Source organism: Kiritimatiellia bacterium (assembly GCA_026417735.1).
Lineage (GTDB): Bacteria > Verrucomicrobiota > Kiritimatiellia > PWTM01 > PWTM01 > CAACVY01.
Genome location: JAOACR010000020.1, coordinates 115,343 through 173,013 on the forward strand (window position 1 = coordinate 115,343; position 57,671 = coordinate 173,013).

44 protein-coding genes and 2 tRNA genes (1 of these 46 cut by a window edge) are annotated in these 57,671 nt (G+C 68.4%); 26 read left to right on the forward strand and 20 right to left on the reverse strand.

The window, feature by feature from the left end; genetic code table 11:
* Nucleotides 1-482: 482 nt before the first annotated feature.
* From N2652_10395 to trxB, 7 genes are all read right to left on the reverse strand, one after another.
* Nucleotides 483-560, reverse strand: a tRNA-Pro gene (locus N2652_10395).
* 76 nt (nucleotides 561-636) lie between these two features.
* Nucleotides 637-1,491 (reverse strand): RNA methyltransferase, encoded by an 855-nt coding sequence (locus tag N2652_10400; protein ID MCX7819595.1) that lies wholly within the window; start codon nucleotides 1,489-1,491, stop codon nucleotides 637-639.
* Nucleotides 1,492-1,537: 46 nt separating this feature from the next.
* A complete protein-coding gene (locus tag N2652_10405; GenBank protein ID MCX7819596.1) occupies nucleotides 1,538-2,374 on the reverse strand; it encodes an MBL fold metallo-hydrolase in 837 nt (278 codons plus the stop codon).
* Between the two features lie 37 nt (nucleotides 2,375-2,411).
* On the reverse strand, nucleotides 2,412-4,538 hold the full coding sequence (locus N2652_10410; protein MCX7819597.1) for an adenylate/guanylate cyclase domain-containing protein: 2,127 nt from the start codon (nucleotides 4,536-4,538) through the stop codon (nucleotides 2,412-2,414).
* 51 nt (nucleotides 4,539-4,589) lie between these two features.
* Nucleotides 4,590-5,195: a hypothetical protein gene (locus tag N2652_10415; GenBank protein ID MCX7819598.1), complete on the reverse strand. Its 606-nt coding sequence runs from the start codon at nucleotides 5,193-5,195 to the stop codon at nucleotides 4,590-4,592.
* Entirely contained in the window at nucleotides 5,170-6,927 is a 1,758-nt protein-coding gene (locus N2652_10420) for an ABC transporter ATP-binding protein/permease (protein ID MCX7819599.1), read from the reverse strand. Before N2652_10420 ends, N2652_10415 begins: the two co-directional genes overlap by 26 nt.
* Nucleotides 6,924-7,847: a thioredoxin-disulfide reductase gene (trxB, locus tag N2652_10425; GenBank protein MCX7819600.1), complete on the reverse strand. Its 924-nt coding sequence runs from the start codon at nucleotides 7,845-7,847 to the stop codon at nucleotides 6,924-6,926. Before trxB ends, N2652_10420 begins: the two co-directional genes overlap by 4 nt.
* A gap of 185 nt (nucleotides 7,848-8,032) precedes the next feature.
* Here trxB and N2652_10430 point away from each other — a divergent pair, with 185 nt between their 5' ends.
* The 7 genes from N2652_10430 to N2652_10460 all read left to right on the forward strand — a co-directional run bounded on the left by N2652_10430 (nucleotide 8,033) and on the right by N2652_10460 (nucleotide 17,469).
* The gene (locus N2652_10430) at nucleotides 8,033-8,728 is read left to right on the forward strand and encodes a DUF1080 domain-containing protein (GenBank protein MCX7819601.1); all 696 of its coding nucleotides are present in this window, start codon (nucleotides 8,033-8,035) and stop codon (nucleotides 8,726-8,728) included.
* Nucleotides 8,725-10,140: a hypothetical protein gene (locus N2652_10435; GenBank protein ID MCX7819602.1), complete on the forward strand. Its 1,416-nt coding sequence runs from the start codon at nucleotides 8,725-8,727 to the stop codon at nucleotides 10,138-10,140. The genes N2652_10430 and N2652_10435 overlap by 4 nt, the downstream gene beginning before the upstream one ends.
* Nucleotides 10,141-10,530: 390 nt before the next feature.
* Nucleotides 10,531-11,820, forward strand: a complete 1,290-nt coding sequence (locus N2652_10440; GenBank protein ID MCX7819603.1) for a glycosyltransferase family 4 protein — start codon at nucleotides 10,531-10,533, stop codon at nucleotides 11,818-11,820.
* The gene (locus N2652_10445; GenBank protein MCX7819604.1) at nucleotides 11,817-12,500 is read left to right on the forward strand and encodes an ABC transporter ATP-binding protein; all 684 of its coding nucleotides are present in this window, start codon (nucleotides 11,817-11,819) and stop codon (nucleotides 12,498-12,500) included. Before N2652_10440 ends, N2652_10445 begins: the two co-directional genes overlap by 4 nt.
* Nucleotides 12,500-15,763 carry an FtsX-like permease family protein gene (locus N2652_10450; protein ID MCX7819605.1) on the forward strand — a complete coding sequence of 1,088 codons (3,264 nt, stop codon included), beginning with the start codon at nucleotides 12,500-12,502 and terminating at the stop codon, nucleotides 15,761-15,763. Before N2652_10445 ends, N2652_10450 begins: the two co-directional genes overlap by 1 nt.
* A gap of 147 nt (nucleotides 15,764-15,910) precedes the next feature.
* Complete coding sequence (locus tag N2652_10455) at nucleotides 15,911-16,471, forward strand: type II secretion system GspH family protein (GenBank protein MCX7819606.1); 561 nt, start codon at nucleotides 15,911-15,913, stop codon at nucleotides 16,469-16,471.
* Between the two features lie 83 nt (nucleotides 16,472-16,554).
* On the forward strand, nucleotides 16,555-17,469 hold the full coding sequence (locus tag N2652_10460; protein ID MCX7819607.1) for an RnfABCDGE type electron transport complex subunit B: 915 nt from the start codon (nucleotides 16,555-16,557) through the stop codon (nucleotides 17,467-17,469).
* Here the strand turns inward: N2652_10460 and acpS are convergent.
* From acpS to N2652_10475, 3 genes are read right to left on the reverse strand one after another with little or no spacing between them, the layout of a single operon-like run.
* The gene (gene acpS, locus N2652_10465; GenBank protein ID MCX7819608.1) at nucleotides 17,432-17,926 is read right to left on the reverse strand and encodes a holo-ACP synthase; all 495 of its coding nucleotides are present in this window, start codon (nucleotides 17,924-17,926) and stop codon (nucleotides 17,432-17,434) included. The genes N2652_10460 and acpS overlap by 38 nt on opposite strands.
* Nucleotides 17,923-18,687 (reverse strand): pyridoxine 5'-phosphate synthase, encoded by a 765-nt coding sequence (locus tag N2652_10470; protein ID MCX7819609.1) that lies wholly within the window; start codon nucleotides 18,685-18,687, stop codon nucleotides 17,923-17,925. The genes acpS and N2652_10470 overlap by 4 nt, the downstream gene beginning before the upstream one ends.
* Nucleotides 18,687-19,844: a GGDEF domain-containing protein gene (locus N2652_10475; GenBank protein MCX7819610.1), complete on the reverse strand. Its 1,158-nt coding sequence runs from the start codon at nucleotides 19,842-19,844 to the stop codon at nucleotides 18,687-18,689. The genes N2652_10470 and N2652_10475 overlap by 1 nt, the downstream gene beginning before the upstream one ends.
* Nucleotides 19,845-19,947: 103 nt before the next feature.
* On the opposite strand from N2652_10475, the gene N2652_10480 reads away from it, so the two are divergent.
* Nucleotides 19,948-20,997 (forward strand): lytic transglycosylase domain-containing protein, encoded by a 1,050-nt coding sequence (locus tag N2652_10480; protein ID MCX7819611.1) that lies wholly within the window; start codon nucleotides 19,948-19,950, stop codon nucleotides 20,995-20,997.
* Between the two features lie 7 nt (nucleotides 20,998-21,004).
* Here the strand turns inward: N2652_10480 and N2652_10485 are convergent, their stop codons facing one another.
* From N2652_10485 to gdhA, 3 genes are all read right to left on the reverse strand, one after another.
* On the reverse strand, nucleotides 21,005-21,184 hold the full coding sequence (locus N2652_10485; GenBank protein MCX7819612.1) for a hypothetical protein: 180 nt from the start codon (nucleotides 21,182-21,184) through the stop codon (nucleotides 21,005-21,007).
* 97 nt (nucleotides 21,185-21,281) lie between these two features.
* Nucleotides 21,282-22,331, reverse strand: coding sequence for a tRNA (adenosine(37)-N6)-threonylcarbamoyltransferase complex transferase subunit TsaD (gene tsaD, locus N2652_10490; protein MCX7819613.1), 1,050 nt, complete (start codon nucleotides 22,329-22,331; stop codon nucleotides 21,282-21,284).
* Nucleotides 22,332-22,432: 101 nt separating this feature from the next.
* A complete protein-coding gene (gdhA, locus tag N2652_10495) occupies nucleotides 22,433-23,773 on the reverse strand; it encodes an NADP-specific glutamate dehydrogenase (GenBank protein ID MCX7819614.1) in 1,341 nt (446 codons plus the stop codon).
* Nucleotides 23,774-24,009: 236 nt separating this feature from the next.
* On the opposite strand from gdhA, the gene N2652_10500 reads away from it, so the two are divergent.
* From N2652_10500 to murJ, 15 genes are all read left to right on the forward strand, one after another.
* Nucleotides 24,010-25,044, forward strand: a complete 1,035-nt coding sequence (locus N2652_10500; GenBank protein MCX7819615.1) for an NrpR regulatory domain-containing protein — start codon at nucleotides 24,010-24,012, stop codon at nucleotides 25,042-25,044.
* 72 nt (nucleotides 25,045-25,116) lie between these two features.
* Nucleotides 25,117-27,243, forward strand: a complete 2,127-nt coding sequence (locus tag N2652_10505; protein MCX7819616.1) for a histidine kinase — start codon at nucleotides 25,117-25,119, stop codon at nucleotides 27,241-27,243.
* The gene (locus N2652_10510; GenBank protein ID MCX7819617.1) at nucleotides 27,240-27,878 is read left to right on the forward strand and encodes a response regulator transcription factor; all 639 of its coding nucleotides are present in this window, start codon (nucleotides 27,240-27,242) and stop codon (nucleotides 27,876-27,878) included. Before N2652_10505 ends, N2652_10510 begins: the two co-directional genes overlap by 4 nt.
* A 21-nt stretch (nucleotides 27,879-27,899) precedes the next feature.
* Entirely contained in the window at nucleotides 27,900-29,594 is a 1,695-nt protein-coding gene (locus N2652_10515; GenBank protein ID MCX7819618.1) for a hypothetical protein, read from the forward strand.
* Nucleotides 29,595-29,871: 277 nt separating this feature from the next.
* On the forward strand, nucleotides 29,872-35,181 hold the full coding sequence (locus N2652_10520; protein ID MCX7819619.1) for a carboxypeptidase regulatory-like domain-containing protein: 5,310 nt from the start codon (nucleotides 29,872-29,874) through the stop codon (nucleotides 35,179-35,181).
* A gap of 200 nt (nucleotides 35,182-35,381) precedes the next feature.
* Entirely contained in the window at nucleotides 35,382-36,749 is a 1,368-nt protein-coding gene (locus N2652_10525) for a trypsin-like peptidase domain-containing protein (GenBank protein ID MCX7819620.1), read from the forward strand.
* The gene (locus tag N2652_10530) at nucleotides 36,749-37,720 is read left to right on the forward strand and encodes an ABC transporter ATP-binding protein (GenBank protein MCX7819621.1); all 972 of its coding nucleotides are present in this window, start codon (nucleotides 36,749-36,751) and stop codon (nucleotides 37,718-37,720) included. Before N2652_10525 ends, N2652_10530 begins: the two co-directional genes overlap by 1 nt.
* Complete coding sequence (locus N2652_10535) at nucleotides 37,717-38,460, forward strand: ABC transporter permease (GenBank protein MCX7819622.1); 744 nt, start codon at nucleotides 37,717-37,719, stop codon at nucleotides 38,458-38,460. The genes N2652_10530 and N2652_10535 overlap by 4 nt, the downstream gene beginning before the upstream one ends.
* On the forward strand, nucleotides 38,451-39,944 hold the full coding sequence (locus tag N2652_10540) for a GldG family protein (GenBank protein ID MCX7819623.1): 1,494 nt from the start codon (nucleotides 38,451-38,453) through the stop codon (nucleotides 39,942-39,944). The genes N2652_10535 and N2652_10540 overlap by 10 nt, the downstream gene beginning before the upstream one ends.
* On the forward strand, nucleotides 39,941-41,734 hold the full coding sequence (locus N2652_10545) for a DUF4340 domain-containing protein (protein MCX7819624.1): 1,794 nt from the start codon (nucleotides 39,941-39,943) through the stop codon (nucleotides 41,732-41,734). The genes N2652_10540 and N2652_10545 overlap by 4 nt, the downstream gene beginning before the upstream one ends.
* Nucleotides 41,731-44,109, forward strand: a complete 2,379-nt coding sequence (locus N2652_10550; protein MCX7819625.1) for an AsmA-like C-terminal region-containing protein — start codon at nucleotides 41,731-41,733, stop codon at nucleotides 44,107-44,109. The genes N2652_10545 and N2652_10550 overlap by 4 nt, the downstream gene beginning before the upstream one ends.
* A gap of 66 nt (nucleotides 44,110-44,175) precedes the next feature.
* On the forward strand, nucleotides 44,176-45,063 hold the full coding sequence (locus tag N2652_10555; protein ID MCX7819626.1) for a type II and III secretion system protein: 888 nt from the start codon (nucleotides 44,176-44,178) through the stop codon (nucleotides 45,061-45,063).
* On the forward strand, nucleotides 45,060-45,947 hold the full coding sequence (locus N2652_10560) for a hypothetical protein (GenBank protein ID MCX7819627.1): 888 nt from the start codon (nucleotides 45,060-45,062) through the stop codon (nucleotides 45,945-45,947). Before N2652_10555 ends, N2652_10560 begins: the two co-directional genes overlap by 4 nt.
* A complete protein-coding gene (locus N2652_10565) occupies nucleotides 45,937-46,938 on the forward strand; it encodes a hypothetical protein (GenBank protein ID MCX7819628.1) in 1,002 nt (333 codons plus the stop codon). The genes N2652_10560 and N2652_10565 overlap by 11 nt, the downstream gene beginning before the upstream one ends.
* A 2-nt stretch (nucleotides 46,939-46,940) precedes the next feature.
* Nucleotides 46,941-48,539, forward strand: coding sequence for a murein biosynthesis integral membrane protein MurJ (murJ, locus tag N2652_10570; GenBank protein ID MCX7819629.1), 1,599 nt, complete (start codon nucleotides 46,941-46,943; stop codon nucleotides 48,537-48,539).
* A 16-nt stretch (nucleotides 48,540-48,555) separates the two neighbouring features.
* Here the strand turns inward: murJ and kdsB are convergent, their stop codons facing one another.
* The 7 genes from kdsB to N2652_10605 form a co-directional block, all read right to left on the reverse strand.
* The gene (gene kdsB / locus N2652_10575; GenBank protein MCX7819630.1) at nucleotides 48,556-49,308 is read right to left on the reverse strand and encodes a 3-deoxy-manno-octulosonate cytidylyltransferase; all 753 of its coding nucleotides are present in this window, start codon (nucleotides 49,306-49,308) and stop codon (nucleotides 48,556-48,558) included.
* A gap of 3 nt (nucleotides 49,309-49,311) precedes the next feature.
* Nucleotides 49,312-50,331 carry a PfkB family carbohydrate kinase gene (locus N2652_10580; GenBank protein MCX7819631.1) on the reverse strand — a complete coding sequence of 340 codons (1,020 nt, stop codon included), beginning with the start codon at nucleotides 50,329-50,331 and terminating at the stop codon, nucleotides 49,312-49,314.
* Nucleotides 50,332-50,359: 28 nt separating this feature from the next.
* Complete coding sequence (locus tag N2652_10585) at nucleotides 50,360-51,208, reverse strand: DUF3108 domain-containing protein (protein ID MCX7819632.1); 849 nt, start codon at nucleotides 51,206-51,208, stop codon at nucleotides 50,360-50,362.
* A 2-nt stretch (nucleotides 51,209-51,210) separates the two neighbouring features.
* Nucleotides 51,211-52,329, reverse strand: coding sequence for a DNA polymerase III subunit delta (gene holA / locus N2652_10590; protein ID MCX7819633.1), 1,119 nt, complete (start codon nucleotides 52,327-52,329; stop codon nucleotides 51,211-51,213).
* 104 nt (nucleotides 52,330-52,433) lie between these two features.
* On the reverse strand, nucleotides 52,434-53,093 hold the full coding sequence (locus N2652_10595; protein MCX7819634.1) for a hypothetical protein: 660 nt from the start codon (nucleotides 53,091-53,093) through the stop codon (nucleotides 52,434-52,436).
* Between the two features lie 4 nt (nucleotides 53,094-53,097).
* Nucleotides 53,098-53,886 (reverse strand): hypothetical protein, encoded by a 789-nt coding sequence (locus tag N2652_10600; protein ID MCX7819635.1) that lies wholly within the window; start codon nucleotides 53,884-53,886, stop codon nucleotides 53,098-53,100.
* A 116-nt stretch (nucleotides 53,887-54,002) separates the two neighbouring features.
* Nucleotides 54,003-54,995, reverse strand: coding sequence for a sugar phosphate isomerase/epimerase (locus tag N2652_10605; GenBank protein MCX7819636.1), 993 nt, complete (start codon nucleotides 54,993-54,995; stop codon nucleotides 54,003-54,005).
* Nucleotides 54,996-55,157: 162 nt separating this feature from the next.
* On the opposite strand from N2652_10605, the gene N2652_10610 reads away from it, so the two are divergent.
* From N2652_10610 to rpsB, 3 genes are all read left to right on the forward strand, one after another.
* Nucleotides 55,158-55,244, forward strand: a tRNA-Leu gene (locus N2652_10610).
* Between the two features lie 22 nt (nucleotides 55,245-55,266).
* Nucleotides 55,267-56,580, forward strand: coding sequence for a 23S rRNA (uracil(1939)-C(5))-methyltransferase RlmD (gene rlmD / locus N2652_10615; protein ID MCX7819637.1), 1,314 nt, complete (start codon nucleotides 55,267-55,269; stop codon nucleotides 56,578-56,580).
* 193 nt (nucleotides 56,581-56,773) lie between these two features.
* Nucleotides 56,774-57,671: the 5' portion of a 30S ribosomal protein S2 gene (rpsB, locus tag N2652_10620; GenBank protein MCX7819638.1), read on the forward strand. The gene runs 77 nt beyond the window's last position; only the first 898 of its 975 coding nucleotides appear in the window; it begins with the start codon at nucleotides 56,774-56,776; its stop codon lies beyond the right edge, outside the window.

Genomic DNA, 57,671 nt, shown 5'->3' on the forward strand with positions numbered 1-57,671 from the left:
AAATGTGAGTTCCCCGAGTTTGGCGGCCCTACCGCCCGCTGCTCGCGGGCCGCCGGAATTTCGAAACGCCGAGCGAGGTCTTCACGTTCGCCTTCTGCGTCCCCTTGGCAAAACACCACCAGCACGAGGCTGCCGCGATTTGGTTGGCCGCTGACAAATTCACCATCCCGCAGCGTCTCCGAAGTCGCGAAGTCTGCGCAGACGCTCTGAGATAACGACGCGCACGAGGATGTGCGGCGGTGATCACCGAAAGGCCGTGGGAAAACGCATTCAAAGCAAAAGAGAACCGACATGGGCCGGGCGGAGGTCGCGCGCCAGTCACGGTTTGTCCCTCGCGAATTGTCCAGGTCCGCATCCCCTGTCCAAGATGATCTGCCTCCGCGATCTAAGCTGCCGATCGTCATGAGAGAGGAAATTGGGACGCTTGGCACTCACCAGCCGTTCCATAGCGAACAGAACGTCTGGCCACGAAAAACGTGCCCTGGTCGGGGCGACGGGATTTGAACCCGTGACCTCTTGCACCCCAAGCAAGCGCGCTAGCCAGTCTGCGCCACGCCCCGCAGCAGTGCCGCAAACTACCACGCCCGCTGCAGAACGGTCAATGAGCACCGTTCCTCGCCACGCTCCTCCTTCCACTCACGCGGTATCGCCCTTCGTCCGCTGCCCCGCCCGCGGAGAGCTGTCCAACGGTTCCGCCCACCGTTGCCGCACCGCATCATGGAGGAGAATCGTCGCGGCCGCGGAAACGTTCAGCGAGTCACAACTGCCACGCATCGGAATACATACCCGCCTGTCCGCAGCCTCTAACCAAGCGGATGTCAGCCCGTACTGCTCGGATCCAACCACGATCGCGCTGGGTCCGCTCATATCGCACTGGAAATAGGGTTCGGTCGCCGCGGGGGTTGCCGCGAAAATCCGAATGTGGCGAGCTTTCAGCCAGGCGATGGTTTCCTCGCCACCCGCCTCCGCAACGGGCACCGTAAAAACGGCACCAACGCTGGCGCGAATCGCATTGGGATTGAAGAGATCCGTCCGGCCGTCCACGAGGATCGCCGCATCGGCGCCCGCCGCATCGGCACTCCGCAGCATCGTGCCCAGGTTGCCCGGCTTTTCGATGCCCTCCATCACCAGGACCAACGGGCAGCTGCCAAGCTGCAAATCGCCCAGCGAACGCCGCACAATCGGCGCCACTGCGATCAGGCCGTCCGGCCGATCCCGGTAGGAGAGCCGCCGAAAGACCGCCTCGGAACAGTCGAGCAGGTCGGCCCCGGCGGCCGCCGCACGGGCGAGGATGGTATCCTCGTTCGAACCCAGAAAGAGCTCACGACAGAAAAACAACTCGAGTGGTCGCACTCCGTGATCGAGCGCGCGGAGGTTCTCCCGATAGCCCTCCACCAGCATCCGACCGGTCCGCTCGCGATCCCGACGGTCGCGCAGCGCCATCGCTGCACGCACGCGGTCATTTCGGACGCTCGTAATACGAATCGGCATGCTTGAAGTATAGCGGCGAGGAGCGGATTACATCAGCCGCCCCTTCTCACAGCGGTCGCACGACGAGCTCCTCCCCTTCGCGGGCCAGCGCGGCGCCTTCGCCGACGGCCGCTCGCACCTGGTGCTCAATCGCATCGAGCGCGGCATCATCGTGTTCGGGCGCGTGATGGATCACCCGCAGTTGCGCCACGCCGGCTGCGCGCGCCACCGCGACCGCCTCAGACCAGGTGCTGTGCCCCCACCCGCGGCGCCCGGCATACTCTGCGTCGGTGTAGGCACCGTCAAAACACAGTAGAGAGGCGGGCGATGGAGTGCGGCAAAACCGCAAAAATTCCCGACGCCGGTCTTCGCCGGCCGCCGCCCATTCGATGTCCGTCGCAAACACCAGCGCACCTCCCTCCCTCTCATCGACGCGGTAGGCCACACAGCCGCCCTGATGCTCCACTGCGCACCACCGCACCTCCAGCCGCCCGACGACCAACGGCGCGGCCGTCAGCGTCTCGAATCGAAGCTGCGCCCCGATGTGATGGAGCCCCACCGGCCAGAACGGCGGACCAAAAAGGTTCGGCAGCACGTCGGCGACCGCTCGGCCGCCAAGAAGCGGTGCGGCCAGCGTGACTTCTCGGCCGCGCTGGTACAGCGCGCCAAGCAGCGGCAGGCCGGCAATGTGGTCGAGATGATAGTGGGTGAACAGTACCGTCAAGGGGTCGGATGCCCGGCCAAGCGAGGCACTAAGACGCCGAACTCCCGTGCCGGCGTCGATGATCAACCGCTCGCCGCCTGTGCCCTCAATTGCAATGCAGGTGGTGTCCCCACCGTACCGGAGGTGGTCGGCGTCAGCCGTCGGATACGACCCTCGCACACCGCCAAACACGACTTTCATCGACCCACCTTCGCGACATCTGTGGACGGCTCTCGTCCTACTTCGCCTCCAGCGTCCATACGCCGTCCCAGTCCGCCGGCGGTTGCACCGCGAACCTCCGACAGCGTTCCGCATGCGCTCTCGACACTGGATCTTTCACGCCGAGATGCTCAAACGCCGCCGCGGCCTCCGCAAAACGGCCCTCCTCGGCCAGCGCCAGTGCGCGATCATACTCGGGCAACCACTCGGGGAGACCCTTGCTGGCCGCGGTGCCCAACGGCTCCCACACGGTTACCGGCGCCCGCCGGCCGACAACGCGGATCCGCCCTAGCCGCCGCCACACAAACTGCGGGCCGGCCGCCTCCCGCACTGTGTCGGCCACCATCACGTAGCTGCCGAAAAACTTGTTGGCGCCTTCCAACCGCGAGGCGAGATTCGCCGCGTCCCCCAGCACGGTGTAGTTGAACCGCTCCTCTGAGCCCATGTTCCCCACCACCACCTCGCCAGTGTTCAGGCCGATCCGCATGTGCAGCTCGGCGCCGAACTGCTCCGCCCAGACCGCCCGCCGCTCGTCGAGAATTTGCTGACAGGCAAGCGCCGCGAACACCGCCCGACGGGCATGGTCCGGCTGTTCCACCGGCGCGTTCCAGAACGCAACGATCGCATCGCCGATGTATTTATCCACATACCCGCCATGATCGAGGATCGCGCGGCCCATTGCGGTGAGATACTCGTTCAACAGCCGCGTGAGCTGGGGCGGGTCCAGCCGCTCGGAGAAGGTCGAAAACTTCTCGATGTCGGAGAAAAAAATCGTCAGCTGGCGCTTTTCCCCCCCCAAACGCAACCGCGAAGGATCCGCGAGAAGCTGCTCGATCACCTCCGGGCCCAGATAGTGGCGGAACGCGCGCTGAATGAACGCCTTCTGCCGGCCTTCCGTCGCATAATTGTACAGCGCCGCGCCGATGCCGACGGACAAACCGGCCAGCGAAGGCCAGGCCGCCGGCGCATACCACCCAGCAGCAGCCAGCCCGAGCGCCCCGCAGAACGGCCCGGCCACCGCCGCCACCAGCGCGAGGCCCACCTGCCACGCACGCCGCGCCGCCCCCGCCGCCAGCGACGTCACCAAACACCAGAGCATCGCCGCAACGTCCAGCACCAAGAGCGGCAAGGGCCGAACGAAGTCGCCGGCCAAAAGATTGTCCAGCGCGGTCGCGTGAATCTCGACGCCCGGATACACGCGGCCGAGTGGCGTCGGCCGCAGATCCAGCAGCGCCGGCGCGCTCGCGCCGACCAGCACGTAGCGGTCGCGAAACTCCGCGGGATCCACCGTCGGTGTCCCGCCCTCGGCCAGCCGTAGCTCCGACTGGATCACCGCCGCCGCGCTGAACGCGCGATGAGTGCCCGAGGCACCACGAAAGCGTAGCCGCACCCGACCTTCGCGGTCCAATGGAACACGGTGCGGGCCGATTCGGACCTGATCAACGGCGATCTCGAGCGGCGGCAGCTGGTCGCCCACAGACAGATCCAGCATTCGCAGCGCCAGCCCCAACATCGGCACCAGCCGTCCGTCGAACACCCGGAAGGGACGTACCCGCCGGAACACCCCGTCACTGTCTCCGGTATCGCTGACGCTGCCGAGCATCGCCGCGTTGGTCGCGACCTCCGGGATTGGCCATGCAGCGTGGCTGGCACCCCACCGGTTGGACCAGACGGTCGCGGCCGTCAACGCGGGCATCCGCGCGGTGCCGTCGGCCGGCCATCGCGTCGTTTCCCCCTCGCCGGGTCCACCCAGGTAGAGCGCTGCCGCGACGCGACCGTTCCGCGCCAGCGCCGCACCGAGCGCCTCGTCGTCGGCAACGCCGGCGACGGATGGCTCTGTAAACACGAGGTCCAGTGCAACTGCTCGGGCACCGGCGCGTCGGCAGAAATCCAGAATGGGACCGTACACCTCTCGCGGCCAGGGCCAGGGCAGCCGCATTTCCCGCCGCGCCCAGTCCAAGCTGGCCTGGTCGAGCAGGACGATTCGAATCGCATCGGTCGCGGGGGAAGGGGCGGCGGTCCAGCGCGCACGCCAGTCCCACGTCACCTGTTCCAGCCGCTCCAGGGCGCCCTGCGCCGCCAGCATGCGCCACAGCGCCCAGCCGGCCATACCAATCAACAGCGCAATCCAGTGACGACGACGCATCGCGGCGACTCTACTTCTCCCGCCCTCCGCCGTGCAAAGCCTTCGGCCCGCTCACGGCGAGGCGGGCAGCGGCTCGTAGCTGTCCACAATCGCCTGCCACACCGGCGCCCATGCGTCCAGGCGGCCCTTCGGCGCGGCGATTTGAAGATGGTGGTTGGTGGTTCCCACCAGCAGATCCACCGTCTGGACCTCCGTGCCGTACATGCCGAGCCGGCGCACAAACGCGATGCGGCCGGCCACGTTAGTGGCGATCGGCTCGATCGGCAGGCTCATTTGTTCCGCTTGCGCGCGCAGTTCGTCCGCAAGGCGCTCCGGTCGGTCATGGCCGAGGTCCCGCAGCCGAACCCACAGCTCGAGCCCATCCGGCCCGCGGAAGCCAACGAATGCGAGATCGTTCGACGACCGGTCCGCATCACGGGGGCGAACTGCCCAGCCAGCCGGCAACGTGAGCGCGAATGCGTTGCCGGGGTGCCGGTATCGCACTGGCCCCGTTACCGCCGCAGCCGCCACCCCGGCGTCGTCGCGAAATTCCCGCAGCGCCTGCAGCGCTGCCAGTCCCCCGATCACTGCCACTGCCGCCACCGCCACCGCGAACCGTCGCAGCCGAGTGGCGGCCAGAGAGGGAGGCGGCTCAGGCCGGCGCGAACTGCTGCTCATACAGCCTCCGGTACACGCCGCCCCGGCCCAGCAGCTCCGCGTGGGTCCCCTGCTCCACGATCCGGCCGTTCTCCATCACCACGATCTCGTCCGCGCCGACGATCGTCGAGAGACGATGCGCGACAATCAACACCGTGCGCCCCACCATCAGCTCATCCAGCGCGGCTTGCACGAGCCGCTCGTTTTCCGTATCGAGCGAACTGGTCGCCTCGTCGAGGATCAGGATCGGGGGGTTCCGTAGAATCGCGCGCGCGATCGCGATGCGCTGCCGTTGACCGCCCGACAGCCGCACCCCCCGTTCCCCAATCACGGTCTGGTAGCCCTGCGGCAACTGCAAAATGAACTCGTGCGCCTGCGCACGGCGCGCAGCGTGCTCGATCAGCTCGAACGGCGTGTCCGGCCGTGCGTACGCGATATTCGCTTCGACCGTGTCGTTGAACAATACGGTTTCCTGCGTCACGAGACCGATTTGCGCCCGCAGCGAACGCAGCGTGAACGAGCGCACGTCGCGCCCGTTCAGCAAGACTCGGCCGCCCGTCACGTCGAAAAAACGCGGCAGCAAACTCACCAGGGTCGTTTTGCCGGCACCCGACGCGCCGATGATCGCCACCCGCCGGCCGGCCGGCACCCGCAGCGTGATGTCGCGCAACACCGGCTCATCGTCATACGCAAAGCTCACCGACTCAAAAACGATTTCCCGCACTGGTTCGTCGAACGGCACCGCGCCGGGCAGGTTCGAGACCCGAACCGGTTCGTCGAGCAGCTCAAAGATCCGGTCCGCGGCGGCGGCGCTGTGCTGGATGTTCATGTGCAGGTTGCCGAGGCGTTTCGCCGGGTCGTACATCACGAAGAGCGCCGCCGCAAACGTGAGAAAGTCCTGAACCGGCAACCGTGCCCACCAAGCATACAGCAGCAGCAGCGACAGCCAGATTGCCGCGAACGCGACGATGATCGGCTCCACCGCGACGCGCGCGCGCGTCAGCCGCATGATCCGCCGGAACACCGAGGCGCTCCGCTCTCGGAACCGGGCGCGCTCGAAGTCCTCCGCGCCGAACGCCTTCACGATCCGCACACCGCTGATCGTCTCCTGCAGCAGCGAGACGAGGTCGGCGAGCCGCTGCTGTCCCTCCCGCGCGTGCCGCCGCACGCGCCGCCCAAAGCCGATGATCGGCACCAGGCACACCGGAAACACCACGAGGCTCGCCGTCGCCAGCCGCCAGTCCAGCCACACCAGGTACGCCGCCGCACCCACCAGCACGAACGGCTGCTGCAGCAGATCGGCCAGCACCGTCGACACCGCACGCTCGACCAGCGACGTATCGTTCGACGTGCGCGAGATCAGCTCGCCTGTGCGGCTCTGGGTGAAGAAGTCGAGCGACAGGTCCTGCAAGTGGTCAAAGATCGCCACCCGCAGGTCCATCACCACGCGATGGCCCACCCACTCCACGAGGTAGCGGCTGACGAAAAACCCCACGCCGCGCACCGCCGCCAATGCCGGCATCAGGGCCGCGATCGCGAGCGCCGCCCTCAGGTTGTCCACCCGCTCCACAAACACTGTGGTGAGCAGATGGCGAAACACCAGCAGCATCGAGGTTGTGGAACCCGCGAACAGCAAGCCTGCGACGACGCCCGCCGCCAGCCGCCCCGCATGCGGTCGCACGTACCGCAGCAGACGCCGGTAGGTCGCCAGCGCCCGCGGGCGCGCGGCAGGAGGCATCGGTGCCTCGGTCATCCGCCCCGCGCCTCGAGATAACGGACCGCCTCGATCGCGGCCATGCAGCCGCTGCCGGCTGCGGTGATCGCCTGGCGGTAGACCGAATCCTGCACATCACCACAGGCGAACACCCCCGGCCGCGAGGTCCGCGTGAACTCCGTCCGAATGTAGCCGTTGGCGTCGAGCTCCAGCTGCCCCCGAAAGATCGCGGTGTTCGGCTCATGGCCGATTGCGCAAAAGTATCCGCCAACCTCCAGCCGAGACCTCTCGCCGGTCAGGACGTTGCGAACCGTGACGCCCACGACCTTTCGCTGCGCGGGATCATGGACCTCCTCCACCACCGAGTTCCACATCACCCGGATTTTCGGGTTCGAGAGCGCTCGCTGCGCCATGATCGGTGAAGCCCGAAACTTGTCCCGACGATGAATGATGATCACCTCCGAGGCGTAACGAGTCAGAAAGGTCGCCTCCTCCATCGCGGTGTCGCCCCCGCCCACCACACATACCGGAACGCCGCGGAAGAACGCGCCGTCGCAGGTGGCACAGGCGGAAACGCCGTGGCCGATCAGCGCCTGCTCGCTGGGCAGCCCGAGATACTTCGCGCGCGCACCGGTCGCGATGATCAACGTGCGGGTCTTCAGCGTCTGCCCGTTGTCGAGCGTCACCTTCAGCGGTTCACCGCTGAGGTCCACCGCCACCGCCGAACCGGACACCACTCGAGCACCGAACCGTTCCGCCTGCTGACGCTGCAGATGCATCAGCTCGAATCCGTCCACGCCTTTCGGAAAGCCGGGGAAGTTTTCTACCTCCGTGGTCGTCGTGAGCTGCCCCCCCGGTTGCGGGCCCTCGACCACCAGCGGTTCGAGGTTCGCCCGGGCCGTATAAATCGCGGCGGTGTAGCCCGCTGAGCCGGACCCCAGAATGATCACATTGTCCATCGTCATACAACTCCGCTGCGGACTATATCAGCCTGCCGCTCCTTGCGCATCCGTCGCCCTCCCTCCCCCACACGACCCGGCATCCTTCGCCGCATCGCTCCCCCGCGCCCGCCGCGATCGCTCGGCCAGGGGCCCGAAACCTGATAGACTGCCCAACAACCTAAACCGCAATGAGGAGATTGCCGATGCATTGCCGCACGTGGTCCTTCGCGATCGCTCTGATGCTCGTGACATTCTACGCCGCCGCCGGAGAACCGCGGCTCCTGTTCGACGGGGTATCCACGAACGGCTGGGTCCTTCGCGGCGGACATGCCCGCTTCCGGATTGAGGACGGTTGCCTCGTCGGCACAACGGTCACCGGTCAGCCGAACTCTTTCCTTTGTCCGCCCGGTGAGTACGGCGATTTTGTGCTCGAATTCGAATACCTCGTGGCTCCGAAGTTGAACTCGGGAGTGCAGATCCGCAGCCAGTGCTTCGATCGTCCGGTCGAAGTGGAGCACAAAGGCAAGAAGATCGTCGTGCCGGCCGGCCGGGTGCACGGCTATCAGGTCGAGATCGACAACGACCCCCACCGTGCGCGGTTCTGGAGCGCGGGTCTGTACGAAGAGGGCTGCCGCGGCTGGATTTTTCCCGGCTTCGCCGGTGGCGATGGCGCCGCGTTCACCGAACAGGGACGCCGGCTGACCAAAGTGGACGACTGGAACCGCGTCCGCATCGAGTGCCACGGCGACTCGATCCGCACCTGGTTGAACGGCGAGCTGCGGGTGGAGGCCCGGGACGCCCGCGTTGCGAAAGGGTTTATTGGGTTTCAGGTCCACAGTCACAAGGAGCCGGGCCTCGAGGTGCGATGGCGGAACATTCGAATCCGCGAGTTGCCGTGACCCGCGGACGTTCCAGCACGGTACCGGCGGTACTGCTGGCGACCGCTGCAGTATTCATCGTTGCTCGCGCCGGTGCGGCCGATGTGGTTGATCCGCTCCTGGTGCGGGTTGAGGCGAAGCGCCGGACGACCGACTCCGCATGGCAATGGATGGAAACGCGCTCGCTCGCCAGCGTCGAGGACATCGGCGAGCTTCGCGCGCCACCTCAAAACCGCTGGGGCGGCCGAGCCGACCGCGTGATCGCGCCACCGGGCCGCTTCCGCGTACTCCGCGACGGCCGCCGCTGGATCTTTGCCGACCCGGACGGCTGCGAATGGTTCAGTATCGGAATCTGCAGCGTCTCCACGGGGCGCTCCCCGCGCAGCCAGGAGGCGCTCCGGCAACGGTTTGGTTCCATCGAGCGGTGGGCGGAGGAGGTCACCGATCTGCTCTGGCGACACGGCTTCAATACGCTGGCCTGCTGGTCCGACTGGTCGCGTCTGCGGCAGGTCCGCCGCCCCATGCCCTACACCACGCAGTTGAACCTGATGGGCTCGTTCGGCCGACGGTATCACGGCGCCTGGCAGGTGTCCGGACATCTCGCGTACAGCAACAACTGCATCCCGGTCTTCGATCCCCGCTTTGCCGAGTTTGCGCGAATGCTCGCCGCGGAAATCCTCGCGCCGATCCGCGACGACCCGCTGTGCGTGGGGCACTTCTCCGACAACGAGCTACCGTTTCCCGAGGACGCGCTGGAGCGTCACCTCGCGTTGCCAGCCGGTACCGCCGGACGGGAGGAAGCGGTTCGATGGCTGCGCGCGCGGCGGCCCAACAGCCCCGCCGAACAACCAACGACGGCGGACCGCGCCGCCTTCCTCGAACATCTCGCGGAAACCTACTTCCGGTTGTGCGCGGAGGCGATCCGCGCCGCCGCCCCTCGCCACCTCTATCTCGGCGCCCGATTCCATGGCGCCGACCTGCGCCGACCCGAACTATTCCGCGCCGCCGGGCGCCATGTGGACGTGATCTCCGTGAACTGGTACGGCGTCTGGACACCAGAGGCGGCGCGCATCGCCGAGTGGGCCACCGCCGCCCAGCGTCCGGTGATGATCACGGAATGGTACGCAAAGGGAATGGACTCCGGCCTCGACAACGTGAGCGGCGCCGGCTGGACCGTCAAAACTCAGCGCGATCGCGGTCTGTTCTATCAAAACTTCACCCTCGCATTGCTCCGCTCGCCCGACTGCGTGGGCTGGCACTGGTTCAAGTACATGGACAACGACCCCGCGGATACCCGGGCGGACCCTTCCAACCGGGATTCGAACAAAGGGATTGTCAGTGCGACCTATCAGCCCTGGACGGAGCTGCTGGTTCGAATGCGTGCGCTGAACGAGCTGGCGTATCCGCTCCGGGATCGTCTGGCACCGCGCTGAGGCGCCGAGGAAGATGACCTGTTCCCCCTCCAAGGGTTGGAAGCCTCCGCGTCCGGACGATCCAACCATGGGAACACTGCCGGTGCGTCCCGCGGGGCAAACTCTGCGCCGGAGCCACGAACCCTCACTGTCTGCGACGAGCTGAAACAATGGGGGCGACGCCTCCCTGGGCGGGGTAGCGATGACGCCGCGCGGTTCCGGCGCGATCGCATCGTGGCCGGTTTCGGCGCGCGATTGAAGCCGGCCGCCGGCGCGCGGCAGCGGCGGACGATCACCCCTGCCCTCTCGGTCCTGCAGAGCGGGTTCCGTTGGCCCCGTCTCCGGCCGGCTGCCACCCCCCTCGCTGAGCCCCTCGTTGTCGGGTCGCGAACACGGCGGTACGATGAGCCTGTGAAAGTGGCGATCGTCACGGCGGGTTCGGGCGGCCGGTTCTACTGCCAGAACTGCCATCGCGACCTTGCGCTTGCACGCGCACTCCGCGCGGCCGGCGTGGACGTGGTGATTGTCCCGCTCTATTTTCCGATCAGTTTGGGATCTGGTGAGGTGGCCCGCAGCGCGCCCCTGCAGTTCGGGGCAATCCGCGTCGCAGTGGAGCAGTGGTTTCCCGGATTCGCGCGCCGATGGCCGCGCATCGCCCGCTGGCTCGATGCGCCGTGGGGACTGCGGCTGGCCGCCGCACATGCAGGGGCGGTGAATCCGCGCCGGCTCGGTCCGATGACCCTCTCGATGCTGCGCGGTGAAAGCGGCCGCCAGGCTGCCGAGTTGGAACGGCTTGTCTCGTGGTTCCGGATGGATGGCCGCCCCGACGCGATCGTCCTTTCCAACGCGCTGCTGGTGGGTCTCGCACGCCGCCTCCGGAGCGAGACGGGCTCGCCAGTTCTCTGTCTGCTGCAAGATGAGGATGTCTGGCTCGATGCGATCCCTTTCCCCAACCGTGACGCCGTGGAAGCGGAACTGCGCGAGCGCGCTTCCGCGGTTGACCGCTTCGTCGCCGTGACCCGCGCATTTGCGGACCGTTTTGCACCCCGGCTCGGCGTGCCTCGCGGAACGATCACTGTGATCGGCCCGCCGGTCGAGGCGCCCGCCGAGCCCGCGCCCGCCCCTGCCACACCCGCCATCGGCTACCGGGCCCGCCTCTGCGCGTCGCTCGGTCTCGACGAGGTCATCCACGCGTGGCTCACCCTGCGCCGTTCACCCGAGTTCCGACGGTTGCGCCTCTACGCGGTCGGCGGTGCGCTGCGCTCGGATCAGGCCGCGTTGCGGCGCTGGCAACGGCGCCTGGCCGCCTCCGGCGACTTGGACGACGCGGTTTTTGAAACCGTGCTCGACCCTGCGCGCGCGGACGAGTTCCACCGAAACATTTCGCTTCTGTCTGTCCCCTCCCGCACCGAGGACGGTGGCGGCCTGCAACTGCTCGAGGCGATCGCAGCGGGCGTGCCGGTGGTGCAGCCCGACCGCGGCGCGTTCGGCGAAATCGTTCGGACCACCGGCGGGGGATGGCTCTACGACGAGTCGGTGCCGGGAGCGCTCGCGCTGGCGCTCCGCCCACTGCTGGCCGATCCCTGCCGCCTCCGCGAACGCGGCGCCACTGGCCGCGCTGCGGTCATGCGAACATATTCCCCCACCGCAATCGCAGCGGCCTGGGTGGAACTGCTGAAAGAAGTCGGCGCCCGGCCATGACTCCCTTGCTCGAGTTCCGCGAGGTGTACAAATCATATCCGGGACCGGACGGGGGGCCCCCCGTCGAGGTTCTCCGCGGTGTGGACTGGCGTCTGGAGGAGGGAGAGGCCGCGGTGATCGTCGGTCCCTCCGGCTCGGGCAAGAGCACGCTTCTCAATCTCGCCGGAGCTCTCGACATCCCCACCGCCGGCACGGTCCGGCTGCAAGGCACCGACCTGACCCGCGCCGACGACGCTACGCTCGCCGCCGTGCGGCGGGAATGTGTCGGGTTTGTATTCCAGCAACACCTGTTGATGCCCCACTTGACGGTTCTGGAAAACGTGCTACTGCCGCTGCTCGCGGACCGGCGCGGCCCCGTGCCGGAGGAGTACGCGCGCGAGCTGCTCGATCGCGTCGGTTTGACACCGCGACTCCATCACCGTCCGGCACAACTCTCCGGCGGCGAACAGCAGCGCGTCGCGCTCGCCCGCGCACTCGTCCGCCGCCCGGCACTGCTGCTGGCAGACGAGCCGACCGGGTCCCTCGACCGCACCACTGCGGCGGCGGTCGCATCGCTTCTGATGGAGCTGCACACCTCGCTTCGCTTTGCGATGGTGGTCGTCACTCACTCCGCCGAGCTGGCTTCCCGCCTGCCCCGCCAGTGGACGCTCCACGACGGCCGGCTCCGTCCCCTCGCGTGATGACTCGCCGACAATGGCTGGTGCGCTCGGCGCGGTTCCATCTGCGCCGCCACCTCGGCACCCTGCTGGGCGGCAGCGTTGCCACAATGACCCTCACCGCGGCCGTGCTGGTCGGCGCTTCCGTGCGCAGCAGTCTGCAGCGCGCCGCCCGGCTGCGTCTCGGCGCCGCGGAATTCGCAGTCCAACTGGCCGCCCCGGCGCCGCTGCCGGCGGAGCTCCCCGACACAGAGGGAGGGCCCGCGGGCGCTCAGCTCAGCCGGGCTCTGCTCCTCGACGGGACCGCCACCGCGCCGGACCGCAAGCTGCGCGCAGACCACGTTCGGGTGGTCGGCGTCGACGAACGCTTTTTTGAACTGTTCACCGGCCGTCATGGCGCGGAAGCACCATCGGACGACGAGGCTTGGCCGTCGCGCGCTCTCGCAAACCGGCTGGAGCTGGGCGAAGGCGACGAGTTGATCCTTCGGGTGCCGGTGGTTTCCGCGCTCCCCCCCGATGTACCCCTTGGCGGCGCACCGACGGTGTGGTCCGCAAGGCGCATGAAGGTGGGACGCATCCTGCCCGATGATGCCGGCGGACGATTCGATCTGCGTCCCTCGTCCCTGCCACCTCTGAACTTGTTTGTGCGGCGCGACACACTTGCCGAACTGGCGGGGCGCCCGGGCACTGCAAACGTGCTGCTGTTGAAGCGCACGCAGCGAATGCGAACGGTGGACGACGTTCGCCGCGCGGTGGAGAGGGCCGCCGGGCCCGCGGGACGGAATCTCGCGTGTCGGGCGCTTCCTGGCGGCGGCGTGGAGGTGCGTTCCGCTAGCGTTTTCTTAGACGCGCTCACGCTCGCAGCGCTTACAAACGCGCTGCCCGGGGGCCGGCCACTGCTGACCTACCTCGTGAACGCATGGCGCACAGGCGACCGATCGGTGCCCTACTCCTTTGCGGCGGGCATCGCGAGCGAACCGGTTCCCGCCGATCTTGCCGCCGACGAAATCGTGCTGCACGCGGATCTCGCACACGACCTCGGCGTGCTCGCCGGCGGCTCCATCCGCGCAGAGTACTTCATCCTCGACGGCCGGCAGCAGCTCATCGAAACCCACACCGTGTTTCGCGTTCGCGCGGTGGTGACCCATCCGCGCGATCCCTCGCTGGTGCCCGAACTGCCCGGCGTTTCGACCGCGGCATCATGTCGCGACTGGAAAACGCCGTTCCCGTTGGACTTCTCGCGCATTCGCCCCGCGGACGAGGACGACTGGGCGCGCTGGCGCGGCGCGCCAAAGGCTTGGCTCCGGTACGAGACCGCCGCAGCGCTCTGGAGCAACCGGTTCGGCGTCGCGACCGCGCTCCGCTGGCCGGCGCCGGCTTCGCTCACCGACATCGAGCGTGCGGCGGCGCGGGTTCCGCTGGCGGCCGAGTTCACGGACCTGCGCGCCGCCGCACACCGCGCCGCGTCGGGCGGGCCGGACTTCACGCTGCTATTCCTCGGACTCGGCGGCTTCCTGCTCGCCTCCGCAGTGCTGCTGCAGGTGTGGATGTTTGCCGCGGCTCTGCACGGCCGTGTCGCCGAAATTCGGCTGCTGGCCGCTCTGGGATTTGGCCGGCGCGAGATCAGCCGGCTACTGCTGGGCGAGACCGCCGTGGTCGCGCTGCTGGCCGCCGCCCTTGGCACGATTGTGGGCATTGGCCTCGCGTGGGCGCTGCTGGTCGGTCTGCAAACGATCTGGCGCGATGCGACCGGCGACGCGTCGCTGAGCCTCGCGTTGCCGCTCCTCGCGCTGGCGAACGGTACCGCCGCCGGCTGGTCGATCGCGATGCTCGCCGCCGCGCGCGTGGTACTGCACCACACCGCGATGCGGCCGCTCCAGGCGTCGCTGTGCGAGCAGCATTCGCGACGGCGCGTCTCGCCGAGCTGGCGCACGACACCGCGACGATGGGCGCCGCCCGCGATTGGGACGGCCCTCGCCTTCGCGCTCGCCGTGGTGGGTCAGCTCTCCGCCGACGAGCGCCCGCTTGCCCGGCTGGCCGCAGGCGCCGCCGTGCTCGCCACCATTACGCTCGCGCTGAGGTCATGGCTGGCCTCGGAATCGCCCGCCCGCCACCGATCGAACCCGGCCGCGTTCGGACCGCGCAGCTGGCGACGGCATCCCCTGCGCGCGCTTACCGCGATCCTCGTGCCCGCCTGTGGCTGGTTCGTTGTCTTCGCGGTCGAAACCCATCGGCCCCGCACACCCAACACCGAGTCCCGCACCTCGCCCGCTGGGGGCTTCTGCGCGATCGCGGAACTGTCTCTCCCGCTTCCCGAAGACCCCCGTTCTCCTGAGGGCCGGCGCCGATGGCGTCTGGACAAGTGGCTGGACACCGCCGGCGTGCGCATCCTCCCTCTGCGCCGTGTCGAGGGTGCCCCCGCGGACTGCCGCAACATTCAGCGCGTGGATCGCCCGCCGCTGCTGGGCGTACCCGCAGAGCTGTTTGACGCACTCGGCGCCTTCCGCTGGCGGCGGCGCCCGGCCGGCGTACCCGCCCACCGCCCATGGTCCGCGCTGCTCGCCGCCTCTCCTCCCGACGAGATTCCCGCGGTGTTGGATGCGTCCGTCGCCACGTGGGGACTCCGGCTGCGGATCGGCGACCGCCTCGCGCTCACCGACGAACGGGGCCGCACCCTATCGCTGCGCGTGGTCGGCCTTCTGGACGATACCATTTTTCAGGGATCCATTTTGATCGACGAACGCCGTCTGGTCGAACGCTTCCCCTCCGCCCCTCACCGCATGCTGTTGATCGAGGCGCCCTCCGACCAGAGGGCTCGCCTGCGCGCGGAGCTCTCGGAACGCTTCGAAGATCTGGGTTTCACGTGGACCTCCACACGCGACCGACTCGACACGTTGCTCGACGTGCAGCGCGCGTATCTCGACATCTTCCTCGCGTTCAGTGTCCTCGGCCTGGCGTTCGGTTCGCTCGGCTTCGGCGCACTCGCATGGAGAACGCTGATCGAACGCCGTGGTGAACTGGCCATGCTGCTGGCGCTGGGGTGGACGCCGCAACAGCTGCGCCGACTCGCCGCGACCGAACACTGGTTCCAGGCCTGGGCAGCGCTCGGCGCCGGCTTTCTGGCGGCGCTGGTGGCGTTTCCGCCGCGAACCGCCGCCTGGCTCGGTTGGCTGCGCGTCGGCGGCCTCGCGGCGCTCTCGCTGGCTGTAACCGCGGCAATCGCGGTATGCGTCGGCGTCTCACTTGCGCTACGCGGTCCGCTCATCTTGCACCTGCGCAAAGAATAAGGAGCTGAGCGCACGGTAGGCGCACCAACCTTTCTGGCATATGCAGCCGGGAAAGCAAATCGGCCGGAGGCTTGCGATTGCAACCGCGCCCGCCTGATGGCATAGTGGCCCCAGCGGGCGGGTGCGCCATCTGCGGAGACCGCGGCGATGAACTCACAGACCGATGCGGGAGGCGGCGCGAGGACGCGGTGCTCTTCCGCGTTTACGCTGATCGAGCTGCTGGTGGTCATCAGCATCATTGCAATTCTCGCGGCGCTGGTGTTCCCGATGCTGAACCGCGCACAGAAGGCGGCGGACTTCCGGCGGGCGGAGATCGAGGTGCAAGCGCTCCACTCCGCGCTGAAAGCCTATCTCGAAGAGTATAGCAAGTGGCCGGTGCCGAATGCGCTGGAGGGCGATGTGAGCGTGCAAATGGTGAAGGTGCTCACCGCCCATCCCGACGAACGTGAGCGGAATCCCCGGGGTCGCGTCTTTCTCAAGATCAGCGGCATCGCCACCAACAGCGCCGGCGCAATGGTGGACCCCTGGGGAAACCCCTACCGCTTCGCTCTGGACAGCGACATGAACCTGAGCATTAGCGACGCGCACGATCCGGATGGCGTCTACAAAGCGCTGCCGGGGCAAAACGTCGCGGTCTGGTCCCGCGGTCCGAACGGAAAAAGCGATCCCAAGAACTCCGCCTCCTACGACGATATCACCAGCTGGTAATGTCGATCCGCTGCGCACCGGCGGAATGGCGAGCGGCGAAGTCCTTGAGAACACGGTGAGCAGCGGAGTATACTGTTGCGCCTATGGATCCGGTGGTCATTGGGCTGGCGGGCGGTTCGATGCTGGTGCTGGCGGTCGGTGCCGGCTACGTGCTGGGCTGGGCAAAAGACGCACTGCGGGTTGAAGTGGATCCGCGCGTGGACGAGGTTCTCGCCGCGCTCCCGGGTGCAAACTGCGGCGGCTGTGGCTACGTGGGATGCGGCAGCTACGCGGAGGCGGTTGTGCTGAAGGGGGAGCTGCCGGACAAGTGCCCCGTCGGTGGGCCTTCAGTTGCGGCGGCGGTGGCGGCGATCATGGGCCTGGACGTGAAACCTTCATGGCCGAAGCGGCCAATCGTCCATTGCCGCGCAAAACTGAATGACCGGCTGCAGCGTGTTCCGTACGAGGGCGAGCCCAGCTGCGCGGCCGCAAACCTGGTCGCCGGTGTGCAGGGCTGCATCTACGGGTGCCTCGGCTTTGGCGACTGCGTTCGCGCCTGTGCATTCGACGCAATCCACATCGAGGACGGTCTGGCGGTGGTGGACTACGAGGCCTGTACCGGCTGCGGCGCCTGCGCACGCGTGTGCCCCCGCAACATCATCACGATGGTGCCGTTCAAGCGCGACCGCATGCTTGCGGTGGCCTGTTCGAACAAGGACTTCGGCAAGGAGGTCAAGGACGTCTGCACCGTGGGCTGCATCGGCTGCCGCGCCTGTGGGAAACGGAGCCCGATTTTCCAGTTTCGCGACGGCAACCTGCCGACGATCGACTACGACGCCTACGATCCGGACGCGCTCGAAGGCGTGGACGCCGCGGTTGAAAAATGCCCAATGCACGGCCTGATCTATGTCGGCAAACCCACGCCAAGAGACCTCGCCGCCGCGGGGGACGCTGAGGTGCCCGCCGTCGTCACCGCGGACTTCAAGACGACGGTGGACAAGACCGACTGGCAGGGCTGAGGAGACCCGCGCCGGCCGCGATCTCCGTGGGCCGACCGATCAGCACCACCACCGCGATTGCGAGCGTGTGGCTGTGGGTGATGCTGACGTGGATTCGCTTCACCCCCATCCGTGCGGCCAATCGCGCCGCATTCCCACAGAGCCGCACACCCGGCGCGCCGCTGCGGGGGTCGCGGATCACTTGCACATCTCGCCAGCCGACCCGATCCCCGATGCCGGTGCCGAACGCTTTTGCCACCGCCTCCTTCACCGCGAAACGGCCGGCATAGTGCCGCCACGGAGCGGACTGACCCTCACAGTAAGCGCGTTCCTCGCCGCGGAACACCCGGGAGAGGAAGCGGTCTCCCCAGTTCACAATCGCCTGACGGACGCGCTCACCTTCCACGACATCCACGCCGATGCCAAGCAGCGTTTCGGATTCCGGCCCCGTCGCACGAGATCGCCGCCGCGAGCTCATCGACGCCCCCCGCGATAAGCCCGCATCCCCTCCAGCATCGCGCGCACCGCCGCCTCGAGGCCGACGAACACCGCATCGCAGACCAGACTGTGTCCGATGTTGAGGGTGTCGAGATATGGGATCTCAAGAATCCCCCGCAGGTTGCCCAGATGAATGCCATGACCCGCGTTGATCCGCAGCCCCAGTTCGTGCCCGCGGACCGCCGCGCGCACCAGCCGCTCCAGCTCTGCGGCGGCCACCGCCGGCGATCCGCTGCAATAGCGGCCCGTATGCAGTTCGACGCACCGCGCACCGATCTCAACGGCGGCCTCCAGATGGGCAGGCTCCGGTTCGATGAACAAGCTGACCTCGATTCCCCCCCCTTGCAGTGCGCGGACCACTGGCGCCAGCTCCTTGCGCCTCCCCGCAACGTCCAGGCCGCCTTCGGTCGTCAGCTCGGCCCGCCGCTCGGGCACGAGGCACACCTCGTCTGGTCGCACCGACAGCGCAAACTCGACCATCGCCGGCACGGCGGCCATTTCCAGGTTGAGCGGCAGACCGCCCCACGCTTTCAGCGCCCGCACATCCGCGTCCTGGATGTGCCGCCGGTCCTCCCGCAGATGCACCGTGATCCCGTGCGCGCCCGCGGACGCACACGCGCGAGCCGCCCGCAGTAGGTCGGGATACGGTGTCCCCCGCAGCTGCCGGAGCGTCGCGATGTGGTCCACGTTCACGCCAAGGCGCAGCCCGTCGGGAGAGCGCGCGGAACCGCCCGCGTTCATCACCAGACGTCCTCCACCGGCCGTTCCTCCAGCTGCCCCCGCTGCATCTCCGGTCGGTACACCGCCCACGTTCCGGGTCCCTGGCGACGCAGCCACTGCACGGCCACCGCTGCCGCATCCAACACATGGGCGGGCCGGACCGGCCCACCAATCCCAGCCAGCCCCACCCGAATGCCGTACGGCAGGCGCAGCTCGCCCAGCCGCGCCGGCGACGAACGGGCGCTCTCAATCAGCCGCCGCGCCACCTGCTCCGCCGCCGTCAGCGGACAGTCCAACACCGCCAAAAACTCGTCCTCCCCCACTCGCCCCAGCAGATCGCTCTGGCGCAGCGCCGCCGACAGCGCGTCCGCGCACGCCCGCACCACTGCGTCGCCCGCCTCGCGGCCGAAACGTTCATTGATCGCACCCAGGCGGTCCAGATCCACATGCAACACCGATACCGGCCGCCCGCGGTACCGGCAGTTCGAAATAAACTTCCTGGCCGCCCGCCCCATTCGATCGGCCCGCAACAGACCGGTCACTGGATCCAGCATCGCCTGCTCCGCGGGCGTCGGCGGCGTATCCTCGGCCGGATCGGCCCTCTCACCGCCCGCCCCGTCCACCGGCAGCACACACACACCCGTCCGCCCCCCCGCCGCCGCGGCATCCGCACGCCGTTCCGCCACCGCAAGCAATTCCTCCGCGCTTTCACCATCCGCCGGATATTCGGCGACTCCCGCAAACGACTCCACGGGGCCCACCTCCGCCGCGCTCGCCTCGTTCAGCACGGCCCGCCAACGCGCGACGGCGATGGGCGCACACGCGGCGGGCGCGTCCAGGACCACCACCGTGCGGTCCGGCGCAAGCGCCACCACATCATCGGTGCGTCGGACCATCGCGCGCAGTCGGCGTGCCCGAACCCCCTGTCCGATGTTGTCCGCCGCGGTCCGCCAGCGGATCAGCACCACGCAGAACGGACCGCTCCGCCCCCGTCCGCGCCGCAAGCGCCGCGAAACGCTCAGCGCCAGCAGCTCCGGAGGCTCGAGATCCGCCGCACCACTGCGCGCCGCGCGCAGCAGCCACTCGTACTTCACCAGGCTGTACCCCAGCGCGAGCAGGGCGGCCGCGGCCGCGAAGGCCACCGCGATCTGCGTCCACATCTGTGCGGTGCCCGCCATGATCGCGCGCCATGCTATACGATCACCGGCCACCGCGAAAGGAGAGCGGCGGTCAGTTGGCGACCGGCTCGCGCCGCGCGGTCCGCCACCGTAGGGTGTTTTCGTGAGCGTGAACGTCCCGCGCCTCTTGCGCCACTTTCCCGCGCTGTCGCGGCGACACTTTCTGGCCGCCACCGCCGCGACAGGATGGGCCACCCTCCGCGCGGTCGCGCTCGACTGGGACGGCCTCGCGGAGGATCTGGCGGATGTCGCCGACCGGCTCGACGCGTGGATGGGCAGCGCGATGGCGGAGTGGACCGAGCAGCTGGCCGCAGACCTCCGGCAGAACGCGCTCGTGCTGCTGCGGGCCGCAGACGAGGCATTGCAGGGACTCTCCGAAGAGCAGCTCGCGGAGCTGGAACCGTGGCTACGCCTTGCGGCGGATCATGCCGCTGAGATTCGCGAGCTGGCACCCTATGCCGCGTGGTTGCGTGCGCGGCTTGACTATTTCGCGGCAGCCCGTGAAGCGATCGCGATTGCGCCGCTCCAGCCCGTCCGTCCGCGTCCGCCCGCCCCCTCACCGCCCTGGCGGCGTCCACCTGTTCGACAGCCCGTCCCACCACCGGCGCCGGTGCGAGCACGCCGCGCTCGAGCCGAAAGTGCCCCAGCTCTCTGGCGGAAGCGCACGGCGGCCTCACCGCCTCCCCCCCCCGAAGCGCAAACACTCCTACCGCTTTTGAAGGGAGCGTTCCGGGCCGAACGCGTTCCGGTCGAGCTGGTGTGGATCGCTCAGGTGGAGTCATCGTTCGATCCCCGCGCCCGGAGCCCCCGGGGCGCCGCGGGTCTTTTTCAGCTGATGCCGGCCACCGCGCGCTCGCTCGGCCTGCAAACCGAACCTGAGGACGAGCGTGAGAATCCCGCGCGATCGGCCGGTGCCGCCGCGCGATACTTGCGACAGCTCCACGCCCGCTTCGGCTCCTGGCCACTTGCGCTGGCCGCCTACAACGCCGGCGAGCGCCGCGTGCGCACAGCACTTCAAGAGAACAACGCGCGCACGTTCGAAGAGATCGCACCCGCGCTGCCGATCGAAACGCGGATGTACGTGCCCCGAGTGCTCGAAACGATCCGCGCACGCGAGGGGCTGGATCCGGCCCGCCTTCCGCCCCCGGGATGAGACGGCGTTACTTCAGCAGCGCTCCCACCAAGACACCGACCGCTGCGAACCCCAGGTAGGCAAACGCCGCGCGCATCGAATACGACGTCACCGCCAGATTCAGCGTGACGGTGTCGCGCGCATTGAGCAGCATCACGAGTACCGCGATGCCCATCAGCGCCAGCGCCAGCGCCAGCTTTCGATTCATGGAAGTCTCCGCCAAGAGGTCCAATCGACCAAGCTGCCCGTCACTCTACCGAAACGGCGTAGCCCTCCGCAATCCCCGACCGCCTCACCGCGCTGGGTCAGCCGAGCGGCCAGCTGGGTCGCACGTCGAGCGCCTCCGGTGGATCGGCCACCTCACACCATCCCGCCAGTGCAGCTGACGCAATCATCGCCGCGTTGTCGGTACACAGCTCGGGTGGCGCAACCCGAAAACGGCAACCTGCCCGCGCGGCCTCCTCCGCGCAGCGCGAGCGCAGTCGCGCATTCCGCGCCACGCCGCCCGCCAGCCCGACGATCGCGGGCCGGAACCGCTCGATCGCCCGCCGCAGTCGCAGCACAAGCGCGTCCACCACTGCCTGCTGGAACGACGCCGCCCAGTCCGCCACCGTCAGCACCGGCCCGCGGACCGCTGCATCCCGGAAACGATAGAGCAATGAGGTCTTCAGTCCGCTAAAACTGAAACACAGCTCCGGCACCAGCCCCGAAGCGGGGGGCACGTCCGCCGGGTCAATTTCGCTCCTCGGCAGTTCCACCGCCGCAGCATTGCCTTTGCGAGCGGCGGATTCGATTGCGGGTCCGCCGGGATAGCCCAGCCCCAAAATTCGCGCGGCCTTGTCGAGGGCTTCCCCCGCCGCATCGTCCATGGTGGTCCCAACCACGAGGGGGCGGGACCTCCCCTCCGTCCGCACCAGGCAGGTGTGCCCGCCGGAGACCAACAGGACCACCGCCGGGTGCTCGCGATCCTCTTCGCACGACACCGGATCATGAAACACTGACTCATAGTGCCCGGCCAGGTGGTGAACACCCCAAAGCCGAATGCCCAGCCGAAGCGCCAGCGCTTTCGCGGCGGCAACGCCCACCAACAGCGACGTCGCCAGCCCCGGCCCGCACGTCACCGCTACCCCCTCCAGCCGATCCCACCTCGTACCCGCACGCCGAAGCGCCTCCGCGATCAGATCCGGCAGCCGCTCCGCGTGCAACCGCGCCGCCACCTCCGGCACAACGCCCCCATATGGCCGGTGGTGCGGAATCTGGCTGTGCACAACGTTGGAGAGAATCCGGCCGCCCGATTCAACCACCGCCGCCGCAGTCTCATCGCAAGAGGTTTCAATGCCCAGCATCAGCGCCATGCGGATACTTTGGCCGCACCGCCGGCACAGCACAAGGCACGGTTCCTTAAACGAAACGGCGCCGCGGCAAACCGCGGCGCCGTTGTGTTGCGCGGCCGGCCTCAGACCAGCCCCTGGTCGAGCATCGCGTCCGCAACCTTGGTGAACCCCGCGACGTTCGCGCCCAACACATAGTTGCCGGGCTGACCGTACTCAATCGCGGCGTTCACACACGCCGCGTGAATACGCACCATGATCTCCCGCAGCCGCCCCTCCACCTCCTCGCGGCCCCACGACATGCGCATCGAGTTCTGACTCATTTCGAGCCCCGAGGTGGCCACGCCGCCCGCATTCGCGGCCTTGCCCGGTGCGTACAGGATCTTCTTCGACACGAAGAGCTCCACCGCCTCCGGTGTGCTCGGCATGTTCGCGCCCTCGCACACGAGAATGCAGCCGTTTGCGAGCAGCGTTTTCGCGTCCTCGCCGGTGATCTCGTTCTGCGTCGCGCTCGGGAACGCGCACTGGCACGGCACATGCCAGGGCGTCCGACCCTCGTAGTACGTCGAGCGCGGGTACTTCTTCGCATACTCCGCGATGCGGCCGCGTCGGACGTTCTTGAGCTCCATCACCCACGCGAGCTTGTCCGCGTCAATGCCGTCCGGGTCGTGGATGGTGCCGTTTGAGTCCGAGAGCGTCACCGGCTTCGCGCCCATCTGGAGCAGTTTCTCCACCGTGTATTGCGCGACGTTGCCCGACCCCGACACGGTGCAGACCTTGCCCTTCAGGCTGTCGCCCCGTGTCTTCAGCATCTCTTCCGCGAAGTACACAGCGCCGTAGCCGGTGGCCTCGGGCCGGATCAGCGAACCACCCCAATTGAGACCTTTGCCGGTGAGCACGCCGGTGAACTCGTTGCAGAGACGTTTGTACTGGCCGAACAGAAATCCGATCTCGCGCGCGCCCACGCCGATGTCGCCCGCCGGCACATCGGTGTCCGGCCCGATGTGGCGAAAGAGCTCCGTCATGAACGACTGGCAGAACCGCATCACCTCCGCGTCCGACTTGCCCTTCGGATCGAAGTCCGATCCCCCCTTTCCGCCGCCCATCGGCAACGTGGTGAGGGAGTTTTTGAAGATCTGTTCGAACGCGAGGAATTTCAGAATGCTGAGGTTCACACTGGGGTGGAAGCGCAGCCCGCCCTTGTAGGGCCCCAGCGCGCTGTTGAACTGGATCCGATAACCGCGGTTCACGTGGATACGGCCGCGGTCATCCTGCCAGGGCACGCGGAAAATGATCACGCGCTCGGGCTCGACGATGCGCTCCACGATCGCCGCGTCCGCATACTTGCGATGACGCTCCAGAACGGGTTCCAACGACTCCAGCACCTCTCGAACCGCCTGCAGAAACTCTGGCTCGCCCGGATTGCGCCGCTCAACCTGCTCCAGCACGCTCTGAATGATGCTCACCTCACCTGCACTCCTTTCCGTGTCTGCGATTGCCGCGAAGGCAATTTCATGCCGGCAGATTCTAGCTTGTTTGCGCGCAAGTCACGGCTGCATCTGGGTGCCCAGAGGGACGGACAATTCACAAAACGGCATATTTGCCGTAATATTGGGGACAAACAATTGTAGGATCGAGATCACACATTCGAAACTGCGCGCTTGCAACGGCAAGATCAACGGGAAAAAGCGGGAGGCACCGGGTGACCTCTGACGGTTCGGAACGGTCGGCGCGGATTGAACGCGCGATTCTGCGCGCATTGCTGACGGCGGAACGGCCGCTCGGCGCTGCCAAAATCGCGGAGCATTTGGCCGAGCGCGGCATTGACCTCCAGCCACGATCGGTGCGCTACCACCTGTCGAGGACTGACCGCGCCGGTTGGACCCGTTTGGTCGACCGGCGCCACGGACGGCGGCTCACCGAGTTGGGGGCGGAGGAAGCCCGGCGTGTCAATGCCGAGGAGAAGTTGGGCTTCATTGCCGCGCGGATGGACGACCTCGGGTATCGAATGACTTTCGATCTGCGCACGATGGCCGGCTCCGTGGTGGCGAACACCGCGCTGCTCTCCGCACGGGATCTTTCCCGCGCGGTACCACTGCTGGAACCAGTTCTGCGCGCCCGGCTGGCCATGGGATCCCGAATCGCCCTGGCGCGCGAATCCGAACGACTCGCCGGCCTCACGGTCCCTGCGGACCAGATCGCGCTCGGGACTATGTGCAGCATCACGGTCAACGGCATTCTGCTCAAACTCGGTATTCCCGTAACCTCTCGCTACGGCGGTCTGCTTGAACTCGTGGATGGTCGGCCCCGTCGATTCGTCGAGCTGATCGAGTACCGCGGCACCACAGTGGACCCGCTCGAGCTGTTCATCCGGGCCGGCCTCACGCGCGTCCAGGCGGCCGCACGAACCGGTCGCGGACTGGTCGGCGCCAGCGTACGCGAAATCCCCGCGATGGCGGTGCCGGAAGTGCTCCGGGTGCGCCGCGAACTCCAGGACCGGGACGTGCACGCGATCCTGGAAGTCGGGCGCCCGGGCCGGCCGCTGCTGGACGTCGCCATTTCCGAGGGGCGGGCGGGCATCCTCGTGCTGGGCGGCCTGAACGCGTTCGCAGCCCTGGTCGAGGCGGGTGTCCCCGTCCAACTGCAGCCTCTGGCGGGACTCGAAAACCTCCGAGCCTTTCGGCCGTACCGCGAGATCGCCTCGCTCGCACGGCCCGTCAGCCCTCTGCTCGATTGAGCCGGCGCCGATCAGTGCGCGCCACGCCACACAAGCCATTGGCGATGGCGCCCGCGCCACGCTATGCTGCGAATGTCCGACACTCGCGCAATGAAGGCGAATGGCCCGCTTGCCTGGACAACCGCCGCCCTCCTGCCGGCCTTGGTCGTGCGGGCCGGCGCCGGTGCGGCGGTGACGACATTGCAGGCCTTGCGGCAACTCTCACAGACGGAACTTGCAGCGGCGCCCTCGGTTTGCGTCACCGCGACGGTCACGCTCGCCCGCCAACCCCAGAAGCTGCTCGTGGTGCAGGACGCGAGTGGTGCCGCTGCAGTACACCCGCGTGAGCTGGATGACCTGACGCCGTTTCCTCAGCTCGGGGAGCGGTTGATCCTGCGAGGTGTGGCGGCAGCGGGGCGGCTGTCTCCCGCCATCGCCGGCGGTTCGCAGGGGCTTCAGGTCGAACGGCTCGGTCGCGCCGAGCTGCCGCCGCCGCTTCCGCTCTCCCCCCGCGACCTCGTCGGTGGCCGGTACGAACACCAACGCGTCGAGGTCGAGGCCATTGTTCGCGCAAGCCGAGCCGACCGCGAGCTCAGCCGCATCGAACTGGGCACCGGCATCGGACGAGTGACGCTCCTGGCACCGCCGGCACCCGATGCGAATGGTCTCAACGCGAGGCTGCCGGAGGGAGCTCGCGTGAGGGCGCGCGGAGTGCTGAGTTCCATCGTGAACCGCCGCGGGGAATGGGTGGGCTGTTTGTTGCATGCGGCCGCATGGGAAGATATCTCCCTGATCGCACCGCCCCCCGCACCCGAGGGCCTGCCGCTGGCCCGCCTCGATGAAATTGCACGGTGGGGCACCGCGGGGTCCGATTCACCGCCAATCCGCGTGCGTGGAGTCGTGCTCGCGGTGGAATGGGGGCACCGCGCGTTTCTGCGCGACGAAACGGGCGCGGCGGTGCTCTACCTCGGCCGGGCCACCATGGACCGCGTCGCCCCCGGCGATCACGTCGAGGCCGCAGGCTATCCGATCCTTCTCGACAAGCGGTGGGTGCTTCAGGATGCGACCCTCCGGCGACTCGCGGGCGGCCTCCCGCCCACGCCCGTCAACCTGGACAGTCGACACGAAGATCCCGCGTTGTTCGATACGGACCTCGTCCGGCTCAGTGGGCAGGTGATCGGCGTCAGCGAACATTCCAGCGGGTTGTGGCTGCTGATGCAGACGAGGCACGGCGTCGCGGAAGTCGCGCTCCCCCACGCGCCGGAGGGAGCACCGACACCGGGCGCATGGGTCGAGGCGGTCGGTATCGCCGAAGTGTTCGCGCGCATGACGGCCGAAGGCCATACCGAAACGCTGGGCCTTCGCGTGCATGCGCTGCCGCCGGGCGGGGTACGCGTGTTGCGGCCGGCCCCCTGGTGGACGCCCCGACGTCTCGCCGCCGTCATCGCGGTGGTCAGCGGCGGTATGATCTGGCTGGGAGGATGGGTGCTCGTCCTCCAACGAATTGTGCGCCGTCAAGGCGCACGTCTCCGCGAAAGCGTGCGCCAAGAGGCGGTGTGGCAGGAACGAACCCGCATCGCGCGCGACATCCACGATGACGTCGGCGCCGTCCTCACCCAGATCGCGCTGATGAGCGACATGTGCCGGGACGAACAGGATCCCGCCGCCCGCACGGACGCGGTCGCCCGTATCGGCGAGGCGTCACGGCGTGCGATCGAGGCGCTCGACCAGATCGTCTGGACCGTCAATCCTTCCAACGACCGGGTGGATCGCACCGTTTCCTACTGCTGCCGCATCGTGCAGGGGCTCCTGGAGGGGCTTCCGGTTCGGTGCCGCCTGGACGTCCCGCCCGATCTTCCCGCGCGGCCGATCGCGGCCGCCGCGCGGCATCACCTAGCCATGGCGGTCAAGGAGGCCGCACGGAACGCGCTCCGACATGCCGGCGCACAGGAGATCCGGCTCGCCGCGCGATGCGCGGAGGCCATGCTCACAATCGAAATCAGCGATGATGGTCGCGGCCTCGTCACCGATGCCGTGCCCGCCGGCCGCTCCGGCATCCGCAACATCCAACAGCGGCTGATCGAAATTGGCGGTCGCGCCAGTTTCGAATCCCGCCCCGGCGGCGGCACTTCGGTCGTGCTGCAGGTCCGCCTTGGGGCGGTCTCTCCCCAAACTGCGGGATGGCGCTCGCGCGCCGCCGATGAAAAACTGAAGGAATGACTGTGCCCCGGCCCGAATCCATTCGCGTTGCGATCGTCGAAGACCACGACGCGTTGCGCGCGAGCCTCGCGCGCCTGATCAGCCGCGCCCCCGGGTACTGTTGTGTCGCCGCCTGCCCGGACGGCGAAACCGCGCTGCGGGAACTGCCGCTCGCCAAACCGCACGTTGTGCTGATGGACCTCCAGTTGCCCCGCATGTCCGGAGCCGAATGCATCGCGCGTCTCCGCGAACTGCTGCCGGAGGTGGAGGTGCTCGTGCTGACCGTCTACGACGACGAGGAGCGGGTGTTCGATGCGCTGAAGGCCGGCGCCAGCGGCTACCTGCTGAAACGCGCCGACAGCCGGCGAATCCTTGAGGCGATCGCGGAGGTCCGCGCCGGCGGTGCGCCGATGACCAGCGAGATCGCCCGCAAGGTGGTTCGCTCGTTTCGTCAGGAGCCGCCCACCCCGGCGCGTGGCCATCTGACGCCGCGTGAGGAAGAAATCCTCAACCTACTCGCGGAGGGGCTCGTCCCGAAGGAGGTCGCCGCAAGGCTGGGCATCAGCTACTTCACGGTCCAAACCCACATCAAAAGCATCTACGAAAAGCTCCATGTGCGCTCGCGCACCGAAGCGGTGTTGCGCTGGATTCGCTGAGAAGTCTGAGGAGACCGCCGCATGTTGTATCGACCCTATCTCCCTGCCGCGAGCCTCGCCGTGCTCGTCGCGGCCGGCCGTCTGGCCACACAGGCAGCCATTCAGCCCACGCCGCGCGTCACCCGCCTTCAGTTCGGTGGGCCGGACGAGGTCGTCACGAACCGCGACGCGCGCGGACGCGTTACCGTCGAGGTGCATGGGGACGAAATCGTTGACCTCGCCGCCGCGCCGGGGGCTGCGCTCTGGCTCGTGGGCCGTCTGCAGAATTCTGACGCCGCGCCGTCCGCGTCAAAAACGACCCGCCACGGCGATCTCCGCGGGCCGTGCACGTTCGCAATGAAGATTCGGGCGGATCTCTCCGCAGTGGACGCCGTCGCGCTCTGGCCCACGGGCGTCTTCGTCGTGAGCCGCTGCGCGGCGCTGCCAGATGGCGGTGCCATCCTCGCCGGCTGGCTCGGCCCCGAGGGCGCGGAGCGTTGGCCCTCCGCGAAGAGCGAGAAGACCCGCACCGCGCTGCTGCGTCTCTCACCGGCCGGCGACCGGGTGCTGTGGGCAATCGCCGGAGGCCCGAACCAGAGCGAGATCACCGGGCTGGCGATTACTCCCGACGGCCGCAACTTTTGCTGGACCGCGGGTACCGTGGGCCGCGGTATGGGCGCGTACGTGATCCGCGGCGACGTCGAGTCCGGCCGCACCCTCCCGTTCGAAGGGACGGGCGAATGGGCCATCGGTCTGCACCCTGACGCCAACTGGCTCAACCAGCCCGGTCAGTACATGGCGTTCTACCAGAAAGGGCGCTCCTCACCCTTTGACTACGACGGTCCGGAGGGCTGGGCACCCGTACGGTTCTGGCCCCATGGTTTTCGAAGTGACGGGCACGTCGCCGTCCTGCCGGACGGTGATTTGGTCCTCGCGCACACGATGCAATACGACTTCCAGATCCAGGGCGCAAAGCGGGAGCCCGGCTTCGATCTGTTGGTCGCGCGGCTGGCGCGGGATGGCCGTCCCAAGTGGTCCGTCAACGCCTACCAGCCGGGCGACAGCGTCCACACGCCGGACCAAAAGGCACAGGACATCCGGCTGAATCCCGTCACGGGAGAGATTCTCGTCGCAGCCTGGCAGCACGGTTCCAACGTATACCGGCTCATCGGCGACCTGATCGGCGACAGTGGCAACATCTCGGTACCATGGATCGGACGGTTCGACGCGGCCACCGGCCGCGTGCTCGCCGGTTGGTACTTTCACTGCATTCGCGAGCGGGGTGAGTTCGATGCCCAGGGGCGCCCGCAGCGCTGGCCCAAGCTCTCCGGTGCGCGCATCGCCCGGCTCGCCGTGGATCACACCGGCCGCATCTGGGCGGCAGCGACCGGCGGCCGGTACGCTTTCACCACGCCCGACGCGGCCCAGGCCTGGCCGCGCGGCGCCGACGGTCAGCCCCTGTGGGGACAGTTCGGCGTACTTCTCGCGCTTTCACCAGATCTGGCGCGGCTCGAATATGCGACCCTCGTCCGGGGCAACGCCGCCGACCGCGGCGACGGGAACGCCGCCGGCGGCAGCGAGCTGAATGCGATCACCACGGCCGAGAACGCGATCCTCGCGGGTGGTTATGTGGGCGATGATGGCTTCCCGACCGAGGATGCCCCTCAGTGGTCGAGAAAGGTCTCCGGCGACCGCCGTGACTGCGCGCTGGTCCGCGTCGTGCTCGAGCAGCGCTGACACCTCGCCAACAAAATCGGAACGTTGCCGAACTGAAGCGCATCTGCATTTTGGCGCACCGCATCACGCGTTCATCGGGCCCCGCCTGCTCCGTTCGGACGCTCGCTGTGTCCGTTGCGCTGCTGCCGGAAAGACCACAGCAGCACTGAAAACGATTTGACCATCGTCCCGAACACGACCTAGCATGTGGGCGAGGGAGGATATCGCGGTGCCTCGGTGCGATTCCCTCGCCTTTCGATGCCGCCCACGGCGACGTTGCGGAGAGCGGCGGAGCAGAATGTCCTCTGTGCGGCGACTGTTGGTTCGCCGAGGGCAGATCCTCGCCGCCTGGGCCGGACTCGTGGCCGCGACGAGCCAGGCACCTGCCGGCCCGACCAACCGCGTTGCCGTCCCATTCGATTTCAGCTATGAGGCGTCCGCCGCGGGGGAGGCGTTCGGCATCACCCCCTCCACCCCGTGGATCTGGCTGCCGCCGGTCAGCGAGGGCCGCGCCTTCTTTTCGGTCGGCAACATTCCCTACGCGTTCGCGTTGCGCGCCAACGCGCTGTTCGAATACGACGCGGGCGACGTGTGGCCGGGCAACCTGGTGCCGATGCGGATCTGGATCGAGCCCGCGGAGGACTCGGACCGGCCGGAGCTTTACGGCATTTTCGGTTTTGAGGTCGGCGTCGCAGTGAGGCCGGTCGTTGTTCACCGGCCCGTGCTGAACTTCGGCAAGGACTTCTGCGTGCGATACGCCGCGGACGGTCCAGCCCCTCTCGGCCCCTCACTGCTGGGAGGCATCGACGCGATCGAGTGCGTCGGGCTGCCGCTGTCGGAAGTGCTGGGCAGCAGCACGCGCGCGATTGTCCGTGCGATCGCCGGCACCGCGGATGCACTCAACCGTGCGCAGTTTGGTTTCTGCGCAATCAATGTGTGCGCAGAGGGAGTGCTGGAGGGCGAGCACATCGAGGTGCTGGCGGCTGGTCATCGGCTGCGGTTCCGCGGCTACGGTCAGCAGTACGGAACGAACGTCCTGGTCCATATCCCGCTCGAACGCGAAAACCCCTACAGCGACGTCGAACCGCTCATGGTCTCCGCGGCCTACTGCTACAACTTCTACCAATCCATGGGGCTGGTTCTCTCCCTGATCCCGCCAATCGAGCTGTGGATCACACCCTCGATTTTTGACCGCTGGTCGAACCTCCTACCGGGGTCGTATGCGCCGCCGGCGCTCCCCCGCCTCCACGACGGCACGTACTACATGAAAAGCGTCGCCGGCGCCGTCCAGCCGGCCGGACGCCCCCAGGAAATCACGTTGCCGATTGCGGAGACACCCAACCTCCCGGACCTGGTCGTGGCCGCTGTCGCGCTGAACCCCTCGTCACCCGATCCGGCCGAGAGCGGTCGGGCGTATGCCGCAGAAACCTCCACCGTGCGCGTGACCATTGCGAATCTCGGCGTTCGTGCAACGGAGCCGTCCGCCATCCTCCGTTGGCGCATGGACCTGGACGGCTCAAACCTGGTGCCGTGGACAGCGCTCGGCCCGCCCGGTGCCGCGCCGATTCTGGCGCCGAACTCGACGATGAGTCTCTATGTCCCCTGCCGGTTCTCCGAGGGCCGCCACAACATCGCGATCTCGCTGACCTATCTCCAAGTCAAACAGTACACGAACGGTGCGCCAGTCTACGGCATGGGGGACCCACGACCAGAAAACCACTTCAACGTGCAGTTTCCGGTGTACGTCCACGCCGAACGCGGAACCGTCCGGGGAATCGTCGACACGAATCCCTCCTGGCCCGGCTCCGGCATTCCAGGGCTGCTGGTCTGGCTGCATGGCCCCCGCTACTCCGCCTGGACAACCTCCAGCCTGGCCCCCGGTGAACACCGCGGCACCTTCCGGTTCCCCCGCGTGCCCACCGATGACTACACGCTCGAGATCCTGATGCCCACCAACGGCGCCCCGGATGGCCGGGACTACGCCAATCGCGCGTTTGTTTTTCATCACGATGTCGGCGGCGTCACCGAACTGCGCGGTACGTGGCTGGCGCAGTACCAGACTGCAATCGGGCGGCTCCGGGACGCCTCGACCGGCCTGCCCATTATCAACGCCACCGTCGAGTACGGCGTCCCATCGTTCCGCACGACGAACACCGACGCCACCGGCAGCTTCCGCCTGCGACGGGTGCCGCCACGAGGCCCCGTCGAGTGCCGGTTCTCACATCCGCTCTACGAGCCTCGCCGCATCGCGTTTGACCTGCGCGTGGATAACACCTGGCAAACCAACACGGTCGTGCGCCAGTACATGGATCTCGACACCGCTGAAACCGGCTGGGCGGACGAGTGGGGAACGTTGTATCTCGTCCGCGACATCAGCCCACCCGTGCTGGACTGGGTGCCGCCCCCGCGCGACGGCGCGGTCGTCACGAGCCTTGTCGTGCACTTGCGCCCCTCCGACGGCCCCTATCGCGATGTTGCCCGCTGGCGGTGGCTGATCGCGAACGTCAACAGCCAGATCGTCGCCTCCGCGGGATGGATGCCGTGGACGACGCCGAGCAACCGCGAGGACTTCGTCGCGACCGCCTTCAACGTCAGCAACCTTGCCGACGGACGCTACACGCTGCAGCTCTACGCAGAGGATCCCGCAGGCCTGCAGACGAACGTCGCCATCTCGTTCGTGCGGGACTCCGTCGCGCCCTCCGGTACCTTGGAGATTGCGGAGGGCGCAATCTCGGTGGGAGAACCGACCGTACCGATCACGATCCGCCTTGCGCAGCCGGAACCGCTCTGGTGGACCGTGGAGCTCTCGAACGACGGTGTCACATGGTCCCCGCCGTTTACGCTGAGCGGAACGGCCGCCACCCTGCCTGCCTGGCCGCTGGCGCCGTCCGGCTATGTCGGCCAGGTCACCGTCACCGCGCGCGTCACCGACGCGTCAGGTCACATCGTTGGAATGTCGGACTCGATCGCGGTGGACGCCAGCGGTCTCGTTCAGCTGGCGGGCGGTGCACCGTTCTATGGCGGCACCAACGTCCCGGTGGACGTCTTTATCCGGCCGCCGCCGCCCTGGACACTGTACGACGAGCCCGCTTACGGCCAATCGCTTGAAATCGGCCGCGAACCGAGCGGCGCAGCTCGCGCGCAGCGTTTCGTGCTGACCACTGCCGCCACCGTCGGCGCGGTCCGTGTCGCGGTCTCCTGCGCCGGCTACCCCGACGCCCCGCTCGAACTGCGGCTGGTCGGCTCGCTCGGCGACTCGCCCACCGGCGCGCCTCCGACGCTGGCCGTCGGAACGCTCACACCTCCCGCTCTCCCGGCCGACGGCGTGTGCACCGTCGCGTTCCCTAGCGCGGTCATCCTCTCTCCCGGCACCTACTACCTCATCACGCGCACCGGCGCCGTCTCCACCCAGTCCTTCTGGCGCGTCGGCAGCGGCTACAGCGAATACGGCAACCATCAGCTTCGCTACGATTTTCTGCCGGGCTCCGGATGGCGCGCCGGGGACACCAACCCCGCCATCGGCTGCGCGACCCTCGCGTTCCGCCTGCTCGACGACCGCCGCGGCCAGATCCGGTTCGCAGCGGATTCGGTCTGCGACACCGAACCCTGGACAACCTACACCGGCCCCGCCGTCGTACTCACGAATCTCCCCGTTGCTGGGGCGGGGCGCCAAACCGTTGCGGTCCAGTATCGCAACCCCTTCACCACTGGACTCGATCGCGTCTACTACGATTCGGTGGTGGTGGACCTCGTGGCACCAACGGTCCAAACGGCGTCCATCGTGCGCGTGAACACAGAGGACGGTGTGGTGTCCATCCGGCTGCTGGCCACCGACGACGTGGCGGGTGTGCGACAGGCCCTGTGGTCGTTTGACGGCGGCGCACATTGGCAGGCAACGAACTGGCTGCCCGAGCTGCATCTGCCGTTCGTTTCCCCGTTCAGCGGCGTCTTGCTGCGCGTCGTGGACGAGGCGGGCCTGACCAGCCAAGTTGCCGTCGTGGAGACGCGACGTGATCTTTTCCCTCCCGAGTTCAACTTTTCCATCAACAATGCAGACGCCTACACCCGCTCGCCCACCGTGACACTGCGATTCGCGGTCTGGGACGACCGGCCCCTCAGAGCCTGCCGGATCCGTGTGCGCGAGCAGACCAGCGGCCGGGACTACGGGCCATGGGCGGGCACTGTGACCTCCGTCCCCATCGCGCTGCCTCCCACATCGATCGAGTCGGGCACCGGCACCGTGGCCACGACCCTCGACGGACGCTATCAGTTCGAGGCGACAGCCACCGATGGCGAGGGCCGCTCCTCGCCGCTGCGGCTCGCCTCGATCACGCTCGACCGTCAGCCCCCCACCGCCTCGCTGTGGCTCTGCGACGAAGGCGGCCGCAACTGGACGACCGGTGCGGTGATTCATGCCCGCCTGGAGGTCGCCGATGCGAATCCGGACCTTCGCATGCGCCAGCGGCTGAACGGCGGGCCCTGGTCCCTCTCCGCACCACTGCCCGCCGGTCTCTCCTCCTGGGTACTGGTGGCCGACAGTGTCCCTCCGCGCCATCACGAGCTCGAGATGGAGATCAGCGACGCAGCCGGCAATTGCGTGACCGCCCGAGCAGCACTGCGGGTGAACCACCGTCCGCTCACGCCGACGGCGCTCTGGCCGCGAGGCGAGATCGGTGACACTTCGCCGAAATTGTTCGCCAGCGACTTCAGCGATCCCGACGGCGAGCCCGTCGGCGCCGCAGAGTACCTCGTGCGGGAGGGACGTATCGAGGTGCTCGCCTCCGGCCCCACGACCCCCGGCACGTTTGCGGTCGCCCGCGGACTTCTGCAGGAAGGTCACGTCTACACCTGGGTGGTCCGCTACATGGACGCTGACGGACTTTGGTCGGAGTGGAGCGAACCCACCGTCTTTGAGGTCGCCGCCGACAGCGACCACGACGGCCTGAGCGACCACGTCGAAAAAACTACCGGCACGCATCCCCTGAATCCTGACACGGACGGCGACGGCATTCCGGACGGTACCGAGGACCGCAACCTGAACGGCGCAGTGGACCCATCGGAAAGTGACCCGCGCAGCGCGGACACCGACAACGATGCGCTGCCCGACGGCATCGAAGATCGAAACCGCAACGGCGAACGCGATCCCGGCGAAACCGACCCCGCCAATCCGGACACCGATCAGGACGGCCTCCGTGACGGCGAGGAGGATACAAACGCGAACGGCCGGTTCGAGCCGGCGCTGGGCGAAACACATCCGAACCTCGCCGACACTGACGGGGACAGTCAGAGCGACGGCGATGAGCGATACGCCGGCACAGACCCGAACGATCGCAGCGCGTGCTTCGCCCTGACCCAGCTCACCGTCGTTCCCGATGGTCTGACTGCACATCTGCGATGGAAAGGACGCGGCCACCGACGGTACTGGATCGAAGCCGCCCGACGACCGGGTGCCTCGTGGAAGCCGCTGCAGAGCGTGGTACCGGAAGGAGGAAATCCGCCGTGGTATTTCCTCGATGACATCAGCTTCACGGTCCCGTTGGAGATCTCCGCACGGTTCTTCCGGATTCGTATCGAGCCCCCCGAAACGGTTCCGCCAGACCCCAGATAGTTCCGCCGCGAGGCGCAGAGGAGGAGGCGGCAGCCCTTTTCGCGCGCCGTGCGTGGTCCTGCGCTCAACGCATCGGCTCGTTGCCGCCGCCGCGCGCCTCCGCGAAGTCACCGATCGCGGCCACCCGACGGTGCGGTGAAAGCCAAGCGGGGTTGGAGGTTGTTGTCGGCGCCACTCAAAGCGGCCATACTTTCGCGCGCATGTGCCGTTTCGCACAGTCCCCGGCTTCACGAGTTGTCGCCGCCTGGCTCGCCCTCCCCCTCGCGGCCACCGCCGTACCGCTGGGATCGGCGCGGCGCACCCCTCTGGTCGAAGCGGTGCAGCGGGCGCTGCCCGCCGTTGTGAACATCGGCACCGAGCAACTGGTGAAGGTTGTACCCGCCGACCCGCTGCAGCAGTTCCGCAGCGAGATGTTCGACCGTTTTTTCCGCGACCTGTTGGGTCAGCCCCCGATGCCCGGCTATCAGGTGCGCCATTCGTTGGGCTCAGGCGTCATCATTGACTCCCTCGGCTACATCCTCACGAACTTTCATGTAATTGAGCGCGCAACTGCGATTCGTGTCACACTCGTGGACGGCCGCCCCTATACCGCGCAACTGATCGCGGGCGACGAGCTGAATGACCTGGCGCTGCTCCGGATCGAACCCGACCGACCGCTGGCAGAAATCGCCTTCGGCCGAGAGGACGACTTGATGCTCGGAGAACCGGTCGTCGCGCTGGGCAACCCCTATGGGCTGGCGCACACGGTCACCGCCGGCGTGCTCTCCGCTAAAAACCGCGAGGCGCGGCACGGCGATCGCGTGATCTTCCGCGACATTCTCCAGACGGACGCCGCGGTGAACCCCGGCAGTTCGGGCGGACCGTTGATCAATGCGGATGGCGAAATGATCGGCATCAACGTCGCGATCCTGCCCGAGGGTCAAAACATCGGCTTCGCGGTGCCCGTCGGGCGCGTCCGGGCACTGCTGACCGAGTGGCTTTCCCCCCGCAATCTGAAACGCATCTGGCTTGGTGTCGACATGGTCGAACGACAGGGGCGCATCGAAATCACCAGCGTGGAGGCAGGCGGACCGGCCGGCGGAGCGGGTCTTCGTGCCGGCGACCATTTGACTGCGATCGACGGCCGCGCCGTCACTTCGCTGCTCGACGTGTATCGCCGACTGCTTCGCGTGCAGCCGGGTGACCGCCTCACCCTCACCACCGAGCGGGCGGGACGCCCGGTGATCGCGGAGGTCGTCGCCGCCCCCGTGCCCCGCCCCGACGGCCGCGCGCTCGCGATGCGGCGGCTCGGTCTCGACCTCGCGGAGCCATCGCCGGACGACCCGATCCGGGGAGGGCTGGTGATCGTTGCGGTGCGACCAGGCAGCGCCGCGGCTCGCGCGGGCCTGCACGAAGGCGTCCGCCTGCTCCGGATCGCCGGCCGCGCCATCACCACGCTCGACGACGTGGGTGCGGTGTTGGAGGCCGCGCCGGCCGGCGCAACGGTCTGGCTGGCGGTGGCGGTCTTTGACCGCGGCGAAGGGTTCCTGCTGGCCCGCACGCAATCGGTGCCACTGACGCTCGACTGATGCCCCCCGATTCCGCCATTGTGCTGGAGGCCGACCATCTGACGCGGCGGTTCGGCCGCGTGACCGCAGTGGAGGACGTCTCGTTTCAGATTCGTCGCGGCGAAATCGTCGGGATGCTCGGCCCCAACGGCGCCGGCAAGACCACCACGCTGCGCATGGTCGCGGGGTTTCTGTGCCCGACCGCAGGTGATGCGCGCGTCGCCGGGCGATCGGTCACCGACGATCCCATCGGCGCGCGCCGCCGCCTGGGGTATCTGCCCGAGCACGCGGCGCTGTACCCCGAGATGCGTGCCGGCGAGTACCTTCGCTTCCGCGCGGAGCTGAAGGGCGTGCCGCGCGCTCGTATCGCCGCTCGCGTAGACGAGGCCGCGGAGCTCTGCGGCGTGCGGCCGGTGCTGCGCCGATTGATCGGAGAACTATCCAAAGGCTACCGGCAGCGGGTCGCACTGGCCGATGCGCTGGTCCACGAGCCACAGCTGCTGGTGCTCGACGAGCCAACGCTCGGACTCGATCCCAACCAGATCCGCCAGGTGCGCGAGCTGATCCGCGCGCTGGCCGAGCGGCACACCGTGCTGATCTCAAGCCACATTTTGCCCGAAATCGAAATGACCTGTCACCGCGTGCTGATCCTGCATCGCGGTCGTCTTCTCGCCGACGGCCCAGTGGCGGAGCTCGCCGCGCAACTGCACCGCCGCCGGCGGATCATGATGCAGGTGCGCGCACCCGCCGCGGAGGTCCGGCGCCAGATCGCCATGCTGACCGGCACCTCGGACGTGCTGACCGAATCGCTCGCCGACGGTTGGCTCGAGGTGCAGCTCGAAGCCACCGCCGGCGATGACCTGCGGCCGTCGCTGGCCGCGCTGGCCGCCGCACGGGGTTGGCCGCTCCGCGAGCTGCGGCGCGAGGAGCTCTCGCTCGAGCAGGTGTTCCTTGCGTTGACCGGCGCAGACGGCCGGGGAGGGCCGCGATGACGGGCTTTCTGACGCTGCTGCGCCGCGAACTGCGCGCGTACCTGTGTTCGCCCGGCGCCTACATTGTGGCGGCGCTTTTTCTGTTGGTGGCGGGAGCCGGTTTCTGGACCGCGGTCGCCTCCATTGCGGCGGAGCCGGACGGCGCCGTCGGCCTGATCGAAGTCTCAACCTGGATGTTCTTGCTGACGATCGCCGCCGCGGCGCCGTTGCTCTCGATGCGGCTGTTTGCGGAAGAATACCGGACGGGCACTTACGAGACGCTGATGACTGCGCCAGTGCGCCCCGCCGCTGTGGTGCTCGCCAAATATGCCGGCGCGCTGCTCTGGTATCTCGCCATGCTCCTGCCGACGCTCGCCTGGGGGCCGATGCTGGCCACCGCGGCCGCGGTGCCACCCGCGCCGGACCCGGCGGCGGTCGCAGGCGCCTATCTCGGCGCACTGCTGATCGGCGCCTGGTGCCTGGCGCTGGGTCTGTTCGCGTCGGCGCTCATGCGTTCTCAGGTCGCGGCGGGAGTGCTGGCGGTCGCGCTGATTCTGGGCTGGCTGTTCGCGGGATGGGTGCCGTTTCTCTGGCCGATCCCGGCGGGCGATCGCCTGGGCGCCTGGATCTCGCCGGTCGTTCACATCGCCGACTGGTCGCGCGGCATTCTGGACACCCGGCCGCTGGTGGCCTACCTCGTCAACATCGCCTGGGTTCTGTTCGCGACCGATCGTGTGCTGGAGTGGCGGCGATGGCGCTAAGAGCGGCGGCGGAGCGTCAGCGAGAGATGCGGCGACGCATCTGGCGGATGCGGCGGATCAAGTTCGGCGCCGTTGCATCCCTGACGACCTCTCTGGCGCTGTCGCTTGTGGCGGCGGGGTTTGCACACGCGCTCGCGATGCGTCGCTTCGTTCGCGCGGATCTCAGCCGCGGCCGCGTGAACGCGCTGACCGATGTCTCTCGCCATCTCGTCGCTTCCTTGACCAACACCGTGGACATCACCGTGCTGCTGCGCGGTGGCCGCGAGCTCGCCGACGTGACGCGTCTGCTGGCGGAGTACCAGGCCGCCTCGCGCGCGATTCGCGTACGACGCCTTGACCCTGACCGCGACATCGCTGCGGTGAACGAGCTGGCCCGCCGGCTGCCGATCGCACCGGCCGGCTGTATCGTCGTGCAGGCCGGCGACCGCGTGCGGATCATCGAACCGGACGCCCTCTACGAGCTGGAACGGCGGCCGTCGCGCGCGGGCATCGAAACGGTGCCGCGCGCATTCCGCGGCGAGCCGGCGATCAGCTCCGCAATCCACGAGGTCACCCGCACCCGGCCGCCGGTCGTCTACGCCCTGGCAGGCCACGGCGAACGGGCGGTGGACGACCTTGAACGCTTTCGCGGGCTCGCCTCCGCCGCCCGGCGCCTGCAACAGGACGGCATTGAGGTGCGCCCACTGCTGCTCTCCGAAGACAGCGGTGTGCCCGCCGACGCCGGCGCCCTTTGGATCGCCGGTCCCCGTTCGCGCCTCCCGCAGCCGGTGCTGGACGCGCTCAACGGATGGCTGGAACGCGGCGGCCGCGCTCTGATTCTGCTGGACAGCGGCGTGCAAACCGGCCTGGAAGGATGGCTGCGCCGATGGGGCCTTGAGATCGGCGACGACCGCGTGGTGGATGAAACTCGCACGCTCGGCGGCGGACTGCTGGTCAGCCGGTTTGTCCGCCACGGGGCCACCGCCCGTCTGCGCGACCTGGCCTGTGTGTTCTATCAGCCCCGCTCCGTCGAGCCCGCGGCGGACACCGCCACGCCCGCCGGCGGCGCCGACCGCCCCCGCGCGGTCCGCTTGGCGCTCACCAGCGACCGCGGCTGGGCGGAGCGCGACTATCTCACGCCGCCCTGGTCGTTCGACGAGATGCGCGACCGGGCTGGCCCGGTCGCAGTGGCTGCCGCCGTGGAGCGCGGCGCACCCGGCGCGCTCGCGGCCGGCATCCGGCCCGCCCGACTGGTCGTCGTGGGTGACTCCGGCTTCGTTGCGAACGGGGCGATCGTCAGCGGGAACGGCGATTTCCTTCTCGGCGCGATGAACTGGCTGCTCGATCGCCGCGAGCGCCTCGACATCCCCGCGCGCCCCATCGACCCGCCCCGTCTCGCCATCACCCGCGCCGGTCTGCGATGGCTCGGCGCCGGCGTGATGCTGGTGGTGCCCGGCTCGGTGATGCTCGTCGGCCTCGCCGTCGCATGGAGACGCCGTTCATGAGCCGTCCGGGTGCGATCGCAAACCCCGTGCTGGCCGGGCTGGCGCTGATCCTTGGCGCGCTGTGGTGGTGGAGTGTTCGCTCCGACCGCATCGCCGTTCGCGACTCCACCGAGCGGCTGCGCATGGCACGGTTCAACCCGGACGAAATCCGAGAGGTGGTCCTCGAGCGGCCGTCCGTCCGCACCCGCGTTGCTCGCGACGGGACGATCTGGCGGTTGCTCGAACCCGTCGAGGCGCCCGCGGACGCGGTCGAGGTCGGCCGGTTGCTGGAGACGCTCGCGGACGTGGTCAGCGGCACGCCCATTCCCGCGGAGGAGCTGCGCGAAGCCCCTCCCGTCGAGATGGGTTTTGACCCGCCCGCCGCCCGTATCGCCCTCGTCCGCCCGGGAGGCGATCTGACCTTTGAGTGCGGACAGGCGCTACCCGGCGGCCGCCTGTATGTGCGCCTTTCACCGCCCAACGTATTCTTCGCCGTCAACACAAACGTGCTCGCCGCGATTCCGCCGTCGGCCGATGCGCTGCGCGACCGCACGCTCTTCCCCGGCGTATCCGACATCCGCCAGATCCGTCTGCGGCGTCCCGGCGGCCGCATCCACCTCAGCAGAGCCGACGATGGCCAGTGGCGAATCATGGAGCCGATTCAAGCCCGCGCCGACCGGCAGGCCGCGCAGCGGCTGGTGGAGGCGTTGCTCACCGCTCGCGTACGTGAGTTCGTGCGGGACGAAGTTGCGCTCGGCGACCCGTACGGGCTGGACGAATCGGCCATCGAGGTGCTCGTGGATGCCGGCCCCGGCGTGGAGAGCCGCTCGCTGCGCATCGGTCGGCGCTCCGACACCGATCCCGCCGGCGTCTACGCCCAGCGCGGCGGCTCCCGCGCGGTCGTCACTGTATCCGCGGAAATCGCCTGGATGTGCGCCGCATCGCTGGACGACCTCCGCGACCGCCGACTGGTGCCGATCGCGCCGGAAGACATCGCAGGCTGGTCCCTGGAACGCGGTAACCGCCGGCTCCACCTCGTGACCACTAACGGCGGATGGACGATCCTTGAGCCGACACCCGCGCCGGCCGACGACGCGCGCGTCCGCGCGTTCATCCGCGAATGGCTCGGCACCCGCATCGAAAGCTTTCCCTCCAACCCGGCGCTCCCCGCACCCGCCGTCCGGCTGTGCTGGTACCGCACCGCCGCCGGGGAGTCCGCAGCGGTCACCGGCATGCCCGCCGCTGTCACGCTGCTGGTCGCGGAAACACCCCTCGAGTGGACGCCCGTTGCCGTCATTGAGGGCGGCTCGACCAACATCGTGATGATCCGCACCAAACCCCCCGGCGCGCTCGCGCCCGATCCGCTCCGTTTCCGCACCCGCGTTCTGCTCTCTCTACCGCGCGAACGGATCGCCGGTTTCGTGCTCCGCCGCGGCAACGTGGAGCAGCGCGTGACGATCTCGACCAACGGCGTGCTCACCGAGCGCGGAGATCCGGTGCCGGTGGCGACCGTGCTGCCCAAACTGCGCGCTCTGGACCTCCTGCAGGCCGTGAACCTTGTCACTGATTCACCCGCAGAACTGATCAGCTACGGACTCGATCCACCCGCCGCGTCGCTGACGGTACTCGATCGCGCCGACTCGGGCGGATCGGTCACCCTGCTATTCGGACGCAGCGGCCCCGAAGGCACGTTCGTCCGAATACAGGGCCGCGACCTCGTGGCGCTTTTGGACCCGGCGACGGCGGGGGCTCTGCAGGCGGATCTGGTTCCGACGCCCACGCCTCCGCCCGGAGCCGCCCCTGGCCCGTGAATTCGCCGGCGAAACTCCGGTTCAAACGCCGACCCCACGCCGGAACGGCGGTCGCGCTGGCGCTCGCGGTATTGATGCTGTGCTTTGACCGCTTCGGCCTCCCTGGCAGCTGGTTGACTCCGCTCTGGCGCGGCGAGCGCAGCCCGCTCCAGCTGCGCGTTCGCCGGCTCAGGCTCGGGCCGTTCTCCGGCCTGCGCGCTGCGGGGGTGTCGGCGCACCTCTCCCTGCCGGCCGGCAAGATCCGGGTGCAGGCCGAAGAGTTTCGCCTTCGCCCTCGCTGGGCGGACTGGCTCCGGGGCCGCACCGGTGCGATCGAGGGTGGACTCCTCCGCGGCCAGGTCGTTTGGGAGCCGCCCAACCCCGAGCTGCTTCCCGTCCGCCTGGACGAGCTCCAGCTGCGCCTCACACGCCCGCACGACCAGCCGCTCCACATGGAGGCCTCCGCACGATGGAATCAGACACTGGTCCGCTTTGATGCGGTCGTCACTGGCGCCCTCCCCACGAGGCTTCACACCGCATCCGCAGCCCAGCACCCCGCGCCCGCCGCCGGCTCTCCGGACCACCGCCGCTGGATGAACCCGCCGATTCCGCAGGGCTCCGGTGTGCTGGTGCTGTCCGCCATCGCGTCCGCCACCGCATTGACGGATGCGAGGCTCGAATTTCGCGGCGAGGGTACCGATCTGCACTGGGCAGGACGAGGCTGGCAACATTGGCGAATCAACGGTCGTTTCGATGCGGAAGGCCTGTGCCTTGCGGATTTCCACCTCTCCGCCGACGGCGATGAGCTGCACATCCGCGGCCGCTGGCCCGGCCAGCGCCGCCCACCCGAGTTCGCGGTCACCGCGCAGATGTCACCGGCCGCGATCCGCGCGGCGCCGTGGCCGGAGGCGTGGACCGCGATTCTCCGGCGCTGGAATGTCGAAGCGCTCGAGCCCATCCACGCCAGCGTCACGGTCGGTCCGCGACCGGACGGGTCGGTCGGTCTCCACACTGTTCACATCGAACGCGGGACGTTCTCCGTTCTCGGCATACCGGTGCGCCAGGTCCGCGCCGACCTGTGCACGGACAATACGATCTGGCGGCTGCGTCGGTTGCTCGCGGTAGTCGGCGAACATGGCGACGGCGGGCCGCTGGCTCTCGAGGCCGAGTACGAGCCGGCCACCCGCCGCTACTGCGTCCGCGCAGACGCCGCCTTCGACCCTTCGGTGATCCTGCCGGTCCTGCCCGCGGACCTCGCCATCCAGGTGGGCGCTTACCGATCGCTCGGTCCTCCTCCACGCCTGAGGATTGAAGCACGCGGGCAACTCGATGAGCCACCCTCAACGGAACTTTCAGGGGAGATTTGCGCAGAAGAGTTTAGCTGGAACGGCGCATATCTATCCCGCGCCGCCGCGCAGCTTCAGCTGCAGGCGGGCGTGCTGCGGCTTGAGGACGTGATCCTGTCGCGTCCAGATGGACACCTCGTCGGGCGGATCGAGCAGGACCTGCAGCGCCGTCGCGTGCGCGTCGCCGCCCGGGGAGTGTTTCCGATTCCAGTGCTCGCGCGGCTCGGAGGTCCGCGGCCTCACCTGTTCGCCTCCCAGTTTCGTTTCGGCGGCACCGCGAGAGTCGCCGCGCTCGGCCAGGTGGACTACGGCCAGCAGGACGACAACTGGGGGGAACTCCATATCGAAGCGGACCACATCGGCTACGGCTGGCTGGACCTCGATCAGGTGGTTCTCGACGCCGAATTGGCCGGGCGTGATGTTCAGATTCCGCGGCTGTCGGCCAAAACCGTTGGCGGTGTGCTTCGCGGCAGTGCGCATCTGCGGCTGCCGGACGCCGCCGACATCCCCGCGGCGTACGCGCTCGAGATGGCAGGGACGGACCTCGACTTCGCCGAACTGCTCCGCGCGCTCACCGACCGCAACGCGCAAACGCAGCGCGGTCGTCTGTCTGCTTCGCTGAGCCTGGCCGGCCGTATCGGCCGTGGGCAGGGCCGAACCGCGACCGGCCAGGGTCACATCCGCATCCGCCGAGGCCAGCTGCTCGATATTCCTGTCTTCGGCGGCCTCTCGCAGTACCTGTCCTCCCTCGTGCCGGGTCTGGGTTTCGTTTCGCAGGGCGATTTCCGCGCGAGTTTCCAGATCCGCGACGGCTACGTCGAGACCGAACGTGCGGAACTGCGAGGCGAGATCCTGTCGCTCGACGGTGTTGGCCGCTACTATTTTGACCGACGGCTGCAGTTCCGGGTCGAAGCACGGCTGCTGCGCGGCGGCGCGGTTGCGGATCTGGTGCGCATGCTCACCTCGCCCGTCACCCGACTGCTTGAGTTCGACCTCCGCGGCACTCTCGACCAACCCGAGTGGGCACCGCGCAATCTGCCCGGTCTCTGAAAACGCGCAGCGGTTCGCCTTGCGTGCGCGTGCAGGGAGTCGCATTTTGGAGCGGAGAAGCATCGCATGACCACGACCGGCCTGACCCTCTGCGCATGGCTCGCCGCAGGGACGGTGTTCGCACAGACCACCGGCCGCCTGTTCCGCGTACACGAGATCGGTTTTGCGGACCCCGACGCGATCGCGGAGGCCGCCCGGGCAGCGCTCTCCGAGGGCAGCCGTCTGGTCGTGGACGCGCCGCGCCGGCGGTTGCTGGTGTTTGCGACCGAATCCGAACATTCGCAAATTGCCGACCTCGCCCGCGCCGCCGCCGCCCCTCCACCGATGGTGCGCATTGACGTCCGCCGGCGCGCAGTCGGGCAGACCAGCGAACTCGACGCCGGCGCAGCCGTCGGCGGCACGGTGGTGATCGCTCCAAGCGGCTCCTCAGCCGACATTTCGGTGCGCCCCCGCGCGGAATGGCGTGCGAGCGACACCTCCGAACATCTCGTGCAGACGCTCACGGTGCTCAGTGGCCGCTCCGCATCGCTCCAGATCGGCGAGGAGGTTCCCTACCTGGAATGGTTTCAACAGTGCGCGCTCGGCTGGGGCCTCACCGCGGCGGCCGTGCGCTGGCGCGCGGTCGGGGCCTCGCTTTCGATCGAGCCAACCGTGCTCGGCCAGGGCGAACATCGCCAGATCATGATCCGGTTGGTACCGGAGCTTTCGGGCGTCTCCGAGCACGGCCCGCTCCGCTGGCGGTTCGAACGTGTCGCGACGGAGCTCATCGTTGCGCCGGGGCAGACCGTCCGATTCGGCGGCACTTCCACTCACGCCGACTTCTACGACCGCTTCCTGGTTGGCATCCGGCGCGGTGGCCGTCATCATAAGATTGAGTTCGAGCTGACGCCGACCGTGGTGGACACGCTCCCGCCGGGGGGCGCTGTCGGCGCGCAGGGAGCCACGGGACGATGATCCGCGGAATAAGAGCGATCGGTAGCTGTTTTGTCGCGACCGCGATGGCGGCCGCCGCGGGGTCCGCAGCAGGAAACCTGCAGCCGCCGCTGTGTCCGATCGCGGACGGCGACGTCGAGCCGTGGGCCGCCGGTGGCATCGCGATCTCGCCCACCGAGACCATTGAACATTCGTCCGACTCGTTCGGCCTGCTCGAAAGCCTTGGGCATATCTCGCTGGGGTACTACCGAACCACCGCCGGCACGCTCGACCTGTCCCTGCGAGGCCGACTGTGGGTGGCGATCAACGGCGATCACTACGAGGTGCCCCCGGTGTTCGGCCAGCTCGCGGTCCGGTCGCGCTGGGACCTGCGCTTGGAACCCGGATGGACGCTCCGAACAGAGGCATTGCCAGGTTATTACGCCGCGATCGAACATCTCGAACTCGACGACTTCAACGTGCCACTGGCGTTCTCCGCGATCGCGGCCGCGGATCGCACGCTCGCCGGGCAGGCGGGCGTCTCGCTCTATCCCGGCTTCGAAAACTGGTTGGATCCGCTGCTTCGTCTGCGGTGGCGGCCGTGGCCTCAGTTCACTGCCGACCTCGGCTATCCGGAGACCCGACTGCACTGGCAACCGCTGGCGGAGATCGCGCTGTTCGGCGGCTATCAGTTCAACCGGATCTGGCAGTTTTCCCTGTCCCGGAGCGACCCGAAGGGGGAGTTCATGCTTCGCGATCAACGCCTCTATACCGGCGTGGAGGTGGGCGTGGCACGCTGGCTGACGTTCTCCGCCCACCTTGCGTACCTGCTGAACCGGGAACTCGACTACGAAGCGGGCCTTTTCCAGGACGCGAGAGTGGATGACGGCATCCTATTCGCGGTGGGCGTGTCGGGTGAGTTCTGACCACCTGCGCCGACCGAGGCCGGCGTGCGCGCTCCGCGCCACGGCGACGATCCTGAGCGCGGGTCTCGTAACATCCCTGCGTGCAATCGAAATCGAACACGATCCCCCGGTCGCACCGATCCTGCCGGCGCACGCTGAAGCGGCCACCTGGCTGCTGCGCACGCCTGCGGTGTCGGTCGTGGTCGAGACGCTCACCGCGCGGCTGACCGCACTGATCCCCACGGGCGGATCGAACCTGCTGTCAGCCGCGGGCCGGATCTGGCCGGTCCCCGAATCGGCATGGGCGGCACTCCGCGCGCAGCACTGCTGGCCGGAAACCGTGTTTGACGCTCCGGCCTGGACCGGCCGGGCCTGGCGCACGCGCAGCGGCGCAACGATCTGCCGGTGGACACGTGATTTCGGCCCACCAATCAGCGCCCGCGCGACGCGGACGGTTCGCATCAGCCCCTACGCCGCCGCTGTCGAGATGGAAGATCGCTGGCAGCGCACCGCCCCTTCCGCGATCCCGCTCGGCCCCGCGGTCGTGCTGCGGATCGCCGACCCCGTTCGCCTGCTGCTGCCCGCACCGGCGGAGACGCCACCGGTGCGGCCGATCGCCTTTGATCCTCCGCCGTCGTTTGCCTGGCTGCAAACCGCAGGAACCTGGGTGTACCGCGTCGATCTCGGCGGTGAACACCGCGTAGAGTCCACCCGCCGGGGCCCCGCCTGGGCCGCGGCCGAGGTACCTGGCTGGCTCGTGCTGCTGCGTGGCCCCGCCGGCCGTCAGCCCGATGCGTTGCGCCTCCGCGCGCGCGCGTACGCGCACCGCGCCTCCCGCACCGCAGAAATCGAGGTGGCCGCGGACGGGTTCCTCGCGCCGCCGGACGCCACGCTCGTCCTCAGAACAACCATTGAATGTTTCCCGCTCGCTCCACGGATGGACGCCACCGCGCTCGCGACCCGCACGCGGCTGCTCGCCGGAGAAGCGGAGGCGGGCAGCGCACCGCGGTGACGATGGACGAGAAACGCCTCATCCGTTCCGCCGGTCTGGTCAGCGCGCTCACCTCGATCAGCCGCGTGCTCGGCTTCGTCCGCGACGTGTTGCTGGCGGGCGCGCTGGGCACCTCCGCGGCGATGTCGGCGTTCGTGATCGCCTACCGCTTGCCCAACCTCTTTCGGGCGCTGTTCGGCGAGGGCGCGCTGTCCGCCGCCTTCATTCCGGTGTTTGTCGAGAGCCGGCAGCGCGGCGGCGACGCCGAGGCGTGGCGGCTGGCTCGGTCCGTCTTCACGCTGCTGGCGGTGGTGCTGAGCACGCTGGTGGGCCTGGGCATGCTCATCTCGACGATCGCGCTTTCCCGCCCCGCGCTGGACGAGGCACACCGGCTGACGTGGTCCCTGTTCCGGATCATGGTCCCGTACCTGCTGTTCATTTGCATGGCCGCGGTTTCGATGGGAGCGCTGAATGCATTCGATCGATTCGCGGTTCCGGCGGCCACCCCGTGGGTGCTCAATCTCGTGGAAATTGCGACGTTGTTGTGGATCTGCCCCCGGCTGGGGCCACGGCCGGAACAACAGGTGTACGGTGTTGCGTGGAGCGTGGTGGTGGCAGGCGTGCTGCAGTGGGGGATTCAGGTGCCACAGCTGCTCCAACTGGGCGCGGATCTGCGGCCCGGCCTCGACCGGCGGGATCCCCGGCTGCTGCGGGTGCTGGCGCTGATGGCACCGGCAGCGATCGGCCGCGCCGTGTCGCAGTTCAACGTGTTCTTCGCCACGATGCTCGCCGCCGCGATCGGACGTTGGGCCGCCGCTGCGCTCTATTTCAGCGAGCGCCTGATCTACCTGCCGCAGGGCGTCTTCGCGACCGCGCTGGGCACCGTGCTGCTGCCGCATTTCTCCCGCCACGGTGCCCGGCACGATCTCGACGGCCTTCGCCGGGCGGTGAGCGACGCGATCCGTCTGATCCTCTTCGGCATGCTGCCCGCCGCCACCGGCTTGTTCGTACTCGCCGAGCCGATCGTTCGAATGAGCTTCGAGTGGCGGCAGTTCGACGCGCACTCGACCCTTCTCACCGTCCGATGCCTGCGCGTGTACTGTTTCGGGCTGGTGTTCTTCGGCCTCGGCAAAGTGGTGGTGCCCGCCTTTTACGGTATGCAGGACACCCGCACACCGGTGCGCGTCGGCGTCTTCGCCGTGATGATGAATCTGCTGATGAGCCTCACGTTTCGCGCCACTTGGCCGGCGGAATGGCGCCACGCGGGGCTAGCCTTCTCGGTGGTCGCGTCCGAGGCGCTGAACGTGCTGGTCCTGGCCGCGATTCTTGAACGGCGCATCGGAGCTGCGGACTGGCTGGCCATCGGCCGCAGCGTTGCGCGGATCATCGCGGCCTGCGCGGTGCTCGCGGGCGCCGCGGTCGCCGCGAACGCGGCCGTGTCCGGCCAGCTCGCGCGCGCCGCAGCACCCGCAAAGCTGGCGCAGGTGGGTGGCGTGCTCGCAGCCCTGGCCGCAGGCGCCGGCGCCTATGTCGGGATGGCCCGTGCCCTCCGCATGCCCGAATGGCGCGACATGATCGCCGCCTTCCGCAGCCGTCGCGCCACGCCGATCGCGGAAATCTAGCGCCGCCCGCCGCCGCTCACGCCCCTCCCATCGCTCGCAGCGCCGCCTCCGCCCGCGCGACGTCCTCCGGAGTGTCCACACCAACGCCCGCCGCCGCGGCCCTGACCACCCGAATCCGGGCTCCGAGATGCAGCGCCCGCAGCTGTTCCAACCGCTCCAGCCGCTCCAGTTGACAGGGCGGCTCCGCGACCAGCCGCTCGAGAAAGTCGCGCCGGTACGCATACAGCCCGATGTGCCGCCACCACACCGGCGCTGGCTCTGCCGCCGCAACGCCGTCCCGATCGTACGGGATCGGCGCGCGCGAAAAATACAGTGCCCGACTGTCTTCCGCGAACACCACTTTCACGACGGACGGATTCGTAAGATCGGCGAGGTCCTCAATCGGCGCGGCCGCGGTCGCCATCTCCCACCCCTCGTGCGCGCCGATCGCGCCGGCCACCGCGTCCACCAGCTGCGGATCCACCAGCGGCTCGTCGCCTTGGATGTTCACCACCACATCCGCGGCACGGTCCCGCACCGCCTCCGCAATGCGATCGGTACCCGAGGGGTGCGATGGCGACGTCATCACCGCCTCCACCCCGCACTCCATCGCCAGCCGCGCGATCCGCTCATCATCCGTCGCGACGAGAATCCCGTTCAGTCGGCGAGCGCACCGCACGCGGTCCAACACACGAGCGAGCAGAGGACGGCCCGCGATCGGATGCAGCGCCTTGCCCGGAAACCGGCTGGACGCCCATCGCGCAGGGATCACCCCGAGGACCTCCCCCATACCTCATCCCTCCGGCGCGCCGCACTCGCGCATGTGCCGGAGCAACTCCGCCGGTGTGCAGGTGGCCGTCCCCAGTTTCGCCACCACCACGCCCGCCGCGTAGTTCGCCAGTTCCGCCGCCTCGGCCGGCTGCGCACCCGCCGCCAGCGCCAGCACGTCCACCGCGATCACCGTGTCGCCCGCGCCGCTGACGTCGTACACTTCGATCGCACGCGTGGGTATGTGCACCGGTCGGCCGGACGCCAGCAACAGCATGCCCTGCGGTCCGAGCGTCACCAGTAGGTGATCCGGCGCCCAGCGGCGGCGCAGCGCTCTGGCCGCCGCCAGCAGCGGGCGGTCCTCCAGCGGAACCGCCGCGGCGCCCGGATCGCGCAGCCCCACCGCCGCAAACGCCTCCCGGCGGTTCGGCGTCGCGACCGTGAAGCCGCGCACCCGCAGCTCGCGATTTTCTTTGGGGTCCAGCCCCGCCGGAATGCGCCGCGCACCAGCCTCCCGCAGCGCTGCGTCCACCACCGCCTGCACCACGTATCCCTTGCCGTAGTCCTCCACGATGAGCCCGTCCGCCGCCCGAACACTCCGGCTCACCCTCGCGCACGCTTCCGCAAGGCGTCGCCGATCCCACTCCAGCAGGCGCTCGTGGTCCACCCGGCACACCTGCTGGCGCTCCGCCAGCACTCGCGTCTTCACAGTGGTCAGCGTGTCCGACTCCGCGCACACGCCGTCGGTCTCAATGCCCGCCGCCTGCAGCTGGCGCAATAGCTCCTGCCCCGCCGCGTCCGTGCCCACTCGGCCGCAGAGCACCGCGCGCGCGCCCATCGCACGCAGGTTCGCCGCAACGTTGCTGGCACCGCCCGGCACCGCTCGCTCCGCCCGCACCCGTACAACCGGCACCGGCGCCTCGGGCGATATACGCTCCACCTCGCCCTCGATGTAGCGGTCCAACATCAGATCGCCGACCACCGCGATGCGCAGCCGCGGGAACCTGGCCACCAGTTCCTCCGCCCGCCGAATCGTCAATGCCATCGCGCCCGCCCCCCATCCGCGCCGGCCACTACTGCCGCGCCACCCGCGGCGACCGGACCGGCTGCCGAATCTCGTTCAACACCGCTCGGACCCGCGCAACCGGCACTTCCGCGTCGATCCTCATCGCCACGCGCCGCTCATCGTCCGACACCCACAACCACACTTTCCCCTTCCGCACAAACAGACCGTTGAACTCCGCCGCCGGCTCATAGCGAATGCATCGCACCCGGCCAAACCCGCTCACCGCGATCACTTCCTCCGCGACCGGACGCGGCAGCACCGTGTAGATCTTATTGTCCGCCATCACCCGCCACGCGCGGTCGTCGCCCAGGCCGATCCGCTCCCGCCGAAACCAGTACAGCAGCGAGGGAATATCACGGATGGTTGGATCAATGGGCAGTTCTTTCTCCCGGCCGCGCAGCAGCGAGCGCCATTTCGCTACGCCCGCCGCGTAGTCAAACTCCGTCACTTCATCGTAGCGGTTCGCCCCTTCGTTGATCTTCTTCACAAACCGAATCGGCAGAAAGCTCAACGGGTCCACACGGCTCTCGAGGAAATCGTCCACCGGGTAGATCGCATCCAGCACCGCACTCGACCGCGTCCGCAGCCGCAGCGCAATCTGCCAACGCCCCCCCTCGTTCACCCACTCGGACCAGGCCACCGCGGTCCCCACCGGCAGCAGCCCCCAGTACAGCCCGTAGCGCAACTGCTCACCCACCGGAAACCACATCGCCGGCACCTCGGCCGGCGGTGGCTGCGCCGGTGACTCCGGAGGTGTCTCCACCGGCAGTGGCACCTTCGGCGGCCACGCGTGCACATCGCGCACAACTGCCAGCGCCAGCCCCACCGCCAGACACATGCGCACGCGTCGCTTCACGATCACCTCCGCGGTGGACGGGAGATCCGCAACACCAGCAGTTCCAGCAGCAACTCCGGCGACGGAAATCCCCCCACCATCCGCTCTCGCGCCCTCGTCACTGCCTCACCCGCCGACGCGAGCTCCGCCGCGCTGAAGTTCTCCGCCTGCTCCACCAGACGGCCCAGTCGGAACGAATGCATCTGCCGCGGGTCCCACTCACCGAGCGCCGCCAGCGTCGCGTTCGCCTCCGGCGAGTCGGTCCACACCACCGAACGATCCGTCCGGCGCAACCATCCGCGATCCAACGCCATGCGCAAAATGGTCAGCTCGCGCAGCCGCCCCTCAAGCCCGCCGATCAGCTGGATCGGCTCTGCACGCTGATCCAACAACCGCCGCAGCGCCGCGAACGCCGCCGCCGGCCGTCGGGCCCCCACCCAGTCGGCCAGATCCCAGCCCTCCACTTCGCGCGTCACCGACGTGATTTCGCGCACGTCCGCTGCCGTCGCGCTGCGCCTCTCGCCGAGGTACAGCGCCAGCTTCTCGATCTCACCGTGAACGATGTGCCCATCCGCGCCGATCCGATCCAGAAAGAGCTCCACCGCCTCGGGCTCCATGCGGATGCCCTTCTGCGCCGCCACCTCCTCCACCAGGCGCCGAAGCTCGCGCTCCCGTTCCCAAGCCTTCTCCGAGAGCGCATAGTCGCCCACCTCTCCGCATTCGTGAACCGCCCGAAACAGCGCGCTGCGCCGGTCGATCCCCGAGCCGGTGATCAACAGACGATGGCCCGCCGGTAAGCCGCCGCGGATGCGCGTGACCAGCTTCTGCAGCCACGGTTGCGCCCCGCCACGCCCCAGCCGCGCCGATTGCAGCGCGGAGCCCGCCCGGAACCATACCGCTTTGCCCTCGCCAAACATCGGTGCGGTTTCGAGCGCCAGCAGCACTGCGCGCAGCGCCGAAACAATCTGATCCTCCGCATCGCTCTCGAGCGAAACCTCCTCCGCCGCCCAAATTCGCGAATCCGGCGGGCACCATGCCGCCATCCAGCGACGGGCCGCCTGCTCCACGCGATATCCGTCGCCAAACAACAACACCACCGAAGGCCCGGCACCGGCTGCGCGGCCATCTCGCCGTCCGCTCACGCTTCGTCTCCCGAACACATGACCTCACATCCTGCCGAAAACGACTTGTGCTCGCCAGCCGCTCACCGTTCCCCTCCGGCCGCCGGAGAACAACGGCTCCGCCGTCATCGCCGCCTCTTGCCGCCCGTTTCCCCCCGCTCCTGCCAGCGGCGGCCGCCCGCTGCCCACGCGCCGCGCCCCGAGCGCCGCGCTTCCGCCTCCAGCTCGTCCAGCCGGCGCCAATGCACCGCCTCCGATGTGCCGTCCGGCAGGTCCACTCCCCGCCCGTACGCACGAGCCCACCCCGCCGCGATCAGTTCCTCGTGCAACCAGCGCTCAGCGCGCACGATCAGCGCAAATCGGCGCCCCAACTCTTCACGGCCGCCCGCCGGCTCCTCCCGCGTCCACACCGTCACCGGCCCCTCGCGCAACCACCCGGCCGTGAACTCCGCCGCGCTCGCCCCAAGCTCGGGAATGCGCGCCGCGGAGATGCCGAAGCGCCGGGCCTGTTCGCGAACCCGCTCGGGAAATTTTCGATCGGTCTCTGGCGCGTCGGCGAAATACAGCCGGTACATCACCGACGTGCCGCCGTGGCTCAGCACGAAACTATCTCCGTCGGCGTAGCGTCGCTCCTCCAACCGAGCGCCGTCCACGCGCTGCCAGGGGCCGACCTGCGGCGCGGACGGCTCCGACGCGCCCGCCATCCACGCCAGCACCACCCACCCGCACGTTCGCGACGCGACCGCGGCCCCACGCACGACGCCACTGTTCGAGACACGGTTCACCGCCTCAGCCCTCACGTTTCGCGCCCGAACGGCGCCTCATATGACGCGCAATCCGCCAACCCACCACCAGCGGCCCCGCGCGCGAACCAACCGGTACCGCACCGATGCGGCGGTCGCGCAGCATCGCGACCAGCGATCCCGCCGGATCCTCGGGCGCCAGCGGCGAGCTGAACAGCGTCGCGTAGCTCGCAATCCTCCGTTCCTCGCCGGGATACTCCAGCGGATCCGACCCCGCCAACAGCCGCCCTTCTCGCGCCGCTGAGCGCCGCAACAGCCGCGGCATCGGCCAGCCGCGTGGCCGCAGCGAAGAGTCCACCAACATCAGTACGTCGCGCGGCCAACGCGCAAGCAGCGCGCGAATCATGCGCCCACGGCGGCCCCACCACTTGCCCGGTGCCCACGGAATCAGCGCCGGCGCGCCCAGCTCCTCCAGTTGCTGCACCACTTCCGGCGACGGCCTGCCTTCGAGCGCATCATCCCGCACGCCGATCGCCAGAATCTCCAGCCGTTCCGCGGTGACAATCTGCTGCCCCCGCACAATCCAAATGCCTCCGCCCCTCGTCTCATCCGCGATCCACACCGCCCTGCCTTCCGAGGCCACGCGCGCCACCACCCATGGGCCACCACCACCCATCAGACGCTCGAACTCCCGGCACCCTGCCGCCTCGGTCCAGCACAACACCCTCGCCGCGGACGGTCCGCCCAGAGATTGCATACGGGGCACGATCTCGCACCACAGCGACGCCGGATCGTAGTAGCCGTGCCAGTGAACGTGCAGATCGACAATCGTCACAGCGCAGCCCGCGGATTCACCGCTCCCGGAACAGGCAACCGGCGGGGCCGCGAGCGGCCCCGCCGGTGCTGCGTCCCCCGACCGCCCGCTCGCGGTCGGCAGGCAAACCAATGACGTCAGCGCTCGAACGCGGCGTCAAACGCGACCGCGGAGGGCTTAAAGTCGAGCCGCTTCACGAACTCGCACGCCTCGCGCGCACCGTGCTCACGGTCCATACCCGAATCCTCCCACTCGACCGAGAGCGGCCCCTCATACTTGATCTCGTTCAGCGCGCGGATGATCGCTTCGAAGTCCACACTGCCACGGCCCAGGCTGCGGAAGTCCCAGTAACGTCGCGGGTCGCCGAACGGCAGGTGACCGCCAAACACGCCGGACAGCCGCGGCGTCTTCGCAACACCGACGTCCTTCATGTGAACGTGGAAGATGCGGTCCCGAAACCGGCGGATGAACTCGACGTAGTCCACACCCTGATACGCGAGATGGCTGGGATCGAAGTTGAAGCCGAACGCGGGATGACCGCCGACCGCCTCGATCGCACGCTCCGCGCTCACGATGTCGAACGCGATCTCCGTCGGATGCACCTCGAGAGCAAATTTCACCCCCGCCTTTTCGAAGGCATCGAGGATCGGCTTCCACCGTTTCCCGAAGTCCGCATAGCCGGCATCGATCATCGACTGCGGCGTCGGCGGAAAGGCGTAGAGCAGATGCCAAATCGAAGAGCCGGTGAACCCGTTCACCACCTTCACTCCGAGCGCCGCGGCGGCCTTCGCGGTCGCGATCATCTCCTTCGCCGCGCGCTTGCGCACGCCCTCCGGATCTCCGTCGCCCCACACGTAGTCGGGCAGGATGCTCTTGTGGCGCTCGTCAATGCAGTCACACACCGCCTGCCCGACCAGGTGCGACGAGATTGCAAAGACCTTCAGCCCGTACTTGTCCAGCAGTTCGCGCTTCGCTTTGCAATAGGCCGCGTTCGCCTTCGCGACCTCGAAGTGGTCGCCCCAGCATGCCAGCTCCAGACCGTCGTACCCGAAGTCGCGCGCCTTCTGACACATCGTTTCCAACGTAAGGTCGGCCCACTGGCCGGTGAACAACGTGACCGGTCTTGCCATGAGAGCTCTCCTTTCCCTGCACGGGGCCCCGACGCCCCGTTGCCGTGCAGTCTACCTGAACGTTGTCAGCTCTCGCAACTCCGGCCCGCAACCGCTTCTGCCCTCGCGCCGCTTGCCCTTGCCGGCCGTTCCTGCTACGAAGCGCCGCGGCGATCTGGCCCGGCCGGAGTGGCGGAATCGGCAGACGCAGCAGACTCAAAATCTGCCGCCCGCAAGGGCATGGGGGTTCGAGTCCCTCCTCCGGCACCATCGTCCGCGGTAACGTCCCACCATGTGCGTAGACACTTTCGAACCGCTCCGGGTGGTCCGCATCGAAAAGCTCGTCTTTGGCGGTGACGGTCTCGCCCACCTCGACGGTCAGGCCCTGTTCGTGCCGGCGGTGGCGCCCGGCGAAACGGTCGAAGTGCGCATCGTGGAACGCCGGTCGCACTACGCACGGGCGGTCGCGGTCAACATTCTGGACCCCTCACCCGCCCGCCGAACACCCCCCTGCCCGGTGTTTGGCCGCTGCGGCGGCTGCGACTGGCTGCACCTGGCGCCGGAAGCACAGATCGCGGCGAAACAAAACATCCTCAACGAAGTGTTCGCGCCGCTGCGGCTGCCTCCCGGAGCTCTGCGACCGATTGTGCCGGCAGACGAGACCCTCTGGTACCGAAACAAACTCTCGTTCTCCGTCGGTGTGGTCGAGGGCCAGGCGGTCTGCGGTTTTCACGAGCGGAGATCCCCCGACCGACTCGTCACCGCCCGCCACTGCCTTCTGCAGTCCCCGGCCTCTCAGCGAGTGGTGGAAATCGTTGAGCGGACGCTGAACGAACGCCGACTGGGGCGCCGCCCGCGACCGGACCGCGTCACTGTTCGGGAGGGCCGCGCGACCGGCGATCGGCTGATCGCACTGCGCTGGGCGCGGGTTCCGCCGGACGCAGAGCGCTGGGCCGAGCACCTCGGCGCCGAAGCGACCACCGTGGTGGCACTCGGCGGTGGCCCGCTTACGGCCAGTCCGCTCACCGGTACCGGCACGTTCCGGGAACGGCTCGGGTCGTTCGAATTCGAACTCGGCCCCAACCAGTTTTTCCAAACCCACACGCGACAGGCAGAGCGAATGATCGAGTGGATCGCCGCCCACGTCGCCGCGATGGGCGCGGACCGGATCGTCGAGCTCTACGCCGGCTGCGGTGCGATCACGCTGTTTCTTTCGCGTGCTGCACGCGAGGTCACCGCGGTCGAGTCCGACGCGGAGTCCGTCGCCACGGCCGCCCGCTGCGCACAGCGTCACGGTGTTCTCAACGTCCGGTGGATCTGCGGCGACGCAGCGCGGATCGCGCGCGAGCTGTCCCGTGAACTCGTCCCGGACACGGTCGTCGCCGATCCGCCCCGCGCTGGTCTGCCCGCGGACCTGCGCACGCTGCTCGCCGGCGGTTGGGGGCGCAGCTGTGTGCTGGTCTCCTGCCACCCCCCCGCGCTGCTGCGAGACCTGAGGACACTGCTCGACGCGGGCTGGCAGCTCCAGGAACTCCAACCGTTCGACATGTTTCCGCAGACCGGGCACATCGAGGTCGTCGCGCTGCTGGTGCGCCGCACCGAGTGAGCAGCCAGCATCCCGAAGGGAGCCGCGGGATCACTTGCGGCGGCCGTCGGCGTTCTGTACCATATGCCTTCATCAGTTCCGCGTCGAAGTGGCCGGCCATCGCCGGCGGCGCGGAATGGAAGCGAGTTCCCCGGCGGTCCTCACCGGGGACAAAGCGGATTGGCCCTACGGGGCCCAGCCACTGGAGGATGAGATGGACACGACTGCGCCGGCACCCAGAGTGCCGGTGGATCTGAAAACGTTGCTCGAAGCGGGCGTCCACTTCGGGCACCGCACCCGCCGATGGAATCCGAAGATGAAACCGTTCATCTTCGGCGAGCGCAACGGCATCTACGTGATCGACCTGGGCCAGACCCTGGAACGGCTCGCCGCGGCGCGGGAGTTTTTGCGCCAGACGGTCCGATCGGGTCGCCAGGTGCTGATGGTCGGGACCAAGAAACAGGCCCAAGAGCTGGTCCGACAGGCCGCCGAATCGCTGAAGATGCCCTATGTCGTGAACCGGTGGCTGGGGGGCATGCTCACCAACAACCGGACGATCCGACAAAGCGTCGTGCGGATGCGCAAACTGGAGGAAATGGCCGCCAGCGGCGCACTGGACACGATGCCCAAAAAGGAGGCCGCGTCCGCCCGGCACGAGCTGGCCAAGCTCCAGAAAAGCCTCAGTGGTGTCGCCAACATGGAGCAGCTGCCGGGCGCCGTGCTGGTGGTGGACGTCTGCCGCGACGCGATCGCGGTCGCCGAGGCCAACCGGCTCGGCATCCCCGTCGTCGCGCTGGTGGACACCAACGCCGACCCCGATTTGGTCCAGTACCCAATTCCCGCCAACGACGACGCGATCCGGTCGATCCAGGTCATTCTAAACGACCTCGTCGCCGCCATGCGCGAAGGCCTCGAAGAGTTCGAGCGGGAGGAGGAGGAACGCCGTCGTCAGCGCGCGGCGGAGGAAGCCGAAGAGCGGGCCCGACAGGAGGCGGCCGAAAAAATGCGCCGTCAACGCGAGCGGGAGGAGCGCCGCCGTCGCGAAGAGGCGCTGGCGAAGGCGAAGGCTGCGGAGGTGGAAACGCTCCCTGCGCCGGACTCATCTGCGCCGC

Excerpts from the sequence above, each read along its gene's own strand:
- N2652_10540 (MCX7819623.1), top strand. The coding sequence starts at position 38,451 with ATGGCGCTAAGAGCGGCGGCGGAGCGTCAGCGAGAGATGCGGCGACGC.
- N2652_10580 (MCX7819631.1), bottom strand. The coding sequence starts at position 50,331 with ATGGCATTGACGATTCGGCGGGCGGAGGAACTGGTGGCCAGGTTCCCG.
- N2652_10560 (MCX7819627.1), top strand. The coding sequence starts at position 45,060 with ATGATCCGCGGAATAAGAGCGATCGGTAGCTGTTTTGTCGCGACCGCG.
- N2652_10475 (MCX7819610.1), bottom strand. The coding sequence starts at position 19,844 with ATGGCGGGCACCGCACAGATGTGGACGCAGATCGCGGTGGCCTTCGCG.
- N2652_10555 (MCX7819626.1), top strand. The coding sequence starts at position 44,176 with ATGACCACGACCGGCCTGACCCTCTGCGCATGGCTCGCCGCAGGGACG.
- rlmD (MCX7819637.1), top strand. The coding sequence starts at position 55,267 with ATGTGCGTAGACACTTTCGAACCGCTCCGGGTGGTCCGCATCGAAAAG.
- N2652_10485 (MCX7819612.1), bottom strand. The coding sequence starts at position 21,184 with ATGAATCGAAAGCTGGCGCTGGCGCTGGCGCTGATGGGCATCGCGGTA.
- N2652_10520 (MCX7819619.1), top strand. The coding sequence starts at position 29,872 with ATGTCCTCTGTGCGGCGACTGTTGGTTCGCCGAGGGCAGATCCTCGCC.
- N2652_10430 (MCX7819601.1), top strand. The coding sequence starts at position 8,033 with ATGCATTGCCGCACGTGGTCCTTCGCGATCGCTCTGATGCTCGTGACA.
- N2652_10450 (MCX7819605.1), top strand. The coding sequence starts at position 12,500 with ATGACTCGCCGACAATGGCTGGTGCGCTCGGCGCGGTTCCATCTGCGC.
- murJ (MCX7819629.1), top strand. The coding sequence starts at position 46,941 with ATGGACGAGAAACGCCTCATCCGTTCCGCCGGTCTGGTCAGCGCGCTC.
- N2652_10605 (MCX7819636.1), bottom strand. The coding sequence starts at position 54,995 with ATGGCAAGACCGGTCACGTTGTTCACCGGCCAGTGGGCCGACCTTACG.
- N2652_10445 (MCX7819604.1), top strand. The coding sequence starts at position 11,817 with ATGACTCCCTTGCTCGAGTTCCGCGAGGTGTACAAATCATATCCGGGA.
- N2652_10470 (MCX7819609.1), bottom strand. The coding sequence starts at position 18,687 with ATGAACGCGGGCGGTTCCGCGCGCTCTCCCGACGGGCTGCGCCTTGGC.
- N2652_10525 (MCX7819620.1), top strand. The coding sequence starts at position 35,382 with ATGTGCCGTTTCGCACAGTCCCCGGCTTCACGAGTTGTCGCCGCCTGG.
- N2652_10460 (MCX7819607.1), top strand. The coding sequence starts at position 16,555 with ATGGATCCGGTGGTCATTGGGCTGGCGGGCGGTTCGATGCTGGTGCTG.
- N2652_10410 (MCX7819597.1), bottom strand. The coding sequence starts at position 4,538 with ATGCGTCGTCGTCACTGGATTGCGCTGTTGATTGGTATGGCCGGCTGG.
- N2652_10515 (MCX7819618.1), top strand. The coding sequence starts at position 27,900 with ATGTTGTATCGACCCTATCTCCCTGCCGCGAGCCTCGCCGTGCTCGTC.
- tsaD (MCX7819613.1), bottom strand. The coding sequence starts at position 22,331 with ATGGCGCTGATGCTGGGCATTGAAACCTCTTGCGATGAGACTGCGGCG.
- N2652_10420 (MCX7819599.1), bottom strand. The coding sequence starts at position 6,927 with ATGACCGAGGCACCGATGCCTCCTGCCGCGCGCCCGCGGGCGCTGGCG.
- N2652_10535 (MCX7819622.1), top strand. The coding sequence starts at position 37,717 with ATGACGGGCTTTCTGACGCTGCTGCGCCGCGAACTGCGCGCGTACCTG.
- trxB (MCX7819600.1), bottom strand. The coding sequence starts at position 7,847 with ATGGACAATGTGATCATTCTGGGGTCCGGCTCAGCGGGCTACACCGCC.
- N2652_10455 (MCX7819606.1), top strand. The coding sequence starts at position 15,911 with ATGAACTCACAGACCGATGCGGGAGGCGGCGCGAGGACGCGGTGCTCT.
- N2652_10530 (MCX7819621.1), top strand. The coding sequence starts at position 36,749 with ATGCCCCCCGATTCCGCCATTGTGCTGGAGGCCGACCATCTGACGCGG.
- N2652_10545 (MCX7819624.1), top strand. The coding sequence starts at position 39,941 with ATGAGCCGTCCGGGTGCGATCGCAAACCCCGTGCTGGCCGGGCTGGCG.
- N2652_10400 (MCX7819595.1), bottom strand. The coding sequence starts at position 1,491 with ATGCCGATTCGTATTACGAGCGTCCGAAATGACCGCGTGCGTGCAGCG.
- N2652_10510 (MCX7819617.1), top strand. The coding sequence starts at position 27,240 with ATGACTGTGCCCCGGCCCGAATCCATTCGCGTTGCGATCGTCGAAGAC.
- N2652_10505 (MCX7819616.1), top strand. The coding sequence starts at position 25,117 with ATGTCCGACACTCGCGCAATGAAGGCGAATGGCCCGCTTGCCTGGACA.
- acpS (MCX7819608.1), bottom strand. The coding sequence starts at position 17,926 with ATGAGCTCGCGGCGGCGATCTCGTGCGACGGGGCCGGAATCCGAAACG.
- N2652_10415 (MCX7819598.1), bottom strand. The coding sequence starts at position 5,195 with ATGAGCAGCAGTTCGCGCCGGCCTGAGCCGCCTCCCTCTCTGGCCGCC.
- kdsB (MCX7819630.1), bottom strand. The coding sequence starts at position 49,308 with ATGGGGGAGGTCCTCGGGGTGATCCCTGCGCGATGGGCGTCCAGCCGG.
- N2652_10405 (MCX7819596.1), bottom strand. The coding sequence starts at position 2,374 with ATGAAAGTCGTGTTTGGCGGTGTGCGAGGGTCGTATCCGACGGCTGAC.